The sequence below is a fragment of the Acinetobacter sp. 778_lipA genome (assembly GCF_058242985.1).
The window spans coordinates 230,686-288,185 of record NZ_JBZAYT010000001.1; the positions used below are offsets into that span (position 1 = coordinate 230,686).

Consider the following 57,500-nt stretch of genomic DNA (forward strand, 5'->3'; position numbering starts at 1 on the left):
GAGCAAAAAGATGAAACTGATGTACCTGTATCCGATAAAGTTGCTCAAAGCTTGCTTAGCCGTGTGGTGTATGAGGATGAAGGTTTATTGGTGATCAATAAACCTTCTGGAATTGCAGTACATGGCGGAAGCGGTGTGGCATACGGCTTAATTGAAGGCTTACGTGCGGCGACAGGTAAAAAATATTTGGAATTGATTCATCGTATTGACCGTGATACCTCAGGTCTGGTGATGGTGAGTAAAAAACGTAGCACCTTGAAAACGCTACAAGACTTGTTGCGTGAGCATAAAATTAAAAAAACCTATGCTGCAATTGTCAAAGGTCAAGTGAGCTTAGACCAACAGTTGATTAATCAACCTTTATTGCGCTATGAATTGTCCAATGGTGAACGTCGTGTACGTGTTTCAGATGAAGGTAAAGAATCTAAGACACAATGGAAAGTGGCAGAGCGCTTTATGCACGCAACATTGGTCTATGCTTCTCCATTGTCGGGTCGTACCCATCAAATTCGTGTGCATGGCTTAAGTATTGGTCATCCTTTGGTGGGTGACGATAAGTACGGTCATGAAACAGAATATCGTGGACCAAAAGCTCGGAGATTAAGCTTACATGCGATGCGATTAGAAATTCCAGGTTATCCTGTGATTGAAGCGCCTTTACCGGAAGATATGCAAAGCTTGGTTGCACAATTAAGAGCACAAAAGAAAGATTGATTCTATCTTGCTGCTCAGTTTATCTTTTACACAAAGGGAACTTGTTATATGAAAAGTTCCCTTTGTATTTAAAAATGCGTTAGCTTGTCATGTAAAGCGTATAAGATTTAAAAATGAGTCATGCGTACACTGAGCAAATATTGGAAATAATTCATGCAAAAACCTGTAAAGCTTATCATTTTTGATTGGGATGGCACTTTATTTGATTCAGTTGGGCAAATTGTGGCGAGTTTGTTGGTGGCTGCAAAAGAATTTGAGCAGCCGTTAACAGCTGATGCTGCGAAAAGTATTATTGGTTTGGGGTTGCCTGAAGTTGCTCAAGTGTTATTTCCTCAAGTTCCAGAGTTACATACTGAAATTTTAAAATGCTATGGTGATCATTATGTTGAGCATTCCAAAGATGATTTGTGGTTCGCTGGCGTTTCTGAAATGTTGCATGATTTAAAAAATCAAAATATCAAATTGGCAGTCGCAACAGGAAAAAGCCGTCGTGGTTTAGATCGTGTTTTGGCTCAGACCCAGAGTCAGAATTTATTTGAGATCACCCGTGCGGCCAGCGAAACCAAATCCAAACCCGATCCATTGATGTTGGCTGAAATTTTAGATTATACTGGAATTCAGGCGGAGCAAGCCATTATGGTGGGTGATACATCTTATGACTTAGAAATGGCACAGAATATCGCTATGCCACGTGTTGGGGTGAGTTATGGGGTACATGCGATTGATGTATTACAGCGTTTTAATCCGCTGACGATCGCGGATAACGTCGATCATTTACATCAGTTTTTAGCTCAACAGCTTAAGGCACCTGAAGTTGCTTAGTTGCTTTTACGCTGTTTGCAGATTGCTCTCAGCGTAAACTTAGATAAAACCAACGAGTTATAATAAAAAAATTGACCATGAGCCGCTCTATTCGATTACTCACTTTATTACAACTTTTACGTGAACAGCGTTATCCCATTACCGCGCAATGCTTAGCAGAACATTTGGAGATTAGTGTCCGAAGTGTTTATCGGGATATTGAAAGTTTACGTGACCAAGGTGTTAATATTGAGGGCAGTGCGGGCTTAGGATTTCAGCTGAAAGAAAACTTTTTACTGCCTCCGATGAGTTTGGATGAAACAGAAGTCGAAGCAGTGTTCTTGGCATTGCATTGGTTAAGGTCAGTGCCAGATCCAGCATTGAAAAATGCTGCACATTCAGTTTTGGCCAAACTTAATGCAGTATTGCCCAAGAATAAACAAGAGCTGATTGATGAAACCATGCTTCGGTCTATCAACCATTGGCTTGTGGTTGACGAAAAAATTGTCGAACAAGTACGTCTAGCTATTCGATATCAGGTCAAGATCGAAGTGCATTATTTAGATGAAAAACAAAATATTTCTACCCGTATGCTTTGGCCTTTTGTTTTAGGATATTTCAATGACAAAATGCTGTTGGCTGCATGGTGTGAATTACGTGAAGATTTTCGAAATTTTCGTTTAGATCGTATACAAAAATTAAATGTGACTGAAATCATTTACCCAGAGTTTAAGCGCCATCTTTTTCAGGCATGGTGGCAAAAAGAGCTGCAAAAAAAATCCATGCTAAAAAGCTCCTGACAAAAACTGACACAGCCGCCCTTTATATTCAATACACCACTATAAAGGAATGGAAAAATGGGCTTAAAACTATATAGCAACGCGCAGTCTAGAGGTCTTGTTATTGAATGGCTACTGATTGAGCTGGGGGCTGAATTTGAAAAAATTGAGTTGGCTTATCACACTGAAATGAAGTCGGAATCTTATCTAAACATTGACCCATTTGGCAAAGTACCCACCTTAGTCGATGGCGATGTGGTGATTTATGAAATGCCTGCAATTTGCGCCTATTTGGCAGATAAGTTTTTTGATCAAAGGCTTGCACCAGCGCTGGATGATCCAAAACGTGGTTTGTATTTCCGTTGGTTATTCTTTGCTGCTGGACCGTGGGATGCAGCCACAACGGATCGCGCATTAAAGGTTGAGGTTACCGATGAACAAAAAATGCATATTGGCTATGGAAACTTTCAGGACAGCTATACGGCTTTAATTCAGGGCTTGGAGCAGGCTCAACCTTATCTATGTGGTGAGCAATTTACGGTAGCCGATGTGTTTGTTGGCTCCATGCTATTTTGGCAATTGAAGATGGCAGAGATTGAAAGCCATCCTGCAATTGAAAAGTATCTTAATTCAATCAAAAGCAGAAAAAACTTAAGAAATAATCAAGTGCTTTTTAGCGACTAAATCATCAAGACGATGCAAACTTAGCATGATCTCATACTGGGTTTGTATTGAGGTTTTTAGTCATATTCAAGCGCAGAAAATTATAAAAAACTTTGGAGATTGGATTTTGGTGTTAATCCCACTATTTTTTACTTCTGTTAAATAAAACCTGCAGCAACATTAATACAGATCGCCAAAATCGTCGTGTTAAATCCATATGCCAAAAGGATATGTAGAATATTTAAAACTCGCATTGAGCGAGAAGTGATAGATACATCTGCAGTTTGTGCAGAAGTACCAATGACATAACTAAAATATAAAAATTCAGGATAGGTTGGCTTAGGGGTTTTCGGAAAGTCCAATCCTCCATCCTGTCGATTCTCTACGGCCAAATAAAAGTCATGTGCGTAATGAATAGCAAAAATGGTATGCATAAATAACCATGCAAAAATAATGGTAAAAATCGCTAAAGCGATATGTCCTGCTTTAATTCCAGTCACATCGGGCAAATGTGCCAGTTCAATAATAATGGCAATAAAGCACATGATGAGTGAGAGCACAACCAACAGCAAAATGATCCATTTGCTAGCATCCTGCTGTTGAGCACGCTTTAAAATATGCGCTTGATTGGTTGCCCAGAGCATTTTCATCGTTAGGATGAGATAAATCAAAATGGCAATATTCCAACTGAATAACAAATTGGTTGACCACTGCCAATCTGTACCAAAAGACATCCCCATATATACAACTGCAGTGAGTAGAAAACTAATAAAGAAGTATGGGCGAGACTGTATACCTGATCGAAATTGATGAAATGCACGTCCTATCATGATGGACACCGCCTAAGTTAAAAATTGAGATGTATTTGCGTAAAAAAAATGGACATAAGTTTTATGTGTTTAAGCCGTCCTATTTAAAAAACAATGCTGTGTCAATTTTGGAGCAGTGCTCTTATTCTTGATCTAAGCGATTGATATCCAAATAAAATACTTTGGTTAATAATTCGATGAACTTTTGTATAGCAACCGAGCCAGCACTTTTTCGATAACTCACATACAAGTCTAGATAGGGCAGTTCAATATCTAAAGGTCGAATGACGGTGTTACTGGTGGTCAATGGCGCAATATAACTCGGCAAAATTGTACAGCCTAAGCCCGCTCCAACTGAGTTGATATTCAGTAAAATATTGTCAGCTTTTTGGACGATATTCAATTCAATATTATTGTGTTTGGCAAATTCTAAAATGGTGTTATGTAAGGTGCTGGATTGTTCTTCGGCAGGGATAATAAAGTCGATAGCATTTAATGCTTTAACAGGGATACGTTCATGCTTTGCTAAAGGATGGTCTTTGGGTAAAAGAACAATTAACGGCTCACGCAGCACAAATTTACTTTCAAATTCTTCATTATGAAAATTGTGTCTGCTAAAGCTGATATCTAGCTCACCCTTTTTCATTGCACGTATTTGTTCAAGGTTATTTAAGTTAAATAACTCAATTTTGAGATCAGGATTTTGTACCCTTAAATTAGGCAATACATAAGGGAAAATTTTCATTTCAGCAACGGGCACAAACCCAATCCTTAACAATTGCTGTTTGGCTTTGGAAACTTGTCTGGCCATCGCAACAGCCTTATCGGCTTGCGCTAAGGTTAAGCGTGCTTGTTCAAGGAAAACAGCGCCTTCTTCGGTAAGTTCAACTTTACGCTTTGTCCGATTTAACAGTCGAACACCGACATCTTCTTCAAGATCTTTGATCTGTTGGCTGAGTGAGGGTTGTGCCGTATAAAGTCTCAGTGCTGCTTTGCTAAAGTTTAGTTCTTCAGCCACAGTAATGAAGTATCTCAGATGTCGTAATTCCATATAACGCGTCCAAAGAATAATCCAAAAAATGTCTTACTAATATTTTATAATAGTATAATCTATAAACAACTGTCAGGTGAAGATGATTATAGTATTTAGAAAATAAATGAACTTTTAAAATTCATTGTTATTTTAATATAGAAAATAACATGGTGAATAATCTATAAAATATCTTAATAAAAATAAAAAATATTTCTCTAAGCTCTAGCCTAGAAGCAATCATTTGTACAAAGTTGCATCAATTTATCTATGGCTCTTGCTTGTCAAAAGCGTACTTGCAGGAATGAAAGAATTGATATCAAGACTTTCATTAATTTATATGAACGAACACTTGAAAAGTGTTTGATTGCACTGGTTTAAGTTGTTTCAATCTGTCTTATAGACATGATTATACTGAGAATTTCATAAAATTGACTTTGAGATTGGGTAAAGTCAGCTTTATGTATCTAGAGATTCTAGAGTTGATGAGAGCGTTCATGCTGATGTTTTTGATATCGCTTTATCTCAAAACGTTTAGACGGATGGCTTCTTTAATTTTAAATGCAAAATTGGAAATGGATTACCTTCAGCATCAAGTTCTGAACGCGCAATTTGTTGGAAGTTATGTTTCTTATAAAACTCCAAAGCACGAATATTTTGTTCGTTGACATCTACTTCATGTGCACCTAACTCAAAAGCTTTTTGAATGAGCATTGAACCGATGCCTTGATCAAAAAAATTAGGGTCAATAAATAACATTTCAATCTTTTGATAAGCCAGTCCCATAAACCCAGCGATTTGACCTTCACGTTCCACATGAAACAACTGTACATGATCAAAATAATGATGCTGAATGATGAGTGTTTTAATTTGTAAAATATGTTGTTCATTTAAAAAGTCATGAGTCGCACGCACAGAAGCTTCCCAAATTTTCAATAATTGTGGATGAGACTGCGACGGAGTATTTAGAATATTGGTTAAATTGGGTTCCATAAAAGATTCACTCAATTGTGAAAAACAACAAAAAATAAAGAAAAATCACAGATAGTTTCGCTAATATGAAGCAGGACAGCTATAAAAATCAAATTGATGTATTTGATGATAAAAAACAGGACAATAAATGTCAGATTCCAACAAAATTGTTGTATATGCAGCACTTTTGGGCAATTTAGCCATTGCTCTGGTTAAGTTTGTTGCCGCCTATATTACAAATAGTTCAGCGATGCTCAGTGAGGCAGTCCATTCTGTCGTAGATACTTTAAATGAAATCTTATTGCTGTATGGTTTAAAAAAATCACAACAGCCTGCAAATTATCATCATCCCTTCGGTTATGGAAGAGAGTTATACTTTTGGGCCTTTATTGTTGCACTGTTGGTTTTTGCTTTAGGTGCGGTAGTTTCAATTTATCAGGGTATTCAACATATTCGTCATCCAGAAGTTATACAATCCCCATTGGTCAACTATGTGGTACTCGGGTTTGCGCTGCTTTGTGAAGGAGCTTCATGGTTTATTGCGTTGAAAACATTTAAAAAGACCAAAGGTCAGATGGGATATTTTGAAGCATTCCGTCGCAGTAAAGATCCGACAACCTTTACTGTTTTATTTGAAGACTCAGCAGCTCTAATTGGCTTAATCATTGCATTGCTTGGAATATTTTGTGCTCAGCAGTTTAATTTACCCGTTTTAGATGGTGTGGCTTCGGTACTGATTGGTGTTGTCTTGGCTATATCAGCCTTGCTTTTGGCAAGGGAAACCAAAGGGTTGTTGATGGGTGAAACAGCAGATCCAAAACTGCGTCATAATGTATTGAAAATTGCTCAAGAAGATCCTGCCGTACATTCAGCAAATGGCGTATTGACTGAACAAATGGGCGCACATCAAGTGATTGCTTCTTTAAGCTTAGAGTTTAAAGATAGTTTAACTTCAGATGATATCGAAGTCTGTGTGAACAGAATTGAAGCAAAGATTAAAAGTATTCATCCCGAAATCGTGGCATTATTCGTGAAGCCACAAACACAGCAAGTATGGCTTGAAAGAATGAAAGGGCGTTTAGAGTAATCATGTCGAAACAAGAGCCAATGGTCCGTCTTGAAGATACAACGGTACAAGACAACACAATGCAAAATAAGACTGTTCCATCTCAGCAAGTTCAACAATTGCATTATCGAATTGATACTGAAAATTGTCTGTCACATACATGGTATAAACCTGTATTTAGTGTGATTGGTTCAAATCAGCACAATGGTGAACGGTTCTTTAATGAAGTACGTAAACCACAAGGGCGTAGCCGTTGGGATTTGATGAAATGGCTGGGTACCCGAAAATCATATACTTGGAATGTGGATACCCAAAAAGAATCATCAGAATTCTATGCGGCAACACGCGTATTACCTCAGAATCGACCAGATGCTGATGAACATGATTGGCAAATCTGGTTTGTGAGTCATGCGACTGTACTGGTTCAAATTGGTCCCTATAACTTTTTAACTGATCCTGTTTGGGCCGACTATGTTAGTCCGAAACATGGGCGTGGACCAAAACGTGTGATTCCTGCTGGAATTGCTTTAGAACAATTGCCAGAGATTCATGCAGTTTTACTCAGTCATAATCACTATGACCATATGGATTTAGCCTCTTTAAGATGGCTACACAACAAGTTTGCCATGCCAATCTATACAGGTTTGGGCAATGCCTGTTACTTGCCTAAAGAGTTCCATGTGATTGAGATGGACTGGTGGCAATCTGCATTGTTTAAAAACTTAAAAATTATTTATACCCCAGCACAGCATGGCTCGGGTCGTGGTTTACGTGATCAGAATATTGCATTGTGGGGTGGTTTTTCTGTGGTATCGCAACATGGTCATTTCTTCTTTGCTGGCGATACGGGGTATTCACCGCATTTTAAAGAAATTCAAAAACGGTTAGGTTCACCGCGAATTGCGTTATTGCCAATCGGTGCGTATGAACCAAGAGCGCTAATGAAATATATGCACATGAATCCACAAGATGCTTTTCAGGCGCATTTAGATTTACAAGCCAAGCGTTCTTTGGCAATTCATTACCGTACTTTCCAATTGACGGATGAAGCGCGGGAACAGCCTGAGCAGGATTTACAAAAGGCTATGAAGAATTCATCAAAAATGATTAATCCATTCTACTGTATTCGTGAAGGCCGTAAATTGGTGGTGTAGTGAGTCTTATTGAGCCATAAAAATTGAGAGCGCTAAAAAATTGAGAAGACTAAAAATGATAAAAATCTTATCGAGTACTTTGTTGTTTTGCTTGGTGATGAGCTCAGTTGCTGCAAAATCTATAGACCTAACTCAAGCGGCTGGGGCTGATGGAGATCAGATGACTATGGCAACAGCCGAAGAAGATAGTCCAGCAGCAGATGATACAGAGAGTATCAAACCTCTCAATGAAAAATATGACTTGGAAACGGGTGATGAATGGAAATTAATTCATCAAAATTCAAATAATCAATTTTTTGAAAGTATCACCACAATATCTGATGGGAATCAACTTATTCAAGCTTGGGTTAAAAGTGTGAACCCAAAAAGGCAATACATGATTAATTATTATCAAGTACTGTGTAAGGATCGGACATTTACACGACTTGAGCAGTTTAAAAGTCAGGATGATAAAAACTATAAACTGGTTAAAAAGGTCGAGCATTATCGTCAGACACAACCCTTTAGTCAGGCAGGTGAAATACTTCCAGTTTTGCAAAAGCTGTGTCAGGATTAGGGGGTATTTACCCAGACTAAAAAATAGTGTTGATTCCTGATTGAAAAATCAAGGGAGATGAATAATGAAAATAATCCAAACTTTATTGATGTTACTGGCATTATCTAGTACAGCTTTTGCTGAGACTCAAAATATACAAATTAATCAAAATAATTTTGAGTTGAAAACAGGGATGAATCAAGATGATGTTGATTTATTACGAAAAGATATTGAATTATATCGAGATAATAAAAAGCTGCTCACGCATACAATTTATTCAACCACGGGTGACTGTAGTATTCTCCAGATTGAATTGGGTGATTATGAGATTAAAGATAATAAGATTATTTTTTATAGCTACTGGGCTTCGGGTGATCGGCAGGGACTCTGGACCTATCCTTATGGTGTGCGCAAACAAACCTATACTGTGGATGCAAAGGGTAAAGTGGAATTAGTCAGTGCTGTACTATATGTTGAAGATATTTTGGGTGATCCGCTTAGCACAAACCCAGATGAGGAATACCTTCAATTTTTGCATACCGCTCCAAAAACTAAGCAACAACAACGTGCATTGAGTGAATATATTCAAACCATGCAAAGTGATTATAAAGGTCGATTTGTGCATGGACAGGAACGGGCGCGCTTAATTCAAGAAGTGAAAAGCAAACTTGCCAAGCAAATTGCGACTGAAACCAAAGGATGGAAAGAGCAGTTTGGTACAAATATGCGAATGTAAGTTTATTCGGCTTTTTGAGCATTGAGAAGTTGAATTGCGACAATAGACAGTGTGGCCATTGCGGTATTCATGATGAAAGGATTAAAACCCCGCGCAAAATAGTGTGGATAAACGATCGCAACAACCAGTAAAAACAACAGCATCGCGATGATATTTAAATAATGCAGAAGCTTTGATTGTCTAAAAATAAGAAATAATCCACCAAATATTATTTCTCCAAATCCTGAGAGTTCAATAAGTCTAGGAATGGGCAACAATTGAATCCCTGTAAATTGCCAAAATTGTTGCTCTTCGATGACTTTATATATAATTTTAGGGATGAGCCCTTGATAAAACCATAATACAGCCAGTGAAATATGAATGGTCAATAAGGCATTCTGAAGTACTTTAGAATTTTGCATCAATGCTATGTTCCAAAAAATGTTTTTTATTTTTAGATGAAGGCAGTAAACACTGTGCAGTTGTACCAAATAAACGATAGCGATTTAAAGCGATTCGGCAATATAGAAAATCTCGGATAAATTTAGGTATCCCGTACCCCATTTTTAAATATGAAAAGGGTGGTCCTAAGCTTTCAATCACTTTTAAAAACGCAGTGGATTCACTATAGGCTTGCCCATTTTTAATCACCAACATGCTATCAAATTGCTCAGTGGGCATTTGGTAATGTCTTAAGATGTCTTGTCCTAAAGGTGATTGCACCGAAGTTAATTTAAATTGTGCCTGTGTATCATATTTGATTAAAAACTTTGCCCAGCCATTACATAACACACAGATTTCATCAAATAAAATGATGTCATGTTGTTGAATTAGCGTTTCAATTTTCTGTTGCATGGCTTTACTCGCAATTGGGAGTTTCTTCAATATAGTGCATTTATACAAAATAAAAAACCGCCCGAAGGCGGTTTCTATTGAATGACTTTTATTGAACTAGACTTATTGAAAACCAGGATGACCTTTACCAGGATCGCTATCCCGTGCAGCTTGTGCATCTGCAACAGTTAAGCCCAAGGCTTTTGCCACGCCTTCACCATACGCTGGATCACATGCATAACAGTTACGGATATGACGATACTTAATAAAATCAAGTGCATCACCCATTGCACCCGCCGTATTATCAAACAGTGCTTGTTTTTGCGTATCATTCATTAAATTGAATAAAGCGCGTGGTTGGCTGAAATAATCCGAATCATCTTGGCGGAAATCCCAATAATCTGCATCACCACTGATTTTTAATGGTGGTTCTTTAAACTGAGCTTGTTCTTGCCATTGGCTGAAACTGTTCGGTTCATAGTGTGGTAAACCGCCATAGTTTGCATCGACACGGCCTTGACCATCACGGTGATTAGAGTGAACAGGGCAACGTGCAGCATTGACAGGAATTTGTTGATAATTCACACCCAAACGGTAGCGTTGAGCATCGGCATAGTTAAATAATCGCGCTTGCAACATACGGTCAGGTGAAACACTAATACCTGGAACTAAATTGCTTGGTGCAAAAGCTGATTGTTCTACATCAAGGAAGAAGTTTTCAGGATTTTTATTCAGCTCAAACTCACCCACATCAATCAGTGGATAATCTGCATGAGGCCAAACTTTGGTAAGGTCAAATGGATGATAAGGGACTTTCTCTGCATCTGTTTCAGGCATGACTTGAATTTGAAGCTTCCACTTTGGGAAGTTACCATTTTCAATCGAATCAAATAAATCACGTTGATTACTTTCACGATCTTTAGCAACAACCGCTTCCGCTTCAGCATCGGTTAAATTTTCAATGCCTTGTTGGGTGCGGAAATGAAATTTGACCCAAAAACGTTCATTGTTTGCATTGATAAAGCTGTACGTATGACTACCAAAACCATGCATATGGCGGAAGCTTTTTGGAATACCACGATCAGACATCACAATCGTCACCTGATGCAAAGCTTCAGGTAATAACGTCCAAAAATCCCAGTTGTTGGTTGCACTACGTAGATTGGTTTTGGGGTCGCGTTTTACGGCTTTATTTAAATCTGGGAATTTACGTGGATCACGCATGAAAAAGACGGGAGTGTTGTTCCCAACGAGATCCCAGTTTCCTTCTTCGGTATAGAACTTGAGTGCAAAACCACGAATATCTCGTTCTGCATCTGCTGCACCACGTTCACCAGCTACGGTGGTGAAGCGTGCAAACATTTCCGTTTGTTTGCCAATCTGTGAGAATATTTTAGCGCGTGTGTACTGGGTAATATCGTGAGTTACGGTAAATGTACCAAAAGCACCTGAACCTTTTGCATGCATTCTGCGCTCAGGAATAACCTCGCGTGCAAAGTTGGCCAGTTTCTCGTTTAACCATAAATCTTGTGCCAGTAGAGGACCACGTGCGCCTGCCGTTAAACTATTTTGGTTGTCTACAACAGGTGCACCAAAGGCCGTTGTCAGGTGGGTTACAGGACATTTTTTTGAGTCTTGGCTCATTCTATTTCTCCATTTTTAATTAATCATGTATTCATTTTTGAATAGATGGAATAGATAAAGAATATTCGCTATTACATGACATTAACCGTAATTGAAAAACCAATATAGTGCACAATTGTTAAATCTAATTGATCTAAAAATAAATGATTTGTCATTTATTTTTAGAAACAACTTACTGGCCTATATCTGCTTTAAAAAAATTGTTGATCAAGGAAGAGCAATCAACGTTTTAAAGCGATAACTTTACTTTAGAGTGATTTTTTATATTTGTAAAATTGATAAAAATATTGTTATTGATTTGTTTTGGCGATTAATAGGGCAGAGCTCTGCGTACTGATAGGTAAAATAATAATTCAGCTTTTATTTACAATAATAATGATGGTTTAAAATATAAAAAAATAAAAATCAACAGCTTGTGTTTTTTGGTGAAAATGGACTTGGATACAACCAACTTGTCTTCATCCATTTGAGAATATTTTGCAGAGCGAAAATTGATTGCATTCAATTTTAGAAAATCTGTTTTTTAATACATATAACGCTATTTATAATTTGAACCATATCCGCCTCCAAAACTTTCCAATCCTTAAACTCAGGTTCGATCAGCAATGTCTGCGAGACAACACCATAGCAAATTCTTTGTACATTTAGACTCATTTGTTTAAGTTTTTCATCATCCTGAATAAAAGGTTTCAGCATGTTTTGCCACATCTCTACCATCATGGCATAACTTTTTTGATACGTTTCAATACTGGAAACCTGTCGTTCTAATAAGAAAGACTGGGCCCATAAAAATTGTTGTGTTTGAATTTGCTCAAGTTGAAAATGAATAATTTGCTGTAAATAGCTTTGAAAATCTGATTTTGTGGATAAGTCATACACGCTTTGTGCATAACTTTTTAAGACTTCTGCATTGCTTTTTACATGTTGGTGAATGGTTAAAGCAATCAAATCTTCTTTTTTAGAAAAATATTCATAGAACGTCCCTAAACCCACACCAGCAAGATCAGTAATTTCACGAATGGTAATTTTATTGGCAGGATGTTCATGTAAAAGCCGAACAAAACTTTCCATCAACGCTTCTTGCGTGATACGTGCCCTTGATTGGCGGGGTTTACGACGCACATTGATTGCAGGTAAAGCCATAAAAATAATCCGAACATCCTTGAAGGTATTTTCTTCTATACTGAATGCAATTGGTAAAAACAACAAGACAGGAATTCAGGATGAACACAGCAGAGAATTGGCAAACACATGAAATCAGCAATCAGTTTGACGAACTGCAAAACTATAATTTATTGACTACAGATCAAGTCTTACAAGAAATTTTGCAACGTTATGGCAGTCAGGATCAGCAATGCCTAACTGAGTTTTCAAAGATTGCGGGTTCTACTGAATATTATGAATATGCCGATTTGGCCAATCGACATACTCCTGAATTACATAGTTTTGATGCTCGTGGTCGCCGTAAAGATTTTCTAGAGTTTCATCCTGCATGGCATAAATGGATGCGGCTAAATCGACAATTTGACACACACGCACATCCATTTAATCATCCACAATCAAGTTCAAAATGGGTCGATTGGGCGGCTCGATTTTTCCTGAGTGGACAAGTCGAGTGTGGCAATCTATGCCCTAATTCTATGACGCTAGGTAGTATTCCCTTAATTCAAAATGAACCTGAGTTGTGGGCAAAAGTTGGTGAAAAGCTCTTATCGACTGAATACGATGAACGTGACATTCCGATTTCTCAGAAAAAATCAATTTGGTTAGGTATGGGGATGACGGAAAAGCAGGGCGGGTCAGATGTGCGCGCCAATGAAACACGGGCTGTTCCTGTAGCTGAGTCAGGACGTGGGCAAGCATATCTACTGACAGGACATAAATGGTTCTTTTCCGCACCAATGTGTGACGCACATTTAGTCGTGGCAAAAACTGAACAAGATGGATTGGCCTGCTTTTTTGTACCACGTTGGCTAGAAGATGGGACAAAAAATCCGGTTCAAGTACAACGACTCAAAGATAAAGTGGGTAATCGCAGTAATTCAAGCTCAGAAGTTGAATTTAAAAATGCTTGGGGCATTATGATCGGTGAAGCTGGGCGCGGGATTCCCACGATTATTGAAATGGCAAACTATACACGTTTGACCTGTTCAGTCGGTTCAAGTGCGATGTTACGTCAGGCTTTGGTGCAATGTATTGCCTATACCCGTCAGCGTAAAGCCTTTGGTAAACATTTGGCGGAACAACCGTTGATGCAAGCGGTATTGGCGGATTTAGCTTTGGAAACAGAAGCAGCCATGCAATTGAGTTTTCATCTTGCGCATTGCTATGAGAGTGATGATGAATTATCTCTGGCATGGAGACGAATCATGACACCAGCAGCAAAGTTCTGGGTGTGTAAGCGTGCCGTGGAGTTGACAGGTGAGATGATGGAAGTCTTCGGTGGCAATGGTTATGTCGATACAGGAATCATGGCACGTATTTTTAAAGAAGCCCCTGTAAACACCATTTGGGAAGGCTCTGGTAATGTGATGTGCTTGGATGTATTACGTGCAATTCAACGTGACCGTGAATCAATTGAAGTCTTATTTAAATCATTTGCACAAGTTGCATCTCAAGATCCAATTTTACAAGATGAATTACAAGCTTTATTTAAATTATTTAATGGCTTACAAGCAGATGAATTGCAATTTATGGCACGTAGCTTAGTCAGTCGTTTGGTTATCTTGGCACAAGCTATTTTGCTGAAACAATATGCACCAGATTTTGTTGCGGATGCTTTTATTGCAACACGTTATAGTGCGTTTTATGGACGCGTGGTCGGAATGTTAGATGCACAAGCTGTGGATGTAAAACGTTTGTTAGATAGAGCTTTAGCTTAATCCCTTCGAAAACGCAAAAGCGGCATTATGTAAATAATGCCGCTTTTTTTTAAGCCACTTTTATCAAAGTTCAAGCTTGGGATGTGTAATCGAAATTACTTTTGTTTTTTAAGCTTTTTTTTGAGCTTTTTCAATTTACCTTCGTGTTTGGAGATTTTTTCCAAACGTGCTTTGATTTTCTGTTTTAAAGATTTAACTTGCTTAGACATCATGTTACTCCTTAGTTTGAGTATCCGTTGGCTGATGTTTTTTGATAAAACTACGGATAAATTTTCTTAACTCACGCGCTGCACTGGTATCCATCGTTTCGCAGAGTTGTAAAAACTGGTCACGCTCAGCACTGTTAATGCGAATTAAGAGTTGCCCATCTTTTTTATTCACCTTTGTCTTTTTGGGTAATTCAGCCATGACGTATTTATCCCCAAAGGTGATAATCCAAAAAATGTATATACAATATATATGCATTTTTTGGATTTGGCAAATTTATATTGTTGAAAATATTTAATATTTATGTTTTTTATTGAAATTTGTTGTAATTAAGTTTTTATTTCAGTAAATAAGTTGTTGTTATCGCAGTTTTTATCTTTTAATAAAAATTTGTTTATGAGCGGAAGAATCAACAGTAGATTACAAGCGGATGCTTTTATTAAAACACCTTATAGTATGTTTTATGGATGAGTTGCTGAAATGTTAGATATGCAAGCTGTGGATGTAAAACGATTGCTAGATAGAGTTTTACTGAGGACATCGGGTATGTAGTGAGTGAGCTATTTTTAAAAGAAAACCCATTTATTTATAATGAGTTTTCTTTGTTCATTGAACTCAGCATTTCACAGAATTAATTAGATTTGATCAGCTCAACTCTACGATTTAAAGCTTTACCGTCTTCAGTTGAATTATTCGCAATAGGGTGTGTATCTCCCAAGCCTTTGGCTGTTAAACGGCTTTGTTGAATTCCAGTATTATTGGTTAAAGCTTTAACAACAGCATTTGCACGTTGTTCTGAAAGCGTTTGATTATGTTTGGTATTACCTGAATTATCTGTATGACCATTAATACTCAATTTGAGTTCAGGGTTGTTTTTTAGCAGTTGAATGACTTGTTCAATTTGGGGTTGAGAGTCGGGCAAAATATTCGCTTGATCCGTGGCAAAGTTAACCTCAATATTGACTTTATTGTCCTTATCCAAAGCTGTTTTGAGTTGGTCTGAATTTAATACTTTAGCTGTAATTTCAACAGGTTTAGTTTCTGCGACGAATAGGCCAGCATGTCCATTCCCTGCCTGTGTCAATTGGAACCAAATATTTTTATTGGCTTGACGTATCACAAAGGTCTGTGTCGGGTTATTAAAAATATCTCCCAATCCTGCAACATAATCGACTTGGAATTTTTGTGGGATATTTTCTAATTCTTGTTGAGGAATTTTACTCTGTGTAATTTGTTTGCCACCCAATTGCTGGATTACATTTTCCAAATTACGTTGCAATTCTAAAAAACTTCCTTCTTTATAATTTTCATTTTGTTGAATGGCTGCACTATATAATTGACCTTCAATATTTTCGATATGTTGACCTGTCCAAAATGGTATTTTCTCAAAATTTACGGTCGTTGCTTCGTGAAACTGATAACCATTTGGCAAAGAAATATATGGAAACTGACCAAGTGTAATATTTGAAATTGGAATCTTGGAGAGATCAAAAGTGTTCTCTGTAGATTCAGTTTTCGCAGTTTCAGATGGTACAGAACTCGCACTTGATTCAGTTGTTATGACTTCTGCTTTCTCAGGTTTACTACATGCGATTAAACCAAGTGTAGGAATAACCAATAATAGTAGAAAACTCGATAATTTCTTTTGATTGAACACATGATCCTCCAGTTCTAACTCATCACCCTATATTTTATTGAGCATATTTATATTCAAATTTCTTTAAATACTATAGATAACAATACTCATGAATTACATGAAGTTTTCAATCTGATTTGTAAAATTTTAATTAAATTAAAAATGATCTTTTGATGATTAAAATCAATTTGAGATAAGTCTGCAAATTTGCCTTGATGCAATAGTTAAAAAGAGTGCAATAGAAAATAGTCACAAACTTGATCAATACAAATACTTGTATTCTACACAAAAAAGCGTAATATCAGATTCCCACTGATCAAGTGGTATACAGCAAAATAGGTAAAGAAAATGGCAAAGAAAAAAGCAATGCCAGAGGTTGTGATTCACAACTTTGTGGCCAAACACATGCATGAAGTCAACAAAAGCCAAGTGTTTGTAGATCGTAAAAAGAATGCAAAACGGGGTTATGATAAACACAAAAAAGGTCGATATTCTGATGATTATCGGCCTTTTTTGTGGACTGCAATTTTTGCTTAAATAATTATAAAAATCTAATAAAAATAAATAATTAAATATTGACCAAACGATTCGATTTCACCATATCGGCCAAACCATGATGCTTAAAGTAATACTCCATCCAGCTCTTGACCATGAGTGGGTTATTCATCGCTATTACTTCTTCTAATAACTTTTGTGCATCTGTCATTGATACATGACAAATCGCTTTACGCACACGCAAAATATTACTTGAACTCATCGACAAGGTATTGAATCCCATTGCCATAAGTAAAATGGCTGAGAGTGGGTCACCCGCCATTTCTCCACAAATACTGATTGGTTTTTCATACTTATGACATTCTTGAACCAACCGTGTTAAAGCACGGAGTACAGAAGGATGGAAGTGTGAATAAACACTAGATACGCGTGGATTATTACGATCAACTGCCAATAAATATTGTATTAAGTCATTTGAACCGACTGAGAAGAAATCGACCAATTCAGCAAATTCACCAATTTGTAAAAGTACACTCGGTACTTCAACCATAATGCCGATTTTAGGTTTGGCAAATTTAACTTGTTCTTCTTCCTGAACTGCAATCCAGTCACGTTCCAGTAAGTAAAGTGCTTCTTCTACTTCACTGACACTGGTAACCATTGGCAATAAAATATGCAGATTGTTTAAGCCGATACTGGCTTTTAACATTGCTCGGATTTGTGAGGAAAAGATTTCAGGGTGATCAAGGGTAAAACGAATGCCACGCCATCCCAACGCTGAATTTTCTTCTTCAATTTGGAAATATGGTAGGTCTTTATCCGCACCAATATCAAGTGTACGCATCACCACAGGTTTGTTGGCAAAGTGACTGAGCTGTTGACGATAGATCGCACGCTGTTCTTCTTCGCCTGGGAAACGTTCACGCAGCATAAATGGAATTTCAGAACGATAAAGCCCTACACCTTTTGCACCACGTTGAACTCCGCGTACCACATCAATCATGAGACCGGTATTTACATACAGCTTTACTGCAACACCATCAGGGGTAATGGCATCTTTGGTTTCATATTGCTTTAAATCTTTGGCAATTTGTTCTTCTTCTTTTTGGATCTCTTTATAACGTGTACGTAAACGACGTGGTGGATTGACAAAAACCCGACCTTGATAAGCATCGACAATCATTTCGACATCATCAAGCGTATTTACCGGCAGTTCAGTAACACCCACGACAGTTGGAATACCAAGCGCGCGCGCGACAATCACCATGTGTGAGTTGGCAGCGCCTTCAGAGGTCACAATCGCAGCAATTTTATCTACAGGGAGCTCAACCAAAGCAGCCGTACTGATCTCATCCCCAATTAAAATACTTTCAGAGGTGATCTCTTTATGACTAGTATCGCCTTCTTGTAACGCAGCTAGGATTCGGCGTCCAAGGTCTTTTAAATCAGATACACGTTCACGTAAATAGTCATCTTCCATTTGCGCAAAAAGCGCAACATGGCGTTCAATCACATTTTTAACTGCACCTTGCGCCCAGCTTCCATCTCGAATAATTTCTTTAATTTCAGCAGGTAAGGCATTTTCATCCAACATACGTAAGAACACGCTAAATAAAGCACGTTCCTCCGCCATGAGCGAATCTTGCATCTTGTCATCAAGCGATTGAATTTCATTGCGTACAGACACAATGGCTTGGTCTAAAAGCTTAAGTTCTTCACTGATATCATCGGCATCACGGTCTGGTACCGAAGCTAAATCTGCCGGAGGGTAAAGGATGATGGCACGGCCAAGTGCAATACCGCCTGCACCAGATGAACCTTGGAAGGTCTTGTAGTTAGATGAATTGCTGGGTTTTCGGAAAACATCAATATTACCCACTGCATGTGCATGGGCAATTACCCCAGAGAGTTGCGCACATAAGGTCACCAGAAATGATTCTGCTGCCTCGCTAAAATCTTGAGGTTCGGTGTTCTGAACCACCATCACGCCCATCACTTTGCGGCGATACATGACTGGAACACCAAGGAACGAGTTATAGATCTCTTCCCCTGTTTCGGGGAAGTAGGCAAACCGTTCGTGTTTAAACGCATTGTCTAAGTTGACAATCTCTTCACGTTGTCCCACTAAACCAACCAAACCCTCGCCAAGTTGTAAGGAAACTGTCCCTACAGATTCTTGATTTAAGCCTTTGGTTGCCATGAGTACATAACGCTGGTTACGTTCATCTAAAAGGTAAATAGAGCAAACATCAACATGCATGGCTTCGGAAACTTGATTGACCATGATTTCCAAGGAATCATGCAAACTGACTGACGCATTGATCTCTTGTACAATACGTCTTAATGTGTCCAGTTGCATGTTCGACATGGATGTATGCTCCTAATTTAAGCTATGTTTTAAAGCGACTTCATCAGTATTATTTATAACAGTACTACCTTGAAAAATCATTCATATTTTGAAGAAATTTCAGCTGTATATTTCGGCATTCGCATACATAACTCCATCATCGCTTTACGATATACATCTCGTTTAAAATTCACCACTTGTCCAAGCGGATACCAGTAACTAACCCATTGCCATTGATCAAACTCCGGCGGGTCAGAGAGATTCAACTGAATATGTTTCGTTGAAGCTGTGAGTTTCAGTAAAAACCATTTTTGCTTTTGTCCAATACAAATCGGATCGGAATCCGAGCGAATGTATCGAAGCGGCAAACGATAATGCAACCAGTCATCTGTCTGGGCAATAATTTGGACATGTTCGGGTAGGAGCCCAACTTCTTCTCGTAGTTCTCTAAATAGAGCTTGCTCAGGAGTCTCTCCAAACTGGATACCTCCTTGAGGAAATTGCCAAGCATTGTGTCCAATGCGTTTTGCCCATAAAACTTGTCCAATATCGTTTGCCAAAATGATCCCGACGTTGGGTCGGAAACCTTCTGAGTCGATCATTTGGCTACCTAAAATTTGTTAATTTCATTTGACTTTATATATGGGGACATACACTCTTTTGTCCAACTCGATAAAGTCAAAGTAATAATGTTTTAAAATTGCTATGATCTTAACGAATTTCTATCGACTAGCGGTGATAGATTTACAATTTTTTTCTTAAATTTCAGTTTAAACGAGTATTTTCATGGAATTGGCGCTGTTTGACTTAGATCACACCTTATTAAATACAGATTCTGACCATTCTTGGGGAGAGTTCTTAGTCAATGAAGGCTTGGTCGATCCAGTCCGACATCGTGTGATGAATGATCAGTTTTATGAAGATTATAAAGCAGGCAAGCTTGATCCAATTGCTTATAATGAATTTGTCTTTGAGTTTCTTACTCAACACGATAATACTTATTTAACTGAGTTACATCAGTTGTTTATGCAAAAAGTGATCCGCCCACAAATGCGTCCAGCTGGTTTTGCCGCGATTCAAAAACATAAAGATTTAGGACATGCGTTGGTTGGTATTACGGCAACCTCAGATTTTATTACAGCACCTATTTTCCGTGAATTTGGTATCAGCGAAATTATTGCGACCAATGCTGAAATAAAAGATGGGAGATACACAGGGAAAGTGATTAATGTCCCATGTTACCAAAAAGGTAAATTGGCACGTTTAGATCAATGGCTCGATGGACGTACTGTCACTGAATCATGGGCTTATTCAGATTCTATTAATGATCGTTTTTTATTGGAATATGCTGATCATGCGATTGCAGTAAATCCTGATGATCGTCTTGAGCACTTCGCCAAAGAACAGGGGTGGGATATCCAAGATTGGTCGATTTGAGATAGATTGATTATTGTGATTTAAAGCAGTGTTGATCACTTTTTTTTATAGGTTCATGGTTTTGTTAAAAATGCTAAGTTTTGTAAAAATTTTTATAAATGAAGATTTTGTACTTCATTTTCATTATAAAAATGCTATGTTGATTTGAGCACTTTTAAAACTGACGGAGATTATATAATGAGCCAGACACGTCCAAGAATGACCAATTTATTTGAACAACTCGGTTTGGATTCTAGCGAAGAGGCGATTCAAAGTTTTATTGCAAATCACCAGTTGGATGCAGATACATTAATTACAGAAGCATCTTATTGGAGTGAGGGACAACGTCAGTTTCTTGCTGAAAAAATTAAATCTGATGGTGAATGGGCATTAGTGGTTGATCAGTTAAACGAGTCTCTACATGAGGACTCAGTAAAGTAAAAAATTGTGCAATGAAGATTTTATAAGGGAATAATTAGTAAGATCATTCCTGTGTAATATGTAAATCCCTTATCTTGAGTCACAAGATAAGGGATTTTTATTGCAGGGATTATTTCATCATCTCAATCAATTCCTGTACAGCTCTAGATTGTGTACGCCCAGGATGCCAAACCATACCCAATTGGCGGTTCATTTCGAAACGAATATCAAGTTGTTGTAAGTCTTGATTTAATAAGGTTTTAGGTAAAACAGACCAGCCTAAACCAATTGAAACCAACATACGAATAGATTCAAGTGGATTATTACTCATGGTGATTTTCGGCTTTAAACCTTTCTTTTCAAATTCTGCCAATGTGATTTGGCTGGTATAAGTCTGTGCTGCTGGCAATAAGCTTGGGTATTCAATCAGATCTTCAAGCTTAAGATTCTTTTTTTGTGCCAAAGGATGGAAGGGTGCAACCACGAAAACTAAAGGGTCATTCCAAATCGTGATATAATGCAAACGCTCATCACCTTGTGGCGGAAGGGTTAAAAATGCCAGTTCTAAATCCCCAGCGAGCACTTGTTCATGTGCTTGCTCAGAGTCCACAAAATGTACATCTAGTTTAACTTCAGGAAAGTGCTGTACGTATTTTTTTAAATGTTGTGGTAAATGGTGTAAGCCAATATGGTGACTGGTGCCAATCTTGAGTTTTCCTCTAACTTCGCCTTGCTCATGACTTAAGGTATGGTGAATATCTCCCAACTCATTTAACCAGTTTTTTACTTTAGGTAATAATGAATGCGCTGCATGTGTGGCTTGGACTCCACGACCTGCGGACTCAAAAAGTTTGACGCCGAAATATTCTTCTAAGCTATGTATGCGTTTGGTGACAGCTGGCTGAGTAATAAACAGATGTTCTGCTGCCATAGAAATAGAACCAGTTTCCATAACTTTGACAAAAGCTTCAAAAGCAGCGAGATTCATAATATTTTCATCCATAAAGAATTTTTATGCGTAATTCATTATTTAGAAACTTTAAGAATTAATCAAAGTAATTTTCAATTTTTTTTATTTTGTACAAAGTGATTGCTTCCATTCACGCGTTGGAAAAATTTTAATACAACTTTTTGCTATACAATTTGAGCAAAGCTCATTTATAGTCTGCGGATAAAAACAACAAAAGGAAAGCTATTTGAATCAATCATCAAACACCGCCATTCACTATTTTCAACATTATACTAGATATACTTTCTCTAAAACTTGGCTTCAATTTTTTATCACGATACTCATATTTTCTGGTTTGGGTTTAATTTGTGTATATTTTTTTAATATCTATTTCCCCATCATTATCGTCGCTATTCTCAGCATAATTTGGTTGAAGCTTCGGTTGAATCGCTTAAAAAAAATGAGAGATTTGGTGAGTTTTAAAATCCCAAATAATATTTGGCTTGCTTTTAAACAAAGACATCCGAATATTCGACAATCTTACTATCCCTTGATTGAAGAAGGTTTTAAAGACTATTTGGCAATTCATTTGTGGCGTAGAGGAGCATATGCAATGCCTTCGCATTCAGTGGACGCGTTATGGCATATATTAATTGAAGAATTTGATGAGTTTTATCAGTCGATGACTCAACGTTTTTTAGGCTATAAACTGATTCATAAACCACATGCTTTACAAGCAACTGAATCACAACAAGCTGCTCAAAGACAGCAACTACTCAATACTTGGCAAGGCGCATGTTATTTACATCGTTTGAATCCACAAAGCACTCAAGTTTTACCGCGACTTTTTCAGGTTGATGCCTATATTCGCTGGCAGCAAGGCTTAATTTTTAGTTTACCTTTTATGATTACGATGTATAGTCAAATGATGAGTTCAGCCTCAGATCTTCCGCAGGCTTCTGCAACATCATCATGTTCTTCGAGCTCTTGTTCAAGTTCCTCAAGTGATTCGAGCCACTCTCATAGTACAGGCTCAGATTCTTCATCTTCTTCTTGTAGCAGTTGTAGCAGCTGCGGAGGAGGCGGTGGTGATTAGCATCTCCAGCCCCAGCAAAACATATAATCTAGATTTTGATTTCAGTACTTTGAGCGGCTTTTTGGTCTCGTTTATTCCAAGCCTTTTCATGGAAAAAGAATGCAAATGCTTGTACGGTCGGCTCAAGTAAGCTTAATGTCACAGCCATCCAAAAATTACCTGTTACTGCATAAGCAACTAACATTGCTACGGTGATGTGCATAATGTAATAACTTAAGGTTTTTTTGAAAACACGTTGATTGTTTTGTAAGAAATTCTGGATACCCGCCATGAGTTTCACCACTGATTTATCGATTAGTTAAATAATAATCATTATCAATTGTAATGTAAAAAGGTTTTTTTGATTAATATTGATTGGATAAAACGATATTCTATTCTTTATGTATTGCATAGCGATTGTTTCTATCTCATTTATCCATTTTTTTAAATGATGAACTTGCTTATTGTTTAGTTTACACCTCAACTTTGTTTGCTAATTTCTCGGTTTTTATTGTTGACTAACCGAATTCCTTTAAAATTATTGAAGATATATAATTGATTAAACAAAAGAGAAGTTGAATAATTTATGGATGTGATTACAGGTTATTTATTTTGACAAAATTAATTCCAAAAAGTTTTTAAATTAATAAAAATGATAAATTAGATTTATGTAAAAACGTGGTTATAATTGAGCTAATGAAAGAATTACCCAGTCCAGTGGAGCATTTCGACATGGCAGGCGAAAACCAAAAAGCAAAAACAGAATCAGTAAAAACTTTGTATGACAAATTGTGGGATGACCATCTTGTAACACAACGTGATGATGGCTCAGCATTACTTTATATCGACCGTCATTTATTGCATGAAGTGACTTCTCCACAAGCATTCGAAGGCTTACAACTTGCTGGGCGTAAACCTTGGCGTTTAAGTGCTAACGTTGCAACACCTGACCATAATGTTCCCACATCAACCAAAGAGCGCTCAGAAGGAATTGCTGGAATTGAAGATGATACTTCTCGTATCCAAGTTCAGACTTTAGATGATAATTGTAAAACCTTTAATGTGGTGCAGTTTGATATTAACGATGTTCGTCAAGGTATTGCACATGTCGTTGGGCCAGAACAGGGTTTAACTTTACCAGGTATGACGGTGGTATGTGGAGATTCGCATACAGCGACACATGGCGCATTTGGGTGTTTGGCACACGGGATTGGAACATCAGAAGTTGAACATGTATTGGCAACCCAATGTTTAGTACAGAAGAAAATGAAAAACATGTTGGTGCGTGTTGATGGGACATTAGGTCAAGGCGTCACTCCAAAAGACGTGGTTTTAGCAATTATTGGTAAAATCGGAACTGCTGGTGGTACAGGGCATGCAATTGAATTTGGAGGTCAGGTATTCCGTGATATGTCGATTGAAGGACGTATGACAGTTTGCAATATGGCAATCGAAGGCGGCGCGCGTGTGGGTATGGTTGCAGTAGATGATAAAACGATTGAGTACGTTAAAGATCGTCCTTATGCACCGACAGGCCAGCAGTGGGATGCAGCAGTTGCTTATTGGAATACTTTACATTCTGATGAGGATGCATACTTTGATACGATCGTCGTTTTAAATGGTGAAGAAATAGAACCGCAAGTGTCTTGGGGGACTTCTCCTGAGATGGTGATTCCTGTATCTCAAGCTGTTCCAACGTTGGAGCAGGCTAAAGATGATGTACAGCGTAATGATTGGACACGTGCTTATCAATATATGGGCTTAAATGCGGGTCAGGCGTTGGCTGATATTCAATTAGACCGTGTATTCATTGGTTCTTGTACCAACTCACGTATTGAAGATATTCGTGCTGCTGCAGAAGTGGCGAAAGGTAAAAAAGTAGCGTCAAGTATTAAACAGGCGATGGTTGTTCCTGGCTCTGGTTTAGTGAAACAACAAGCAGAAGCGGAAGGTTTAGATAAAATCTTGATCGAAGCTGGTTTTGAGTGGCGTGAGCCAGGTTGTTCAATGTGTTTGGCGATGAATGCTGACAAGTTACAACCAGGTGAACATTGTGCTTCAACTTCAAATCGTAATTTCGAAGGCCGCCAAGGCAATGGTGGGCGTACTCACCTTGTGAGTCCAGCAATGGCAGCTGCGGCAGCAATTGCAGGTCACTTTGTTGATGTACGTTCATTCTAATCAGGCTTAAGGAGCAAAGATATGAAAGCTTATACCGTTGAACAGGGTATTGTTGCACCTTTAGACCGTGCCAATGTAGATACCGACTTAATCATTCCAAAACAGTTTTTAAAATCAATTAAACGCACGGGTTTTGGGGATAACTTATTTGATGAATTACGTTATTTAGATGAAGGTTATCCGGGGCAAGACAATTCTAAACGTCCGAAGAATCCTGATTTTATTTTGAATCAGCCACGTTACCAAGCGGCATCTGTATTAATTTCTCGTGCCAATTTTGGTTGCGGTTCAAGTCGTGAACATGCGCCTTGGGCATTGGAAGAGTATGGTTTTCGTACAGTGATTGCACCAAGCTACGCGGATATCTTTTTCAATAACAGTTTTAAAAATGGTATGTTGCCAGTGATTTTGCCTGAACATGTTGTTGATCAATTATTTAAAGAATGTACTGCTCAGGAAGGCTATCAATTAACCATTGATTTAGAAGCTCAAGAAGTTCGTACTCCAAGTGGTGAAGCTTTTAAATTTGAAGTCGATCCATTCCGTAAACACTGTTTATTGAATGGCTTGGATGATATTGGTTTGACTTTACAGGCTGCGGATGAAATTCGTGCTTATGAAGAAAAAACTAAACAATCACGCCCTTGGGTATTTGCTGAAATTCAAGGTTAATTTTCAGCGAACATTTTACACATAGCGTGAATGCCTAACTCTTGCTAACATGCGAGTATAACAAAATGAATGTTAACTCAGTGAAGTGAGGGTTGGGGTTGAGCAATGACTAAGTTTTTGAGTTGCAGTGTTTTAATAGGTTTAATAAGCCTTATGCTTAGTGCATGTCAATCTACTCAAATGGTTGATTTAATGCGTATCAAGCAAGCTGAAAATAAACATGTCAGCCAAAATTCAGTTTCTGTCTATTGTTCAGGTGCAGAACATTGTGAATTTGCGCGCTTAAATGATGTGATTATCATGGATGAACGTGCACAACGTGCCAATCGTAGTGCCATTCAAAAGGGTTATCTCAAATTAACGGGTGAGCCTTTAGATCAAAATGGTGTTTATTTAACGATTCCACCTCAGCAATATGAGATGGTGATTCGATTCTATCCAATCACTAAACAGCATGCTGAAATTTTCCATGTTATTCATGATTTTAAAGCAAATCAAAAATACACATTTAAGATGTATCGCTTAAGGTCACAGGGTTCAGGAAGTTTGCTGAATGTTTCTTCACCGACGCCACTATGTGTCGATATGATTCAAGAAAAACGGACAATTCGCCGTTTTTGTCGTCCACATAATGCGGTGACTGGCGTGAGCGAATTTGTTGAACAGAAGATTTAATCTCACATCAGTATAGATACTGAAAAATAAATGGAACTACAAATGTCTAAACAAATTTTGATTTTGGCAGGTGATGGTATCGGTCCTGAGATCGTTGCTGCTGCTGAAAAAGTACTGACACGTGTCAATGATAAATTTAATTTAGGTTTAACATGGGAACAAGGTTTGTTAGGGGGGGCAGCAATTGATGCACATGGCGAACCTTACCCAGCAGTGACAGCGGAACAAGCAAAAAAAGCAGATGCAATTTTACTAGGTGCTGTAGGCGGTCCAAAATGGGATAACATTGAACGTTCAATTCGTCCAGAACGTGGTTTATTGAAAATTCGTAGTGAATTAAATCTATTTGCTAACTTACGCCCTGCAATCCTTTATCCGCAATTGGCGGATGCGTCTAGTCTTAAACCTGAAATTGTTTCTGGATTAGATATCCTTATTGTTCGCGAGCTGACGGGGGGCATCTACTTTGGTCAACCACGTGGTATTCGTGAACTCGAAAATGGCGAGAAGCAAGGTTATAACACTGACGTTTATTCAGAGTCTGAAATTAAACGTATCGCAAAAGTTGCTTTTGAAATGGCAAATTTACGTGGCGGTAAAGTCTGTTCAGTGGATAAAGCCAATGTACTTGAAGTAACTGAGCTTTGGAAGCAGACAGTGACTGCACTCAAAGAACAGCAATATCCAAATATTCAACTTTCACATATGTATGTTGACAATGCAGCAATGCAATTGGTCCGTGCGCCAAAACAATTCGATGTGATCGTGACTGGGAACTTGTTCGGTGACATTCTTTCCGATGAAGCAGCAATGCTAACTGGCTCTATTGGTATGCTTCCATCTGCCTCTTTAGATGAGAATGGCAAAGGTATGTATGAGCCTTGTCATGGCTCTGCTCCTGACATTGCAGGCCAAAACGTTGCCAATCCACTTGCAACCATTCTTTCTGTAGCAATGATGCTACGCTACACCTTTCGTGAAGAAGTGGCTGCAAAAGCCATTGAGGATGCTGTAGGGCAAGTTTTAGACCAAGGCTTGCGTACTGGTGATATTATGTCTGATGGTATGCGTAAAGTGGGTACGGCTGAAATGGGTGAAGCTGTCGTTGCAGCGATTGCTTAAGCACTTGTTTTAGATACTTGCTAATAAAAAACACAGCTTAAGCTGTGTTTTTTATTTTAAATTTTAGCTTCTGATAAGTTTTGATAAAAGTCTAACCATATTCTCACCATTATACCGATAGGTATTAGATTCGCTTTAAAATAGCTAACAGGCTCGACCTAAATACTCAACAGATTCAGCAACACCATCTTTTAATTTAAAAGTAACTTTACAATTGAAATTAATGTCATAGCTTGGCGTGCCCATAGTATCATAACGAATCACTGGCATACCCATCCCATTTGACCCTACAGTCGCATTGCCTCCTGCCATGGGGATATTGATTGGTCTAAGGATGGTATAGCTTAACGCGTTATTAGTGGTTTGGATTTTATCGCTTACCTGATAACCCATCGCCTTAAAGTTTAAATTGCTTTGAATCTCAGCACTGCTTTTACCAATGAATTGTTGTAAATATTCATCTAAATTTGCAGGTCGAGTGTTTAAGCTGTTACATCCAACAAGTGCAATAGAGGCGAACAAAAACATGCATACATATATTTTCATAAGCTTCACCTGATCCATAGTTAACTTAATTTAGAAATGATCTCTATTCAGTATAATAAATATACACGCATGTGTATGTAGATCGGTTGCAGGGCAAACCAAGTCGTATAAATTTTACCAAATAGAGTCAAACAGACAGAACTGGTGAAGCTGTGAAAAGATCAGTTGTATTAAAAATTTAGAACAAATTAGTGCTATCAACTTTGAAGTAAATGGATTACAAGTGATAAATAGGTATATGAAACAGATTTTAATGTGTCAGATGTATAGTTGCCAGACGACTAAAAAGCGTAAGCAGGAGGGTAAATTTTGTGGATAATGAAAAAGCCACCTAAAAGTGGCTTTTGCTTACACTAAAACTTAGCGTGCACGATATGTAATACGACCTTTTGTTAAGTCATATGGTGTCATTTCAACTTTTACATTATCGCCTGTTAAAATACGAATATAGTGTTTACGCATTTTACCAGAAATGTGAGCAATCACTTCGTGACCGTTTTCTAAACGCACACGGAACATAGTATTAGGAAGCGTTTCGGTGACAACGCCTTCGAACTCGATAAGTTCCTCTTTATTGGCCATAGCCTACCTGATGATCAAATTGGAAAGGCGCAAATTATAGGCAATTTTTTACAGAAAGACAAGAATATTCGGCATTACAAGGCGGTAGATGACTTGAAAATAAGCGAACATATTGTTAAACAATTTCTACAAAAAAAAGCGGATAAATATTGTCAGTTTGGTCAATCGACTGTAATCTAAATTAAATGTTTTAAGTATAAATGAATAACATACAAGGAAGGGCACTGCGTGAGTCAGCTAACTGATGCTTCGGTTGTTTTACGATTAGGCTATCAAGCGATCCGTCGTGCAGGATTGCCGACAGAAGAAATATTATCAAAGGCTGGGGTAGCATTGGGTCAGGTTGACCAAAATGCTCGAACACCGTTGAATGCACAATTTGCATTTTGGGTAGCTGCGGAGGAAGTCAGTAATGATCCAGATATTGGTTTACATCTCGGAGAGCACTTGCCACTGTATCGTGGGCAAGTGATCGAACACCTGTTTATTTCAAGTGAAAATTTTGGCGAAGGCTTAAAGCGTGCTTTGGCTTATCAACGTTTAATTAGCGATGCATTTCATGCCAAATTGATCATTGATGATGATGGACGTTGTTATTTAACCAATGGTGAACAGCCTTGGGGTGAGAACATCGTCAATCGTCATTTTTCAGAATGTGCTATTTCAGGGATTTTACGCTTCTTTAAATTTATCACTGAAGGACGATTTGAACCGATTTACATCGATTTTAATTTTGCCAATGGCGCTTCTGATGGTGAGTATTATCGTGTTTATGGTTGTCCTGTCAGTTTAGGACAAAAAGAGACACGTCTTTATTTTGATCCTTCCATTTTAGAATATCCATTGTGGCAAGCGGAGCCTGAGTTATTGCAATTGCATGAACAACTTGCAATTGAAAAACTGCAAGAGCTTGCACGTTATGATTTGGTGGGTGAAGTACGCCGTGCGATAGGTTCAACCTTGGAAAGTGGTGAAACAACCCTTGAAACTGTTGCTGCACAACTCAGCATTACCCCACGTCGTTTACGTACACAGCTTTCGGAAGCCAATACCAGTTTTCAGCAAATTCTTTCTGATTATCGTTGTCGCTTAGCCAAGAAACTGTTGGCCAATACCACTGAAAGTGTTGAGCGTATTGTTTATTTGACTGGATTCTCTGAGCCAAGTACTTTTTACCGTGCATTTAAACGCTGGACCAATGAAACGCCTGTGGAATATAGAAAGCGTAAGCAGCGTTAAATCGTATGCTTGTGGGAAACGAACTGAACAGTTTTAATATAAAAAATCCTTCTATTGAGAAGGATTTTTTATATGCAGCCCCAAAAAATTATTCAGGCATATTTAACCAATGTGGCCCTAAAGGCATTTTAGGCAATTCAAATTGTTCAGGGTAATCTGCATGAATAAAATAAAGCCCATCTGGTGGTGCGGTGATTCCTGCCGCTTTACGATCTTGTGCCGCAAAAATTTCATCAATGTGCTCCACTTCATATAGACCTTGACCGATTTCAAGTAAGCAACCCATGATGTTACGTACCATATGGTGTAGGAAGCCATCTGCTTGAATATCCAATACTAGATAATTGCCATGACGAATTAAGCGACAATGTTTGACATGACGTACAGGCTGATTGGACTGACATGCAGCAGCGCGGAAGCTTTCAAAGTTATGCGTGCCTTGAAATTTTTGCGCCGCTTCAATCATTTTATCCACATCGAGTGGATAATAGGCATGTGTTACTTGTTTATGTAATAAGGCAGGGCGGTTTGCCGATTGATAGACCACATAACGATAACGACGAGCCTTTGCCTTAAAGCGTGCATGGAAATCGTTATCCATTTCTTTAATCCATTGGATTGAAATGTCTTTGGGCAATTGACTATTTGAACCCATTAACCAACCACGTATAGGCCGAATCGCATTGGTGTCGAAGTGGGCCACCATATTGGTCGCATGGACACCCGCATCAGTACGACCCGCACCATGTAAAATAATAGGCTCGTCGGCAATTTTACTGAGCACCTTTTCCATGGTTTCCTGAATACTACGTACGCCAGGCTGTTGAGTTTGCCAACCTTTATATCGCATGCCACAAAACTCAATACCAATTGCAAAACGTTGCATAAATACCTCTATTCAGGATGATCATACCAATGGTCATGCCATTGTTCCGAAGAGGGGTATTGTAAATAAATTTTAACAATTTTGGCATAAAGATCTGCTTGGCTCAGTGCATCACTGACTAAAATTTTTGAATCTTTGATCCATTGGCTAATCGCATAGCGCTGATCCATGCCGCCTAGAGGGACTTGAGTGGATAAAATGATTTGACAGCCATTTTCCTGCAAGCTTTTAATTTTTTGGATAATGCTCGCATTTACGGCTAAATTACCTACCCCATAAGCTTGAATGATCAGAAAATGCGGAGCATGTTTGGAGAAAATTTCCAGATTACGTTCAAACTGTAATATTTCAGTCGGCACCATCATCCAATTGATGATATTGAGCGATTTGGCTTTTTCGAGATGTGAAAGTTGTACCTGAAGGACGGAATGATCTACCGCTATTTGTTGTTCTGCTTTTAGTCCTTTAAATGCATCTAAAGCAGTGCTATGGGCTTTTAATGTGGTCCTTGCATGAATCACTTGATGGTAGAAAGCCAAATACACGCCTACAGGAAGTTGAGTAACGGCATCGAGTGCGGTATTTAAATTATCCAGCGCATCGGTGAATTCTCTAGTATTGTCCCCTTGAATATTGAGCAATGGGTATTGGCTTCCAGTAAGGACTACATGACAGGACTCAGCTAAAAAGCGAGATAAGGTCGCAGCAGCATAACTGAGCGTATCTGTGCCATGAATAATGACGAAATGTTGGAAATTTTGTAGTTGTAGTCTTTGTATTTGTTGAATCAGCATAAGCCAGTCAATGGCTGTACATGCACTACTGTCTTTGATACTGGGCGCCTTAAAGCACTCAATTTTAAACTGAGGTGCTAAGACCTTTTTGAGTTGTGGAATAAACTCAGCATCAGGCATCGGTGCTAAAGGCTCCCCAATACAGCCAAAAGTTCCACCCATGTAAATTAAAGCAATTTTTTTGTTCATAATAAAAAAGCAGCCATTCATGACTGCTTTATCTTAAGACGAATAGATTTAAGAAGCTATTTGATTGAGTAAATTTTGTGATTGTTGGCGTTGTTCAGCGGTATACGCTGCTTCATTTTGTGAGAGTAGCTCACGAATGGAAGCATATGCACCCAAATTTAGATATTGTTGAGCAAGGTCTAAATTTAATTGAACCTCATTCACTTGAGCCAGCTCAGGGAATGAATTGAGTAATGGGTCGTTTGCATCTATGGCCATACTGGTTTCAGCTTCACTAGGCGTTTCAAGGCTAAGTGTTGCTGTGCTATGCACTTGCTCAACTGTTTCAGGTTTCGGATCTAGATCAAAATTAAAAGTGGGCTGTGTCTCTGGTTCAGTAGGCGTGAGTTTAAATTCAAAATCACGTACTGGTGTGCTTTCTTCAGTAGCTACTGGCGTAATCGATTCAGCAAAATCAAGTTTGAATTCTGGTGCGATTTCAACTTCTGCCGCTTTTTCAACTGGAACTGCTGTAGGTTCATTTGCTGTAAACGTGAATTCTAACGGTTTGACAGCTTCAGTTTTGACTTCTGGGGCAGGTGGTGCTGTTTCGAAAGAAAACTCAGTTGTTGGTGTTGTTTCTTTTTGAAAAGCCGGATCTAAATTAAATTCTAAAGGCTCAACGGGTTCTTGAGTTGTATCAATTTTCTGTTCAGTGACAGTTGAGTGGTTAAATTCTAGCGCATCGACATGGGTAAGATTTTGAGTTTCAGATACTGTTGGTTGTGAAATCGTTTCTGTATTTCCAATCAAGGCATCAAAGGCAGCTGTATTTTTGATTTCAGGTACTACAGGGCTTGAAGGCTCAAAAGCTATGGATTCAATCGGATGATCCGCTTGATTGGCTTTTTGTCGTTCTTCTGCTTGAATGACGATTTCGTCTAAGCCCAATGAACGAATATGATTAATCAATTGGTTCACTGCAAATTCATCTTTTTGTGCAAGATGTACATCTAAAAGATAAAGATAAAGTTCATGTTGAGCATTGTCTTGGTTTAAAACTTGATTGATCTTTGCTTCAGCAGAGAAATAGTTTTTCTCTTCAATTAGTCTTTCAATATTCTTTTTTAATTCGGGGCTTAATGGTTTTGTTGCTTGTTTAACAACAACTTCATTTTCAACAACAGTCGTATGTTGTTTCTGTGAGGTACGTGCGGTACGCGCTACATTTTTTTTCGATGTCTTTTTATGATTACTTTTTTTGTTATTGGTGCTGGTATTTTCTTTATTGGCATCTTCTCGTTTTTTTAAAACGATGGCCACGACCAAAAGTAGAACAAATGGAATCACATACAACAACATTTTATTTCCCCTTCATTGAGCACAATGAATCAATATTTTTGAATATCCTAACTATTTGGTTTCTTTGCATTCTGCTGTTTTAATTGCTGTTGCAATTGGGCAAGCTGAGCATTTAATAATTGAATTCGCTGATTCTTTTGTTGTAAACCTGCTGCAAGTTGGTTCACATTCTTCTGTAATTTAACCGTTTTTTCACGAGATGTCATAACTTTTGTAGATAATTCAGTAGTGGTCTGATTCAACTGTGTATTTTGCTTTCCTTGACTCTGAACAGCGGGTTGTTCATTATCTGCGACTAAACTCATTTCTGCTTGATCTAAGCGATATTTGGCAGAACCCGATTGCTTTTTGGCAATTTCAGGTCCAGCCGTTGCAACTTTATTTTTGCTTTGTGGTATTTGACGATAGCTTGCTGCAAGATTGAGCGCAGCACCACGACGAATACGGTTTACATCACCTTGAATAAAGGCATTGGCATTATTTGCTTTAATTTGTCGCATGACTTCTGGAACGCTTTGATTGGTTTCTGCTGCAATCCGCGATGCAATTTTCCACAATGACTCATTGGCCTGAACAATATGCTTAGGTTGTTTATCTAATGCTTTATTGGCCTTTTCTTGTTTGAGCGCTTTTTGTGACTCTGCTTTCGATTTCTCTACGTGAGATTCATTCGGTTTTGCTTGCTTGGTTTCAGCTTTGGAATCTTTTGGCTTTTGTGATTCTGCTTTTTGCTCGTCTAATTTGGCGGGTGGGGTCTGAGCTTTTGCAGATGGCACTGGTGCTTTTTCGGCTGGAGGTTGAGGCGCTTGCTGTACAGTTACCGCCGTTGTTTGTGGCATATTCTGAGCACTGCTTTGATGATTGCTTTGACGAAGGTTTGGAGTATTGGTTGTAGCCGCAGGCGGTGTGTTTGTTGCAACTGTGGTTGGTTTTTGTTCTGTTTTGAGTGCTGGTGGTGCAATCACATTAATCGCCAAAGTACCAGCTGAATCCGTTGTCATCGTTGCTTTGGTTGCTATAGCTGGTGGAGTTAAGACTTCTGGTGTTGTCACGTGGTATTGCGTACTGGTTGGTAAATTTAATGCAATATCCTTTTCGCTGACGATGATTTGAGGTGTCAGAGGCTTTTCTTTGACTAAAGCATTGCTCATTGGAGCAGGAATGTTGCTACGCCCACGGGTCAATGGGGCTTTGACTTGCTGAATATGGGTCGCACTCCCTTCTTTGACTTTTAATAATATATTTAATTCAGATTCAACAATCGGGCGAGATGAGGTAATCACAATCACCCCAGTGCCATCTCCAGAACGACGAGTATAAAAATTTAAATGTCCAGATGCTTGCGTTGAAATACCAATATTTTGAATATCATCTGCATCGGCTAATCCGACTTCTATTTTTTCATTTGAATTTGCATTACTAAACTTCATTTCAGCATAAAGCAGATCACCAGACCCTGATTGAACTTGGATCGGGTCTATTGTAATCGCACTCACCGCTTGCGACGTCATGATGGCTAAAATGGCAATTTTTAATTTGTTATATACAGTCATCTCTATCCATTGTTCTGACAAAGTTCAAGGCATCCCCATAATACAATATTTAGCTGTAGTCTATATGTAAAATATTAACATTAGAGTTACATAAACATAGTTACATAAAAAAGCCGATCAAGATAGATCGGCTTTTTCATTGTTTATAAGTTTTTTGTGACTTTAAGCATTTTTATAGTCGATTAAGATACGTAACATACGACGTAAAGGCTCAGCGGCACCCCAAAGTAATTGGTCACCAACAGTGAATGCGCCTAAATACTCTTTACCCATATTTAATTTACGTAAACGACCTACTGGCACAGATAGAGTACCAGTCACAGCTACTGGGGTAAGATCCGTCATTGACGCATCGCGTGTATTTGGAACCACTTTTGCCCATTGGTTAGACTGACGAATCATGTCCTCAATTTCATCAAGCGGAACATCTTTTTTCAATTTCAATGTTAAGGCTTGAGAGTGACAACGCATTGCACCAATACGTACACAGTGACCATCAATTGGAACAATCTGAGCATTACCTAAGATCTTGTTGGTTTCAACTTGACCTTTCCACTCTTCTTTAGATTGACCGCTTTCAAGTTGCTTATCAATATAAGGGATCAACGAACCCGCTAAAGGCACACCGAAGTTTGCTTTAGGAAAACCTTCGCCACGTTGTAATTCGGCAATTCGGCTGTCGATGTCTAAAATCGCAGAACGTGGATCATCTAACAAGTCTTGAGTATTGTTATATAAATACCCCATACCTGTGATCAGCTCACGCATGTTTTGCGCGCCAGCACCCGAAGCGGCTTGATAAGTCATCGCCGTCATCCATTCCACCAAATTGTGTTGGAAGAGTGAACCCATGCCCATCAACATTAACGAAACCGTACAGTTACCGCCAACAAATGTTTTAATACCATTGACCAAACCGTCTTTGATAACATTTAAGTTGACTGGATCGAGTACAATAATTGCTTCATCATCCATACGTAATGTAGAAGCTGCATCAATCCAATAGCCTTTCCAACCTTCAGCCTTTAGCTGAGGAAAGACTTCTGATGTATAGTCGCCACCTTGACAGGTAATAATGACATCCATTTGCTTCAGACTGGTAATGTCCGTCGCTTCCATAAGTGCTGGAGCAGTTTTACCACCAAAAGCAGGAGATTCACCACCTGCGTTACTGGTAGAGAAATAGAATGGCTCAAAATGAGCAAAATCATTCTCTTCAACCATACGTTGCATAAGGACAGAACCAACCATCCCGCGCCAACCGACCAGACCTACTTTCATGCCACTTTGCCTCGGTGCGTTAAAAAATAAAAGGGGGTTTGAGTGTATCAAAAGGGTGTGTAACTGCAATAGCATACACAATGAAAACACCACTATATTGTGCAATATATCTTGTTTATGATACATGCAAAATTGATATTAATTTATGAATCATGCAAAAATTAAGAATATAAGAGTGACAAAATATGATTTGGATAGAAGTACTTGCGTCGATTGTGATTTGGCTAAGTTTCTGGTCACTGATTCCCCGTGATGAATGGTGGTTTAGAGGTGCTGATTTTCCACGCTTGCAGATATTATTTGTTGGTCTGATTGCAAAGGTATTGATGTTGTTTTGGACAGCGCCCTGGGACTTGATCCGTGAGGTGATTTTATTTTTATTGATTGCTGCCTTAGCTTTTCAATTAAAGATGGTTTTGCCTTATACCTTCGTTTGGAAGAAACAAGTTAAACAGGTGACGAAAGATCAGCTTAATCCTGATCAGCAAATTTCAGTGATTGTGTCGAATGTATTGACACCGAATGATCAATATCATTTATTGCTTGAGCAAATTGAACAGCACCAGCCTGATATTGTTTTGACGCTTGAAACTGATCAAACTTGGCAAAATGAACTAGCTCGAATTGAAAAAGACTATCCTTATCGTGTGGCTATACCTTTAGACAACCTCTATGGGATGCATTTGTATAGCAAACTCAAGTTGGTCGATACAGAGGTTAAATTCATTCTCAGTGATGAAATTCCATCTATTCATACCACGGTGATTTTACCATCTGGGCAAGCGGTGCAACTGTATTGTTTACATCCCAAACCACCAAGCCCAACAGAAGCCAAAGACTCGACTTTACGTGATGCTGAATTGCTTATTGTGGGGGATCAGATTAAAGACTTGGATGAGAGCTGTATTGTTATGGGTGATTTAAACGATGTTGCTTGGTCACGCACAACGCGTTTATTTCAGCGTATCAGTGGTTTGCTTGACCCACGTGTGGGGCGTCGATATATCAACACTTTCCATGCTGACTATAAGTTTTTGAGATGGTCTTTGGATCATTTATTTCATAGTACAGATTTTGCTTTAGTGCATATGCAACGGCTGCCTCATGTGGGTTCAGATCATTTTCCGATTTATGTAGTATTACAAACAGGGCGTATTTTTGAGCAGACTCAAGAAGAGTTGGAGCAAACAGACGCGGATGAGCGTGAAGCGCAAGAGGCGATTCAAGAAGGAATTGAAAAAGCAGAGAAAGAGGAAAAGCGGGTAACCGATGAAATTGCGCAAAGTTATAAAGTTGGAACCTGATTGTCTGACAAAAAAATTAAAAAATGGCTATTTTTTGTAAGCAATTACTTACATGGATTTAGGCCCTAAGCGGATAGCATGAAAAGCATATTCGTTTTAATCTTTACTTATCGACACAGGGAATGAGAACGGAAAATCTCACTAAGGAAGACGAAGTCGATGGAGTAATCATCAAGGATTTGATGTTGGAATGGATAACCAAGAAAATAAGAATAAGATGTGAAAGCACAACCTCATGAACCCGAGTTTTGCAGGATGCAGAACTCGGGTTATGCTTTATTTGTGGTATATAATTTAGAACAGACAAGATTGAAAATAAAAAAGAGTGGCTATGTTTTTCGCAAAAGTTCAAGAATTCGCTTCAAGTCTTAAACATTTTACAGGTTTAAGTAGTGATGCTTTATTTATCTATACAGGTTTAATCATTTATTTTATTGTTGCTGCAATTCATAAAAGACAACTTAAATCAAATTTTGCGATTATCGCCACAGTTGTGCTTGCATTTGTAATTGAAATCTTTAATGCACGCGCAGATATTTTTGGTAGAGGCTATTGGCGTATTTGGGAAAGTATCCATAGTATAGTCAATATGATTTTTTGGCCTTATGTGATTTGGGCGATGGCACGTTTTCGAGCATGGAAAGGTTAGGTCTTTCTACTTAACCCGCTTATGATCCAGATTGTTTTTATTTTCCATAGTGTTGATTTAAGGCGTCTATTTCAGCAGAAATTTTTTGTTGAAGCGCTATTGAACGTTTACCAAGTTGCTTAAATTCATCACTGGGTGCATTTGGATTAAAATCTGAGGCTGTTGAAAGCGTATACATTTTCTGGCTGGTGATTAAATTATCAATCATCTGTGTGCGTAGACTTTGTACTTCACTACTTTTTAAATTTAATGCCATAATTTGTTGTTGAGTTTTCGCTTGTATATCATTGGCTTTGAGTAAAATCTGCTGGCGCTTTTCAGGTTGGGAAGCAGCTGATTGAAGCTCCGCTCTTAATTGAAGTGCTTGAGTATTTGCATGATTGATGATCTGATTAAGTTGAGCCAAGTCTGTTGTAATCTCTGTTGCGTTGGCTGTACTCAGTTCAGTCGCTTTGCTTTTCCAATTGCCTTGAGTTGTTACCCTAGACGTAGTTTCTGAGGTTTTGTTTTGGGCGATATCTGCTTTTTGCTCTGAGCATGCAGTAAATATCAAACTGGAACTGATCAAACATGAAAAAAGAACTTTATTGATGATATTCATGGTTTTATTTTCCTTAAATTTGAATGTATTTAGCTTATTATTGATAAATCTTAATTCGCATTGTTTAATCAAGAAAGTGGGCATATGTAACTAGACGCAGTTCGCCATGAACGATGGTATTTAAACGCTAGATGACCAAAATAAAAAAGGAGATATTTTTATATCTCCTGATTGTTAAAAACGAAAGCTTTCAAAATTAATAAATTTTCTCATAGCCTTTGGGACGTGTTTTAAAGCGACGATGAAACCACATATATTGTGTCGGCGCGATCCGTAGTTGATTTTCAATGATTTTATTGACACGAATCGCATCATCCATTTCATCTTCACTGGGTAATGGATCAACAGCAGGTTCAATAAGTACATGGTATTTTGGATCTTTTATATCACCATCACGATAGAAATACAGTGGGATCGCGACAGCTTTTGATATTTTCAATAAACGTCGATGTGCTGTTACCGTTGCAGCGGGCGTACCAAAAAATGGTGCCATCACCCCTTGTTTTAATCCAAAATCCTGATCTGGACTATACCAAATCGCATCACCTTCTTTCAGATGGCGAATCAATCCACGCATATCATCATGATCAATCTGCGCTTTATAAATCGTTGCACGACAACGATAAATCAGCATATCGAGTAAAGGATTATTCTGTGGGCGATACACGACATCGGGTTCAAAAAATTGTGCACATAAATAACCACCAGCATCAAGCATGGTACTATGAGTGCCGAGTAACAGTATGCCTTGACCATTTTTTTTGGCTTGTCGGATATGCTCTAGACCTTGAATACTGACACGGTTTTTAAACCATTGTGGTGAGTACCATGCATTTAAGGTTTCAAAGACCCCGACCATTTGATCAACAAAGACTTGTCTTGAATTGTCGATGACTTGTTCAGGCGACCATTCTGGAAAGCAGACTTCTAAATTACGCGTTGTTGTTTCACGACGCGATTTCAGTCGGTCAAAGGCAATATTGCCCAACAGTGTTGCTAAGCGATACTGAATTGCCCAAGGCAAAATTGCGAGCATCATCAAAAATACAATCGCAATCCAGATTCCCCAATATTTCGGATGTAAAAATGCCCAATAAAATTTTCCAGGCTCGTATTGATGCTTTTTACTCATAGCAGTTTTGTAAATTTTGGGGCAGTTAAAACTGAAAGGAGTGTAGCATGAAGCGGTTTAAAGAAGAAAATTCAAGATGTCATTCACTCTCATTGAGGATAAGCAAGGAAGCATGACGTGAAAATAATTCGGTTAATTCAAGGTGATATTACAGTTCAAAAGGTGGATGCAATTGTGAATGCTGCCAATAGCTCGTTACTTGGCGGTGGTGGTGTGGATGGTGCGATTCATCGTAAAGGTGGGGTAGCTGTTTTGGAGGATTGTCAAAAGATTCGGGCCAGACAGGGGGGGTGTGCAATTGGTGAAGCAGTGATTACCACAGCGGGGTTGTTGCCCTGTAATTATGTGATTCATACCGTGGGCCCCACTTGGCAAGATGGACAGCATGCTGAAAATGAACTTCTTGCAAAAGCCTATCTGAACAGTTTAAGACTCGCTGAGCAATATCAGCTAAAAACACTGGCATTTCCGAATATTTCAACAGGCATTTATCGTTTTCCCAAATCAGAGGCAGCATTTATTGCCATAAACAGCGTGACTAAGTTTTTAACCCAGACGACCAATTTAGAGGAAGTCAGTTTCGTGTGTTTTGATTTGGAAAATTTTAAAATCTATCGCCAGCATCTTGCTGAGATTGACCAAAAGCACGTACATGTTTTAGGTATATAATTACAGTTATTCACTGATTATTCTAGACAACCTTGCGATGAGAAATACCTACTTAGACAGTTGTAAGGCAACACTGATATTTCTTGTGGTGCTCGGGCATTTTCTAGAACGCATGATCGGTTGGAAAGATCCGCTTGATCATGTCTTATTAGGTACGATTTATTTTGTACATATGCCTGCTTTTATCTTTATTTCGGGCATGTTGTTTAAAGACAGTAAGTGGTTTAAGAATATTTTATTTTTTGTCTCGCTCTATTTGCCCTTTCAAATTCTATTTCCTGCATTTGATGCCATCTGGTCAGGTAAATTTCAACTTAATTGGAATTTTTTTGAACGAGCTTATTGGATCTTATGGTATCTGTTGGGCATGATGGTATGGACAACGCTTACCCATTTTTTGATAAAAACAAAATTTGCACTGCCGATTGCACTGATTCTTGCTTTATGTATCGGTTTAAGCCCTTGGAACAATTACCAATACTCTATCGGAAGAATTTTTAGCTTCTTTCCATTTTTTATTGTGGGTGCGCTTTATGGCAAAACCATTGTCGAGAAAATTCAGCAATTTAAATTCACTCAAGTTTTAGCTGGATTTATCGTGATGGGCATTGCAAGCTTGGTATATTTCACCCAAATCAACCCATTTTGGTTATATGGCAGTTTAAGTTATCAGCAGCTTAAGGTAAGTATGTGGGATGGTACGTGGATCAGAATAGGCTGTCTATTGATGTCGAGTTTAGGCATTTTCGCGATGTTTGCATGGACAAAATTATTGAATATTGGCTGTGTGCAACTTGGGAAAAATACTTTGGCGGTGTATTTGCTACATGGTTTTGTGGTGATGTTGATTGCACGTTATTGGCAACTGGATTTTCATATTTTTGTGGAAATTGGGATTTGCATTGGTTTATCTGTATTGACTTGCTGGATGTTACAACAGCAATTTTTTGATGTTCTATTAAGAAAATTATCCTTATGGTTAATCAAGCCTGCTGAGAAGTTTGGTTTAAAGTAGCTGAATGGATTTGAAGCGTTCCAGAGCATTCGCTAAAAATTTAAAAGCTACACTGTTGGTGTAGCTTTTAAGCATGAGGACCATAATTTTATAAAGCGACAGTTTTAAAACAACGTTTTAAAGTGGATTATTTGGTTGCTGCTTTACCCTCTACTTTTTTTGCTGTTGCTGATTTTTGTGCAGCGGCATGGTGTTTTTGGCTATGGCCAGCTTTATGTTGTTTTTGCATTTGATGGGTTTTAACCGCTTGAGTCGAATGCTGTGCTGGAGTTGCTGCCATTGCAGAACCTGCGAAAATTGCTGTGGTGAATGCTGCAACAAGTAATGATGTAACTTTTTTCATGATCATATTCTCACTAAATAATTCGAGATCTGAACTAGATTCGATAATCATATCTTGGTGGATTTGTATGGAAACATCATGAAGTGCTTGTAGCGAAATTCAGTGTAAATGAAATGATCATTGGTAAGATGAGTGGGGAATGGTAAGTGCTTTGATTTTTTAAGTTTTATTTAATTTTAATTAGTAAAGTATTGCCGTCATTTTAACTTGAACTAAGCCATTTAAATAAGTACGTTTATTTTTAAAAATGAAGGAGTTTGTTATATATCATTTCAAGTATTATTTAGATAACGAAATTCTGATTACAGACTTAAATTGAGCATTTTGATCTTTTACTGCTACTCCACTATTGGAATGCCCCTCACATGAATAAGACAATCAGAAGAGCAACCATTAAGGACTTAATTGCAATTACTCAATTGATTGCGCCTTTTATTGATGAGTTTGCAATTAATGACAGTGGGCGACAACTGTTTTCCGCAAGTATGATTGAAAAAATGCTTGAGAATCCTGAAATTCACTATTTTGTTTATAGCGATCATCAGCAGATGATCGGTGTTATTGCGTATAAGAATCCGGCCCATTTGGTTCATTTCTTTATATCGAAAGAGAAGCAAGCTCAGGGAATTGGCCGAACAATGTGGGACTTTATTTTGCAGGAGGTGAAAAAGTCTGGTGTTTCAGTATTTACGGTAAATTCAAGCTGTAATGCACAACCTGTTTATGAACGATTTGGCTTTGTGGTGAAAGATGAAACCATTGAAAATCATGGGTTACGTTATGTTCCAATGTCCTTAAATCTGGTTAATACATAAAGCTGAAAATATGTGTTGTATATCTATAAGATGATTGATCAATGTTGTTGGTTTCAATGTCGGCAGGCTCTTAAAAAACTCCGCATATTTGCGGAGTTTTTTATTGAAAGATTTTATAAGAATTAACCTTTGGTCATTTCTTCTAATGCATCCCAACGCTCCATTTTTTCAAGCATCAGTTCATCAATCTCGCCAAGTCTTTGCGACGCTTTGGTGGCTGCATTTGCATCAGTCACAAACCAAGAACCATCTGCAAGTTTTGCAGTTAGTTCAGTTTGTTCTTTTTCTAAAGCTTCAATTTCTGCGGGTAACTGTTCTAAAGCACGTTGATCTTTATAACTCAACTTCACTTTTTTAACAGCTGGTTCAGCAGGCGTCGCAGCAGCTTCCGCTTTAGCAATGGCCTTTTTTACATCACTTTTCTGATCGACAACACGCTGATCTGGACGTTGTTCTAGATAGTCTTGATAGCCACCAATGTATTCATCGATATTGCCTTTACCATCAAATACCCAAGTTGATGTCACAACATTGTCCATAAATGCACGGTCATGAGAGATCAATAACAAAGTCCCTTTATAATCACTCAACATTTCTTCAAGTAATTCTAAAGTCACCATGTCTAAGTCGTTGGTTGGCTCATCCATTACGATAAGATTAGACGGTTTAAGCAATAACTTCGCCAAAAGGATACGATTACGCTCACCACCTGAAAGTGCTTTGACAGGAGTACGTGCGCGCTCAGGCGAGAATAAAAAGTCTTGTAAATAGCTGTAGATATGACGGCGACCACCATTAACATCGACAAAGTCTGAGCCTTCAGACACGTTGGCCATTACTGATTTTTCAAGATCTAGCGCATTACGTAATTGGTCAAAATAAGCCACTTCAAGCTGTGTACCTGTTTTCACCGAACCGCCATGTTCAAGTTCACCTAAAATGGCTTTGATCAAGGTGGTTTTACCTACACCATTATCACCGACTAAACCAATACGGTCACCACGTAGTACTAAAGCAGAAAAATCTTTAATAATTGGTGCATTATCACCAAAAGCCACACTTAAGTGTTCAATATCTAACACCAATTTACCTGAACGATTTGCCTCTTGAGTCGCCATGCTCACTTTACCTTGTTGTGAGCGACGTGCTTTAGATTGTTCACGTAAATCTTTTAATGCACGTACACGACCTTCGTTACGGGTACGACGTGCTTTGATGCCTTGACGAATCCAAGTCTCTTCTTCAGCCAAGCGTTTATCAAACAGCGCATTCTGCTTTTCTTCAGCTTCCATTTGCTGTGCTTTTAAGTCGAGGTAGCGTGAGTAGTTACCTTCATAACTACGTAAAATACCACGATCCAATTCCACAATACGTGTCGCAATACTGTCAACAAAAGCACGGTCATGGGAAATAAATAACAGGGTCAGATTGTTTTGATCGAGTAAGAATTTCTCTAACCATTCAATACTTTCTACATCCAAATGGTTGGTTGGTTCGTCAAGTAATAAAACGTCAGGTTGCGTCAACAATGCACGTGCTAAAAGTACACGGCGTTTACGCCCCCCTGATAAATCAGCTAAATCCGCTTCAGGATCTAAGCCCATTTTGCTCAAGATAGAATTTACTTTGGTTTCTAATGCCCAACCATCGAGCAAATCCAGCTTATGTTGTAGGTTGCCCATACGATCACAAGCTTCCATATCACCTAATACACAAGCATCGCTGGCTTCGTGGTATTCTTTTAGGACGAGCGCGGCTTCTCCTGCACCTTCGGCAACAATATCTGCAACTTTGCCCGAATCCATCGGTACATCCTGAGCAAGCATAGAAATCGTAATACCATTTTGTAATGCAATTTCACCTTGATCAGGCAATAAACTTCCCTCAATCAGTTTGAGTAAAGTAGACTTACCTTCACCGTTACGACCAATCAGACAGACTCGTTCGCCTCGTTCTAAATTGAAGTTTGCGCCATCGAGCAGGGCAGGTCCACCAAACGCAAGTTGGACATCCCTTATAGTAATATAGGCCATACGGTTTCCTAAACATCCCACACTGAGGACTAAAAATGACTAAACATAAAAATATTGATGATCAGGCGTCATTTTCCGCACCCATAGAAGATTTGCAAGTCCGAATTGCATTTTTAGATGATTTAGTCGAACAATTAAATGATCAAGTAGCACAACAAAGCTTGGAAATCGCTGATTTAAAAAAACAAATGCAGTTAATTTACCAACGTATAGAATCTGCTGATTTGTCAGAAGGTATTGCAGCATTTGACCCAATGACCAATCGACCTCCGCATTATTGATCTAACGAAAGTAAAATATGAGTGGCTGAGGTGTGCTGAATCAAGAGTAAATTCACACATAGCAGTGGTATTGGCAAAGGATTTGCATAACGCAAGCGCTAAATTTGTGGGTTAAGATGGATTATGAACTTAAAAAACCTCGAAGCATTTTATTGGGTGGTGACCTTAAACAGTTTTAATAAAGCCGCAACAAAGCTTCAAACGACTCAGCCTGCAATTTCTCAAAAAATTACTGCGATTGAGAATGATCTCGGTTTTAAAGTGCTTGATCGCCGTTCTCGTCAAATCAAAGCCACGCATAAAGGCATGACCTTATTTAAATATGCTGAAAAGTTTATGCGACTGGAAACAGACTTAGTGGCTGAACTCACAGAAAGTCAGTATTTAACAGGAACGATTCGTTTAGGGGTTTCCGAAACGATTGTCCATACTTGGCTAGTGGAATATATGGAGCAAGTCCAGCAAGAGTTTCCAAAAGTTTCCATTGAAATCGTGGTGAATTTAACTCCAGATTTACAAGAAGGTGTACGCACTGGTGATTTGGATATGGCGTTTTTACTGGGGCCAACTTTGCCTTTTGAATGTATAGAACGTTCATTGTGTGATTTTGAATTAAGCTTTCTGGCATCACCTTCATTTAAAGGTGGAATCGGGCAGATGTCATTGCGGGCATTGATGTCGCATACCATTTTAACCTATCCAAGAATTACCTATCCTTATAAAGAGCTCAAAGCAAAAATGAAAGAACAAAAGATAGATGAACCACTATCCATTACAAGTTATTCATTGGTCACATTATTACGTTTAGCTGAACAAGGTTTAGGGATTGCAGTGGTACCTAAACTAACGGCAATCAAAGAAATTTTAGATGGGCGATTGGAAATTTTGGATACGCCAATCCAATTAAAGACATTCCACTTTACCGCAATCTATACACAAGGCAATAACACCGCATTAAAAGAAAAGTTGACCGATTTAGCGGTTTTAACTTCGGAAAATGCCATGAAAAAGCTGAATAATAAAATTAGATAGTGAAGAATAAAACGGCATTTTATTCGGCTTTGGTTTTGATTTAAAAATTGCAAAAATATGAAATATTGATAATGAGAACTTATAGAAAGTGATAAATATTCATTATTAAATGATTTTAAAAATAATAAAAATATATGAATTCAATATCTTAAGTTTAATAAATTTTGGATAAAGTCTTATTGTGACTCACCTTCGCCTATGCTTTTATTTGAAATACAGATTTGGTTCAGCATAACCAAAAAATCTTAAAAGTTTAAAGGATTAAAGAATTTCATATTTTAGAAAAATAGATGTTCTTTGTTTCACTTGAAATAGCGTTGATTAAGCTCAAATGGATGAGGAACGCCTACATGTCTTTATTGAAATCTTCTTTTTTATCTGACCGCCAATGGGCAATTGTTGCATCTATATTTATGATGGCAACATCGGCGATGGGGCCAGGTTTTCTAACCCAAACCGCTGTATTCACAGTGAAATTAGGTGCTGCATTTGGCTTTGCAATCCTAGTTTCGATCATTATTGATTACGTTGTTCAGCAAAACATTTGGCGTGTAGTTACCTTAACGCAAATGCGCGCTTCTGATATTGCCAATAAAGCTTTACCGGGGAGTGGTTACTTACTCGCATTTCTGGTTATTTTAGGTGGGTTTTTCTTTAGTATCGGTAACATTGCAGGTGCTGCACTGGGCTTAAATGCACTCTTTGGGTTGGATACCAAGGTCGGCGGCGTGCTGAGCGGTGCTTTGGCAATTCTGATTTTTGCCTCCAGAAAAGCCACACTGGCGATGGACAAGAGCATGATTATTTTGGGTTTACTCAAAATTGTTTTGATCGTGATCGTTGCATTTATTGTCATGCCACCTGTGGGGCAAGCCGTTCAACAAACTTTTGCACCTGATCAAATTGATTTCGCCATCATTACAACCATTGTTGGCGGTACAGTGGGCGGTTATATTTGCTACGCAGGCGCGCATCGCTTATTGGACAAAGGTGCTGTAGGACCAGAAAATATTGATGAAGTTGCCAGAGCCGCAACCAAAGGTATTGTGGTGGTCGGGATCATGCGTTATGTATTGTTCTTGGCATTCTTAGGGGTTGTGGTCAGCGGCGCAAATATCGATTTAGCAAGTCACGATGCCAATCCAGCTGCGCAAGCATTCCAATATGCTGCGGGTACATTTGGTTTTAAACTGTTTGGCTTGATTTTTTGGGCAGCGGGAATCAGTAGCACAATTGGTGCAGCTTATACCTCTGTTTCGTTTATGTCCGCATTTAAAAAGAACTTAACCACCAAACATACCAATTACCTCACGATTAGCTTTATCTCTTTAGCCCTGTTGCTTTACGTGATTCTAGGTGCAACACCAGCGGGCTTATTGATCTTTGTGGGTGGTTTTAATGGTTTGGTATTACCAATTGGTTTAACGATTTTTGTCTATGTTGCGGCATGTCGTAAAGACATGATGGGCAATTATAATTATCCAAAATGGTTGCTGGTTTTGGGTGTATTAACCTGCTTACTCACATGGTGGATGGGTTATATGTCATTCACGACGGTATTTAATTACCTCACCAAGCTTTAATCAACTTCACACTCAATTGAAAAGGAATGATCACAATGTATGTCGATTTAAATAGTGACTTGGGTGAAAGTTTTGGCTCATGGAAAATGGGCAATGATGAGCAAATTTTACCTGTTGTCAGTAGTGCTAATATTGCCTGTGGCTTCCATGCAGGTGATCCGTTGGGAATATTGAAAACGCTTCAACAAGCAGTGCGATTAGATGTCACGATTGGTGCGCATGTTTCCTACCCAGATTTGGTTGGTTTTGGTCGCCGTAATATGGATCTGTCTCAAGACGAGCTGATTGCAGATGTGCTCTATCAAATTTCGGCACTTGATGGTTTGGCAAAAGTTGCTGGCTCCAAAGTGCAATATGTCAAGCCGCATGGGGCATTGTATAACACCGTAGCCAAAGATCCCGTACAAGCCGAAGCCGTGATTGAAGCCATTAAAATGTATAACCCAGCATTGGTACTGGTTGCTTTGGCTGGGTCAAATTTGGTTGCACAAGCACGTCAGGCAGGTCTAAAAGTGGTTTCAGAAGCCTTTGCTGATCGTGCTTATAACCGTGATGGTTCACTGGTTTCACGCCGTTTGGAGGGTGCTGTTTTGCATGATGCAGAGTTTGTGGCAAAACGTGTGGTTGCGATGTTAAAAAATGGCGGGGTTGAGTCAATTGATGGCATCTTTACCCCAATTCAAGCCGATACGATTTGTTTACATGGTGATACTGCTGGCGCATTAGAAATGTCCGCAGCGATTAAAGCTGAGCTGTTAAAAAACGACATTCAAGTTCGTTCATTTTGTGCATAAAACAATAAGGACAAGACACATGTTTAAAGAGATTAAAGTCGATCCAGTTCAACTAAAAGCTGCATTGGATGCGCGACAACAAATTCGTGCGGGTTTTGATCAACCCACAGCAGGAATGGCTGCTGGAATGACACAAGTGAATATGATTTCTGTACCCAAAGACTGGGCATATGATTTCTTGTTGTATGCCCAGCGTAACCCACAAAGTTGCCCTGTGTTAGATGTTTTGGAAGAAGGCGTATACCACTCTCGATTGGCTGCTGACACAGACATTCGCACTGATTTTCCACGATATCGTGTTTGGAAAGACGGTGAAATGGTTGATGAGCTCACTGATGCGAGTGAGCTTTATAACGCGCATCCTGATTTAGTGACCTTTTTAATTGGCTGTAGTTTCTCCTTTGAAACAGCTTTACAAGACGCAGGGATTGAAGTGCGTCATATCCATGACAAGACCAATGTACCGATGTATTTGAGTAATATCGAATGCCTTTCTGCTGGACGTATTTCAGGGAATATGGTGGTTTCTATGCGCCCCATTCCTGCCAATCAAATAGCTGAGGCGGTAAAAATTACGGCGCGTATGCCGAGTGTTCATGGTGCTCCCGTACATATTGGTCATCCTGAAAGTTTAGGAATACGCGACATCAATCAGCCAGATTTTGGTGATGCCTCACGTATTGAACAGGGTGAAATTCCAGTATTTTGGGCATGTGGTGTAACACCTCAAGCGGCAATCATGAACTCGAAAATCCCATTTGCCATTAGCCATGCACCAGGACATATGTTGATTACAGACATACCTGATCGTGCGTGGATGCGTTAAGACAAGAAAGGATCAGTAAATGCGATTTTTATCGGTAAATTCCGACAGTTTCTTGATTGAGCTTTCTAGTTTAGAAGAAACTTTGGCGTTATACAGTAAATTGCAAAATTTACACTTGAATGGAATCAAAGATTTAATTCCTGCTGCAAAAACAATTTTAATTTGTTTTAACGAAATCAAGACTGACTTTAAAACCTTGAGTGTTTTGATTGGTACGTTAAACCTTGATTCAGGTTTTGATCGCAATACGCAGGAAGTGATTATTCCGATTCGTTACGATGGCGAAGATTTAGTACAAGTGGCGGAACTGCAAGGCCTCTCTATAGCCGATCTGATATTAAAACATCATCAAAGTACTTGGGACGTTGCCTTTATTGGCTTTGCTCCAGGTTTTGCTTATATGAGTAGCCTTGATCTGCCCTTTACAGACGTTCCTCGTCTAAAGACACCGCGTAAAAAAATTCCATCAGGTTCACTTGGACTTGCTGGGCAATACTCGGGTATCTACCCAAAAGATAGTCCAGGTGGTTGGCAATTGATTGGAACAACGTCAGAAAAAATGTGGGATTTGGAGCGTCAAAATCCTGCGCTTTTACGACCAGGAATGCGGGTGCATTTTGAGGATATAACTCATCGGCCTGTATCTGTGGATGTGCCCAAGCAAATCACGCCACGACAAGATTTAACTTTAAAATACCCCTTATTTAAAATCACGGCATCTGGCTTGCAAGTTTCGATTCAAGATGAAGGCCGTTTTCAGCACAGCAATATCGGTGTGGGGACAGCAGGTGCGATGGATGTGGTTTCGATGCATTGTGCCAATCGAATCGTGGGGAATCCAACGGATACGCCTGTGATTGAGGTACTCAATGGTGGTTTAAAAGCAGTCATGCAAAATTCAGCTGTCATTAGCGTGGCAGGTGCAATTTCCAATATCCATGTGAAATTTGCAGATGGTCAAAAAGTAGATTTTGACAGTTATCAAGCGATTGCACTGGATGAGGGAGATGAATTTCAAATTCAAACGCCGAGTGCAGGGTTACGCAATTACCTTGCGGTTCGTGGTGGTTTGGATATTCAACCCATTTTAAATAGCTGTTCTTTTGACAGTTTAGCCATTCTTGGTCCAGCCCCTTTAAAAACGGGTGATGTCATTTACCAAGGTCAAGTTGTCCCATCCAATATCAGCATCAACGAAGTGCCAAAATCCAATCTCCCGTCCCTTGGCGATACGATTGAACTTGATATTGTGATGGGACCTCGAACGGATTGGTTTGAGCAAAGCAGTATTGAAAAACTGTGCAATCAAGCATGGTTAGTGACTCATGAAAGTAATCGAGTGGGATTACGTTTATCTGGGAAAGCACCCTTAACACGTAAGATTCACCATGAATTGGAAAGCGAAGGCACATGTATTGGTGCTTTGCAGATTCCACCCAATGGTCAACCTGTATTGTTTATGAATGATCACCCATTAACAGGTGGTTATCCTGTGATTGCTTCGGTTGCCAAGCATCATTGGGATTTGGTGGCACAAATACCTGCGGATTGCCATATCAAATTTAGAAAAATCGCCGAATTTGTAGATATCGAGAACTAAGATGAACCAGCAAAAATATGTAAATGAAAAATTATTGATTGCCAATCGTGGTGAAATTGCTGTGCGTATTATCCATGCTTGTCGGGATATGGACATTGCTTCAGTGGCGATGTATGCAGATGACGATATTGGCAGTTTGCATGTCGAACTTGCAGATGAAGCGTGGGGTTTGGTTGGGGCAACTGCAAAAGAAACCTATTTAAATATTGATGCCATTATTGATATTGCTAAAAAATCAAAAGCCACGATGGTGCATCCGGGTTATGGTTTTTTGTCAGAACGGGCTGAGTTTGCACAAGCCGTGATTGACGCAGGATTGAAGTGGGTGGGTCCATCTCCTGAAGCAATTACCAAGTTGGGTGACAAAATTGAAGCACGTAAAATCGCTGCTTCAGTAGGTGCTCCATTGGTACAAGGCACACAAGACCCTTTGAACAATGCAGATGAGGCTTTAGCTTTTGCAAAACAATATGGATTGCCAATTGCAATTAAAGCAGCCTTTGGTGGTGGTGGACGTGGCTTAAAAGTGGTTTGGAAACTTGAAGAAGTGAAAGAACTTTATGACTCTGCTGTACGTGAAGCACAAGCTGCATTTGGTCGAGGTGAATGTTTTGTTGAGCAATACTTAGATAATCCACGTCATGTTGAAGCGCAAGTTATTGCTGATTTACATGGAAATGTTGTGGTTTTAGGCACACGCGATTGTTCTTTACAGCGTCGTAATCAAAAATTAGTTGAGGAATCTCCAGCACCATTTATCAGTGACAAGATTTACCAAGAGATTTTAACTTCAGCAAAAAATATTTGTCAGGCTGCTCATTATGTTGGAGCAGGGACAGTCGAGTATTTATTGAGTCAAAACGGGACGCTATCATTTTTAGAAGTCAATACGCGGTTGCAAGTTGAACATCCTGTGACGGAGGAAACAGCGCGCGTTGATTTGGTGGTTGAGCAAATTCAGGTGGCTTTGGGCGAAGAGTTATCGATCAAAGAAACCCCTAAAGCACAAGGTCATGCCATTGAGTTTCGTATCAATGCAGAAGACCCTAGCCGTGGTTTTATTCCAGCATTTGGTACACTAAGTTTATTTGAAGCACCTTTTGGTCATGGTGTGCGTGTCGATACTGGCGTGCGCACAGGCTCTCTGGTTTCCAGCCATTTCGATTCTTTAATGGCAAAGCTGATTGTGACGGGGGAAACGCGTGAAATCGCAATACGCCGCGCAAAACGTGCTTTAAAGCAGTTTAAAATTGAGGGTGTGGCTTCAGTTTTAGATTTTCATCGAGCCGTGCTGAATGAGCCTGATTTTATCGACGAATTTAAAGTACATACGCGTTGGATTGAAAATGACTTTAAACAAGACTTAAAATCAACTCGACGTGCGATTCCTCAGCATCAACAGCCTATGATTTTGAGTTATATTGAAATAGATGGAAAATTACATCGTCTAGGGTTACCTGCAGGGATGTTTGCTCAAGGTGCAGTTCAGGCTGATCTACAACAGACGCAAACACCAGAGTTAGCGCTTAAACCTGAAGATGTACAAGCACCCATTAATGGGGCAATCATTTCTTGGAAAGTCCAAGCTGGCGAGCACGTAAGTGCTGGGCAGGTTGTAGCAATTATGGAAGCGATGAAAATGGAAGTTCAAGTTTTGGCTCATCAAGATGGTCTAATTCAATTGCTTAAAGAGGTAGGTGCAACCTGTTATGCAGATCAAGTGATTGCAACAATCCAATGATATTTATCTTTAAAATTTAAAACTTATAAATTTAAATCAGGTGGAATTGGGAGTTTAGGATTAAATTTCCAATTTTATTTGACCTTTTGTTGAAAGCTAGTTGTAATGCTTGGCACTGTTCAGTCGCAAAATTTTTGACCATGCCGAATAAAGCTGTTCTTCTCGATCTTGAAAATAATATGCCTACAGCCAATATCCTGAGGGAGATTATTGAACATTACCCGACACTCTATCTTTTCAATTGCACAGGGCAATTTCAGTACTCTCTAGAAGACTTAACTGAGTTTTCAGGCTGGGTGAGCAGTGGCCAGGTGGTGATTTTAGAGGTACCGAATGCATCTGAAAAAGAATATGAATATGCAGTTGTGGTGGGACAACTATTGGCATTATTAGAACCTGAAATTAAGATTGACGTAATTTCTGCTGTGCCAAGCTGTCGCTTATTGTTAGATCTAATGCGTAGTGCTGATCTTGATTGCAGTTTTATTCAAGTTCAGTCGACGCTAGAGCGTCAACGCAACAAATACTCAATACCAAGTCTACAAGCGATTAAAAATAAGCCATATTTAATCATGGTGAAGAAGTATTGTGATGCTTTGGGAGAAATGACTGGCAAACCAAATACGATTGAGAAATTAAAAAATTCTATTGTTAATATTTTGCAAATTGTTCCAGAAAAAGCTCAACATCTTGTTGGAATGTTAATCAATTTGAAAATTGTCAAACGCTTTGATGATCAAGTTGCTTACCGTAAAAAAGTGTTGAAGCAATGGACAGCTCTTGATATTGAATCTCCTGTTTTAGTAAACCTAACTGAGACAGAATCCGTAGCACAAGCTAATATTAAAATTGAAAAAATTGATCAATTTTTAGAAAAATTATGTGCGGACTCGGATCGAGTTTTACAAGAAGTTGATCAGCAAGATTCGGTGAGTTTGGTACACAATGTTTTATTTAAAAACTTTGAAAAAATAGATCCTGTACAAATCGAAGTCATCCATAAATTGAATGATCTAAAAACAGATAAACCTAAAGATATTTATGCGTTACGAGATTTATTGGAACAAATGTTTCCAAAGTCAGATATTCGTTTATTGCTTAAAGAGTTGATTGAAAAAGGCTATATTTACTGGAATGGTCATGAAGTTGTTTATAGTCATGAAATGTACTTAAATTAGACCAAACTTGAAGTTATCAGAGCAAAACAAAAAAGCGATTAGATTTAATGTTAAACGCTTTTTTATTGAGTTATAGATCCTGTTTTGATAAGTCTGTACGTTCTTATAAATTTGCGACACCTCCATCTATTAATAGTTCGCTACCCACTATAAATTTAGCTTCATCTGAAGCAAGATAAATAAAGGCATTGGCGATTTCTATAGGATCTGCCAATCTTTTAATTGGTACCAGATTTTCAATACTGACTTTAAGTTGTTCGGTCTCAGCGGGGGTATTGGCGACTTTGTTAAGGGCTGGTGTTAAAGTTGGTCCTGGGGAGAGTAAGTTAAAACGTATTTGATGCGCTAAAAGCTCTCTAGATAATGTTTTGGCTAAAGAGCGTAAAGCGATTTTAGATGCGGCGTAAACGCTACTTTTCTCTAAGGCAATATGAATACTGGTCGAACCACATAAAATGACTGAGGCATGGGGATTTATCATTGAAAGCAAATTTTGAATAAGAAAAAATGGGCCTTTTACATTGGTGTTGAAAATCACATCGAATTGTTCAGTTGTCCATTGACCAAATGCCTCATGTGTGACATTACCAGCATTGATATAAATTACATCGAATTTAATTGATAATTCTTGTATTTTTTGAGTGAAATTATCTTGAGATGCTAAATTGGAATGATCACATGAGATGCCCAAGCTTTGCGTACCGAGTTGATTTTGTGTTTGCAAAATTTGGTCTTGATTTCTGCCTGTAAATACAACAAAAGCACCTTCTTCTATTGCTCGTTGTGCGGCTGCAAAACCGATTCCACTGGTTGCACCTGTAATTAAAACCGTTTTATTCTTTAATCGCATATTGTTCACTAAATTGTCTAAAGACTCTTATATTGTGGAAATTTATTTGCGAAAGTAAGTACTTACCAATTGGTGACTTAGTCGTTGTTTGGTTTGAAATAGACTAAACTCATATACTATAAAATGTAGCTTTATGTAAGGTGAAAAATAATGACACTGCAATATGAGCAAAATTGTTCGATTATGCGATTTGTTGCATTATTTTCAGGAAAATGGGTGTTGCCGATTGTCTATCATCTTATTGAAGCAAAACATCCTGTTCGGTTTAGCCAATTACAAAAGGCTTTAGCGCCTATTCCCCAAAAAGAGCTATCAAAACATTTAAAATTGCTTGAGCGATACCAACTTATAACAAAGCAGATTTACCCAGAAGTACCACCTAGAGTGGAATATCAAATCACCGAATTGGGACAAACGTTGGAAAACTCTATTCAGTCATTGGGAATCTGGATGGAGTTTTATGAAAAAAATATGAATGAAAAATAAGAGATTAAACTGACCTCAAAATGAGTAATTGCAGGTAATTTTAATTTTAAACTTGCGTTTTATATTCAGCTTATGCAACTCTAATATAGGAATTAAAAGGTGAACTATGGAACACACTGGTCTTTGGGTTGCGCTCGTTATTATTGTTTTTGTATTGGGCTCGATTTTTGGCTTACGCGTAAGCCCTAGAGAAAAAGCATTAGGTTTAATGCGAGAGAAAGCACGTAAGATGGGCTTACACCCACGTTTAGTGGCTGCACCAGAGTGGACGAAAATCCCAATGGCAACAGAGTCTCGTGCGAGTATGGTGGCTTATTATAGTGTACTTATTCCAGATGCACGCTTAGCTTTGATGCGCGCCCGTGTAGCAGAGCAAAAGCTTCAAGTGGTCCTCGGTGATGAGAAATTTAAAGATTTTCCCATTGCATTAAAAGGGATTTATGCTATTGATATGCAGGCCAACTGTGTAGGGCTTTATTGGGATGAAGAATCTGACCTCAGAGCAACACAGCTTGATGATATGAAGGCATATTTACTTAAATTGGCTGAAATTTAACTTAATAATAGGAACAGTGGTTTATTATGGCGAACGCTCCTCGGTCCACATCCAAAAGCACAACAGCAAATTCTCCTGATGCTGGGAAAAAACGTGCACTAGTGATTGTGGAGTCGCCTGCAAAAGCGAAAACGATTAATAAATATTTAGGCTCAAATTACATTGTGAAGTCTTCGGTAGGTCATGTTCGTGACTTGCCTACAGGTGGTTCAAGTAAATCGACAGAAAAAAAACCAGCAACACGTACCAAATTGACGGATGAACAGAAGGCTGAAAAGGCACAATCCGCTTTAGTCAATCGTATGGGGGTTGATCCTGAGCATGGCTGGAAAGCTAAATATGAAGTGCTTCCAGGCAAAGAACATGTCGTCGCTGAACTGAAAAAACTGGCCAAAGATGCAGATGAAATCTATCTCGCAACGGATTTGGATAGAGAAGGGGAAGCGATTGCTTGGCATTTAAGAGAAGTGATTGGTGGTGATGATAGCCGTTACCATCGTGTAGTCTTTAACGAGATTACCAAAAATGCCATTCAAGAAGCATTTAAGCAACCTACACGACTAGATTTAAACCGTGTGAATGCGCAACAGGCTCGTCGCTTTCTCGACCGCGTGGTTGGCTTTATGGTTTCACCATTACTGTGGGAAAAGATTGCGCGTGGCCTCTCTGCAGGGCGTGTACAGTCGGTTGCGGTAAAATTGGTGGTCGAGCGTGAACGTGAGATTCGTGCCTTTATTCCTGAAGAATACTGGCAAGTTTTTGCAGATACCCAATCTGCAAAAGATGAAATTCGTTTAGAAGCAGTCAAGCAAGCTGGCAAAACATTAAAATTACAAAATAAAGCGCAAACTGATGCTTTATTGAAAATTTTAAAAAATGCTGAATATAAAGTTGCAACACGCGAAGATAAGCCAACTAAGGTCAATCCAAGTGCGCCTTATATAACGTCAACTTTGCAACAAGCTGCTAGTACTCGCTTAGGTTTCTCAGTGAAGAAAACCATGATGCTGGCACAGCGCTTATATGAAGCTGGTTTTATTACTTATATGCGTACTGACTCAACATTCTTGAGTGATGATGCTGTCAGTATGGTGCGTAATCATATTGAAACTGAATTTGGTGCAAAGTACTTACCTGCTAAAGCAAATCGTTATGGGAATAAAGCCAATGCGCAAGAAGCCCATGAAGCGATTCGTCCTTCCAATGTTGCCTTAAAAGGCGATAGTTTGGCGGGTGTTGAGCGTGATGCACAACGTTTATATGATTTGATCTGGCGTCAATTTGTTGCATGTCAAATGACTCCAGCAGAGTATTTATCCTCAACGATTTTGGTTGATGCCAATGGTGTAGAACTCAAGGCCAAAGGTCGTACTTTAGTTTTTGATGGTTTTACCAAAGTGCGTGGTCAGAACAAGTCTGATGATGATGTTTTATTACCAGCAGTCAAAGTGGGTGAAATTCTAAAACTTGAGAAACTTGATCCTTCTCAACATTTCACTAAACCCCCTGCACGTTTTACTGAAGCATCTTTAGTTAAAGAATTAGAAAAACGTGGTATTGGTCGTCCATCTACCTATGCTGCGATTATTTCTACGATTCAAGATCGTGGCTATGTCAAACTCGACAATCGGCGTCTTTTTGCAGAGAAGATGGGAGAAATTGTTACCGATCGTCTAGACGAGAATTTTAATAACCTGATGAATTATGCATTTACTGCAGATTTGGAAGGTCAATTGGATAAAGTTGCAGATGGTGAACGTAATTGGAAAGAGCTGTTAGATAGTTTCTACGGTGATTTTAAAAAGCGT

Annotated in this window: 58 protein-coding genes and 1 pseudogene (2 of these 59 only partly in view); 34 read left to right on the plus strand and 25 right to left on the minus strand. The window is 38.7% G+C overall.

All coding sequences use genetic code 11. From position 1 onward, the window contains the following. The 4 genes from AC4CUY_RS01135 to AC4CUY_RS01150 form a co-directional block, all read left to right on the plus strand. On the plus strand, positions 1 to 714 hold the 3' portion of the coding sequence (locus AC4CUY_RS01135) for an RluA family pseudouridine synthase (RefSeq protein ID WP_336952225.1). It extends 225 nt beyond the left edge of the window; the window shows 714 of its 939 coding nt (coding positions 226-939); the start codon falls outside the window, past its left edge; it ends in the stop codon at positions 712 to 714. A 153-nt stretch (positions 715 to 867) separates the two neighbouring features. Beyond that, positions 868 to 1,536, plus strand: coding sequence for an HAD-IA family hydrolase (locus AC4CUY_RS01140; RefSeq protein WP_336952224.1), 669 nt, complete (start codon positions 868 to 870; stop codon positions 1,534 to 1,536). Positions 1,537 to 1,613: 77 nt separating this feature from the next. Continuing rightward, complete coding sequence (locus AC4CUY_RS01145; protein ID WP_336952223.1) at positions 1,614 to 2,315, plus strand: helix-turn-helix transcriptional regulator; 702 nt, start codon at positions 1,614 to 1,616, stop codon at positions 2,313 to 2,315. A gap of 57 nt (positions 2,316 to 2,372) precedes the next feature. Next, positions 2,373 to 2,978, plus strand: a complete 606-nt coding sequence (locus AC4CUY_RS01150; RefSeq protein WP_490773564.1) for a glutathione S-transferase family protein — start codon at positions 2,373 to 2,375, stop codon at positions 2,976 to 2,978. Between the two features lie 137 nt (positions 2,979 to 3,115). Here AC4CUY_RS01150 and AC4CUY_RS01155 read toward each other — a convergent pair whose 3' ends face one another. From AC4CUY_RS01155 to AC4CUY_RS01165, 3 genes are all read right to left on the minus strand, one after another. Then, positions 3,116 to 3,787, minus strand: coding sequence for a DUF1345 domain-containing protein (locus AC4CUY_RS01155; protein ID WP_336952221.1), 672 nt, complete (start codon positions 3,785 to 3,787; stop codon positions 3,116 to 3,118). A 121-nt stretch (positions 3,788 to 3,908) separates the two neighbouring features. Further along, on the minus strand, positions 3,909 to 4,817 hold the full coding sequence (gene hcaR / locus AC4CUY_RS01160; RefSeq protein ID WP_490773565.1) for a DNA-binding transcriptional regulator HcaR: 909 nt from the start codon (positions 4,815 to 4,817) through the stop codon (positions 3,909 to 3,911). Between the two features lie 513 nt (positions 4,818 to 5,330). After that, a complete protein-coding gene (locus AC4CUY_RS01165) occupies positions 5,331 to 5,789 on the minus strand; it encodes a GNAT family N-acetyltransferase (RefSeq protein ID WP_419358939.1) in 459 nt (152 codons plus the stop codon). Between the two features lie 127 nt (positions 5,790 to 5,916). Between AC4CUY_RS01165 and AC4CUY_RS01170 the strand changes: the two genes are divergently transcribed. From AC4CUY_RS01170 to AC4CUY_RS01185, 4 genes are all read left to right on the plus strand, one after another. Continuing rightward, positions 5,917 to 6,855, plus strand: coding sequence for a cation diffusion facilitator family transporter (locus tag AC4CUY_RS01170; RefSeq protein ID WP_336952218.1), 939 nt, complete (start codon positions 5,917 to 5,919; stop codon positions 6,853 to 6,855). A 2-nt stretch (positions 6,856 to 6,857) separates the two neighbouring features. Further along, entirely contained in the window at positions 6,858 to 7,988 is a 1,131-nt protein-coding gene (locus AC4CUY_RS01175) for an MBL fold metallo-hydrolase (RefSeq protein WP_336952217.1), read from the plus strand. Positions 7,989 to 8,043: 55 nt separating this feature from the next. Further along, complete coding sequence (locus AC4CUY_RS01180; RefSeq protein ID WP_336952216.1) at positions 8,044 to 8,544, plus strand: hypothetical protein; 501 nt, start codon at positions 8,044 to 8,046, stop codon at positions 8,542 to 8,544. 64 nt (positions 8,545 to 8,608) lie between these two features. Next, positions 8,609 to 9,259: a hypothetical protein gene (locus AC4CUY_RS01185; protein ID WP_336952215.1), complete on the plus strand. Its 651-nt coding sequence runs from the start codon at positions 8,609 to 8,611 to the stop codon at positions 9,257 to 9,259. A 2-nt stretch (positions 9,260 to 9,261) separates the two neighbouring features. On the opposite strand, the gene AC4CUY_RS01190 is transcribed toward AC4CUY_RS01185, so the two are convergent. The 4 genes from AC4CUY_RS01190 to AC4CUY_RS01205 all read right to left on the minus strand — a co-directional run bounded on the left by AC4CUY_RS01190 (position 9,262) and on the right by AC4CUY_RS01205 (position 12,859). Further along, positions 9,262 to 9,660, minus strand: coding sequence for a DoxX-like family protein (locus AC4CUY_RS01190; RefSeq protein ID WP_336952214.1), 399 nt, complete (start codon positions 9,658 to 9,660; stop codon positions 9,262 to 9,264). Beyond that, positions 9,647 to 10,093 (minus strand): thiol-disulfide oxidoreductase DCC family protein, encoded by a 447-nt coding sequence (locus AC4CUY_RS01195; protein ID WP_490773566.1) that lies wholly within the window; start codon positions 10,091 to 10,093, stop codon positions 9,647 to 9,649. Before AC4CUY_RS01195 ends, AC4CUY_RS01190 begins: the two co-directional genes overlap by 14 nt. Positions 10,094 to 10,195: 102 nt before the next feature. Continuing rightward, a complete protein-coding gene (locus AC4CUY_RS01200; protein ID WP_490773567.1) occupies positions 10,196 to 11,716 on the minus strand; it encodes a catalase in 1,521 nt (506 codons plus the stop codon). A 507-nt stretch (positions 11,717 to 12,223) separates the two neighbouring features. Then, positions 12,224 to 12,859, minus strand: coding sequence for a TetR/AcrR family transcriptional regulator (locus AC4CUY_RS01205; RefSeq protein ID WP_336952211.1), 636 nt, complete (start codon positions 12,857 to 12,859; stop codon positions 12,224 to 12,226). Positions 12,860 to 12,939: 80 nt separating this feature from the next. Between AC4CUY_RS01205 and AC4CUY_RS01210 the strand changes: the two genes are divergently transcribed. Further along, the gene (locus AC4CUY_RS01210; RefSeq protein WP_419327044.1) at positions 12,940 to 14,598 is read left to right on the plus strand and encodes an acyl-CoA dehydrogenase family protein; all 1,659 of its coding nucleotides are present in this window, start codon (positions 12,940 to 12,942) and stop codon (positions 14,596 to 14,598) included. A 213-nt stretch (positions 14,599 to 14,811) separates the two neighbouring features. On the opposite strand, the gene AC4CUY_RS01215 is transcribed toward AC4CUY_RS01210, so the two are convergent. Both AC4CUY_RS01215 and AC4CUY_RS01220 read right to left on the minus strand, forming a co-directional pair. After that, a complete protein-coding gene (locus AC4CUY_RS01215) occupies positions 14,812 to 15,006 on the minus strand; it encodes a hypothetical protein (RefSeq protein WP_004718119.1) in 195 nt (64 codons plus the stop codon). Positions 15,007 to 15,436: 430 nt separating this feature from the next. Further along, positions 15,437 to 16,462, minus strand: coding sequence for an OmpA family protein (locus tag AC4CUY_RS01220; RefSeq protein WP_490773568.1), 1,026 nt, complete (start codon positions 16,460 to 16,462; stop codon positions 15,437 to 15,439). A gap of 327 nt (positions 16,463 to 16,789) precedes the next feature. On the opposite strand from AC4CUY_RS01220, the gene AC4CUY_RS01225 reads away from it, so the two are divergent. After that, positions 16,790 to 16,978: a DUF7230 family protein gene (locus AC4CUY_RS01225; protein ID WP_004718115.1), complete on the plus strand. Its 189-nt coding sequence runs from the start codon at positions 16,790 to 16,792 to the stop codon at positions 16,976 to 16,978. A gap of 31 nt (positions 16,979 to 17,009) precedes the next feature. On the opposite strand, the gene ptsP is transcribed toward AC4CUY_RS01225, so the two are convergent. Next, entirely contained in the window at positions 17,010 to 19,304 is a 2,295-nt protein-coding gene (gene ptsP / locus AC4CUY_RS01230) for a phosphoenolpyruvate--protein phosphotransferase (RefSeq protein WP_490773569.1), read from the minus strand. 77 nt (positions 19,305 to 19,381) lie between these two features. Beyond that, positions 19,382 to 19,885, minus strand: a complete 504-nt coding sequence (locus tag AC4CUY_RS01235; protein WP_336952205.1) for an RNA pyrophosphohydrolase — start codon at positions 19,883 to 19,885, stop codon at positions 19,382 to 19,384. 184 nt (positions 19,886 to 20,069) lie between these two features. Between AC4CUY_RS01235 and AC4CUY_RS01240 the strand changes: the two genes are divergently transcribed. Beyond that, on the plus strand, positions 20,070 to 20,720 hold the full coding sequence (locus AC4CUY_RS01240) for an HAD family hydrolase (RefSeq protein ID WP_419327047.1): 651 nt from the start codon (positions 20,070 to 20,072) through the stop codon (positions 20,718 to 20,720). A 177-nt stretch (positions 20,721 to 20,897) separates the two neighbouring features. Further along, a complete protein-coding gene (locus AC4CUY_RS01245; protein ID WP_336952204.1) occupies positions 20,898 to 21,140 on the plus strand; it encodes a DUF2789 domain-containing protein in 243 nt (80 codons plus the stop codon). 109 nt (positions 21,141 to 21,249) lie between these two features. Here AC4CUY_RS01245 and AC4CUY_RS01250 read toward each other — a convergent pair whose 3' ends face one another. After that, complete coding sequence (locus AC4CUY_RS01250) at positions 21,250 to 22,107, minus strand: LysR family transcriptional regulator (protein WP_490773570.1); 858 nt, start codon at positions 22,105 to 22,107, stop codon at positions 21,250 to 21,252. Positions 22,108 to 22,540: 433 nt separating this feature from the next. Between AC4CUY_RS01250 and AC4CUY_RS01255 the strand changes: the two genes are divergently transcribed. Continuing rightward, a complete protein-coding gene (locus AC4CUY_RS01255) occupies positions 22,541 to 23,164 on the plus strand; it encodes a glycine-rich domain-containing protein (RefSeq protein WP_490773571.1) in 624 nt (207 codons plus the stop codon). Between the two features lie 28 nt (positions 23,165 to 23,192). On the opposite strand, the gene AC4CUY_RS01260 is transcribed toward AC4CUY_RS01255, so the two are convergent. After that, the gene (locus tag AC4CUY_RS01260; RefSeq protein WP_336952202.1) at positions 23,193 to 23,435 is read right to left on the minus strand and encodes a DUF2061 domain-containing protein; all 243 of its coding nucleotides are present in this window, start codon (positions 23,433 to 23,435) and stop codon (positions 23,193 to 23,195) included. A 440-nt stretch (positions 23,436 to 23,875) separates the two neighbouring features. Here AC4CUY_RS01260 and leuC point away from each other — a divergent pair, with 440 nt between their 5' ends. The 4 genes from leuC (at position 23,876) to leuB (ending at position 27,793) form a co-directional block, all read left to right on the plus strand. Then, a complete protein-coding gene (gene leuC / locus AC4CUY_RS01265; RefSeq protein WP_336952583.1) occupies positions 23,876 to 25,324 on the plus strand; it encodes a 3-isopropylmalate dehydratase large subunit in 1,449 nt (482 codons plus the stop codon). A gap of 21 nt (positions 25,325 to 25,345) precedes the next feature. Further along, on the plus strand, positions 25,346 to 25,996 hold the full coding sequence (leuD, locus tag AC4CUY_RS01270) for a 3-isopropylmalate dehydratase small subunit (protein ID WP_419358929.1): 651 nt from the start codon (positions 25,346 to 25,348) through the stop codon (positions 25,994 to 25,996). A 105-nt stretch (positions 25,997 to 26,101) separates the two neighbouring features. Continuing rightward, on the plus strand, positions 26,102 to 26,671 hold the full coding sequence (locus AC4CUY_RS01275) for a hypothetical protein (protein ID WP_336952200.1): 570 nt from the start codon (positions 26,102 to 26,104) through the stop codon (positions 26,669 to 26,671). Positions 26,672 to 26,713: 42 nt separating this feature from the next. Then, positions 26,714 to 27,793 (plus strand): 3-isopropylmalate dehydrogenase, encoded by a 1,080-nt coding sequence (leuB, locus tag AC4CUY_RS01280; protein ID WP_004718091.1) that lies wholly within the window; start codon positions 26,714 to 26,716, stop codon positions 27,791 to 27,793. A gap of 144 nt (positions 27,794 to 27,937) precedes the next feature. On the opposite strand, the gene AC4CUY_RS01285 is transcribed toward leuB, so the two are convergent. Next, entirely contained in the window at positions 27,938 to 28,339 is a 402-nt protein-coding gene (locus AC4CUY_RS01285; RefSeq protein ID WP_419327050.1) for a hypothetical protein, read from the minus strand. A gap of 360 nt (positions 28,340 to 28,699) precedes the next feature. Continuing rightward, complete coding sequence (infA, locus tag AC4CUY_RS01290; RefSeq protein WP_004718087.1) at positions 28,700 to 28,921, minus strand: translation initiation factor IF-1; 222 nt, start codon at positions 28,919 to 28,921, stop codon at positions 28,700 to 28,702. Positions 28,922 to 29,149: 228 nt separating this feature from the next. On the opposite strand from infA, the gene AC4CUY_RS01295 reads away from it, so the two are divergent. Next, positions 29,150 to 30,160, plus strand: a complete 1,011-nt coding sequence (locus AC4CUY_RS01295) for an AraC family transcriptional regulator (protein ID WP_004718084.1) — start codon at positions 29,150 to 29,152, stop codon at positions 30,158 to 30,160. An 88-nt stretch (positions 30,161 to 30,248) separates the two neighbouring features. On the opposite strand, the gene truA is transcribed toward AC4CUY_RS01295, so the two are convergent. The 5 genes from truA to asd form a co-directional block, all read right to left on the minus strand. Continuing rightward, positions 30,249 to 31,046 carry a tRNA pseudouridine(38-40) synthase TruA gene (gene truA, locus AC4CUY_RS01300; RefSeq protein ID WP_490773572.1) on the minus strand — a complete coding sequence of 266 codons (798 nt, stop codon included), beginning with the start codon at positions 31,044 to 31,046 and terminating at the stop codon, positions 30,249 to 30,251. Between the two features lie 8 nt (positions 31,047 to 31,054). Beyond that, positions 31,055 to 32,029, minus strand: a complete 975-nt coding sequence (locus AC4CUY_RS01305; RefSeq protein ID WP_490773573.1) for an asparaginase domain-containing protein — start codon at positions 32,027 to 32,029, stop codon at positions 31,055 to 31,057. A 48-nt stretch (positions 32,030 to 32,077) separates the two neighbouring features. After that, positions 32,078 to 33,370, minus strand: a complete 1,293-nt coding sequence (locus AC4CUY_RS01310) for a hypothetical protein (protein WP_490773574.1) — start codon at positions 33,368 to 33,370, stop codon at positions 32,078 to 32,080. Positions 33,371 to 33,417: 47 nt separating this feature from the next. Further along, positions 33,418 to 34,923: a FimV/HubP-related protein gene (locus tag AC4CUY_RS01315; RefSeq protein WP_490773575.1), complete on the minus strand. Its 1,506-nt coding sequence runs from the start codon at positions 34,921 to 34,923 to the stop codon at positions 33,418 to 33,420. A gap of 162 nt (positions 34,924 to 35,085) precedes the next feature. After that, positions 35,086 to 36,204, minus strand: a complete 1,119-nt coding sequence (gene asd, locus AC4CUY_RS01320) for an aspartate-semialdehyde dehydrogenase (RefSeq protein WP_004718072.1) — start codon at positions 36,202 to 36,204, stop codon at positions 35,086 to 35,088. A 185-nt stretch (positions 36,205 to 36,389) separates the two neighbouring features. Between asd and AC4CUY_RS01325 the strand changes: the two genes are divergently transcribed. Together AC4CUY_RS01325 and AC4CUY_RS01330 are read left to right on the plus strand one after the other, a co-directional pair. Next, on the plus strand, positions 36,390 to 37,508 hold the full coding sequence (locus AC4CUY_RS01325) for an endonuclease/exonuclease/phosphatase family protein (protein ID WP_490773576.1): 1,119 nt from the start codon (positions 36,390 to 36,392) through the stop codon (positions 37,506 to 37,508). Positions 37,509 to 37,839: 331 nt separating this feature from the next. Beyond that, positions 37,840 to 38,157, plus strand: a complete 318-nt coding sequence (locus tag AC4CUY_RS01330; protein WP_490773577.1) for a hypothetical protein — start codon at positions 37,840 to 37,842, stop codon at positions 38,155 to 38,157. A 37-nt stretch (positions 38,158 to 38,194) separates the two neighbouring features. Here the strand turns inward: AC4CUY_RS01330 and AC4CUY_RS01335 are convergent, their stop codons facing one another. Beyond that, complete coding sequence (locus tag AC4CUY_RS01335; RefSeq protein WP_336952189.1) at positions 38,195 to 38,758, minus strand: PM1805 family lipoprotein; 564 nt, start codon at positions 38,756 to 38,758, stop codon at positions 38,195 to 38,197. Between the two features lie 196 nt (positions 38,759 to 38,954). Further along, positions 38,955 to 39,890 (minus strand): LpxL/LpxP family acyltransferase, encoded by a 936-nt coding sequence (locus AC4CUY_RS01340; RefSeq protein ID WP_490773578.1) that lies wholly within the window; start codon positions 39,888 to 39,890, stop codon positions 38,955 to 38,957. A 117-nt stretch (positions 39,891 to 40,007) separates the two neighbouring features. Between AC4CUY_RS01340 and AC4CUY_RS01345 the strand changes: the two genes are divergently transcribed. Further along, positions 40,008 to 40,559 carry an O-acetyl-ADP-ribose deacetylase gene (locus AC4CUY_RS01345; RefSeq protein ID WP_336952187.1) on the plus strand — a complete coding sequence of 184 codons (552 nt, stop codon included), beginning with the start codon at positions 40,008 to 40,010 and terminating at the stop codon, positions 40,557 to 40,559. A gap of 37 nt (positions 40,560 to 40,596) precedes the next feature. Continuing rightward, positions 40,597 to 41,574 carry an acyltransferase family protein gene (locus AC4CUY_RS01350; protein ID WP_336952186.1) on the plus strand — a complete coding sequence of 326 codons (978 nt, stop codon included), beginning with the start codon at positions 40,597 to 40,599 and terminating at the stop codon, positions 41,572 to 41,574. Between the two features lie 127 nt (positions 41,575 to 41,701). On the opposite strand, the gene AC4CUY_RS01355 is transcribed toward AC4CUY_RS01350, so the two are convergent. Continuing rightward, the gene (locus tag AC4CUY_RS01355) at positions 41,702 to 41,917 is read right to left on the minus strand and encodes a hypothetical protein (protein WP_224964682.1); all 216 of its coding nucleotides are present in this window, start codon (positions 41,915 to 41,917) and stop codon (positions 41,702 to 41,704) included. 365 nt (positions 41,918 to 42,282) lie between these two features. Here AC4CUY_RS01355 and AC4CUY_RS01360 point away from each other — a divergent pair, with 365 nt between their 5' ends. Then, positions 42,283 to 42,732 carry a GNAT family N-acetyltransferase gene (locus AC4CUY_RS01360; RefSeq protein ID WP_336952184.1) on the plus strand — a complete coding sequence of 150 codons (450 nt, stop codon included), beginning with the start codon at positions 42,283 to 42,285 and terminating at the stop codon, positions 42,730 to 42,732. A 122-nt stretch (positions 42,733 to 42,854) separates the two neighbouring features. Here the strand turns inward: AC4CUY_RS01360 and AC4CUY_RS01365 are convergent, their stop codons facing one another. Beyond that, positions 42,855 to 44,765, minus strand: a complete 1,911-nt coding sequence (locus AC4CUY_RS01365) for an ATP-binding cassette domain-containing protein (RefSeq protein ID WP_490773579.1) — start codon at positions 44,763 to 44,765, stop codon at positions 42,855 to 42,857. A 35-nt stretch (positions 44,766 to 44,800) separates the two neighbouring features. Here AC4CUY_RS01365 and AC4CUY_RS01370 point away from each other — a divergent pair, with 35 nt between their 5' ends. From AC4CUY_RS01370 to AC4CUY_RS01405, 8 genes and pseudogenes are all read left to right on the plus strand, one after another. Next, on the plus strand, positions 44,801 to 45,046 hold the full coding sequence (locus AC4CUY_RS01370; protein ID WP_004718047.1) for a SlyX family protein: 246 nt from the start codon (positions 44,801 to 44,803) through the stop codon (positions 45,044 to 45,046). A 123-nt stretch (positions 45,047 to 45,169) separates the two neighbouring features. After that, on the plus strand, positions 45,170 to 46,078 hold the full coding sequence (gene mumR / locus AC4CUY_RS01375; protein WP_336952181.1) for a LysR family transcriptional regulator MumR: 909 nt from the start codon (positions 45,170 to 45,172) through the stop codon (positions 46,076 to 46,078). Between the two features lie 331 nt (positions 46,079 to 46,409). Continuing rightward, positions 46,410 to 47,661, plus strand: a pseudogene (locus AC4CUY_RS01380) (NRAMP family divalent metal transporter). Positions 47,662 to 47,696: 35 nt separating this feature from the next. Then, complete coding sequence (locus tag AC4CUY_RS01385) at positions 47,697 to 48,455, plus strand: LamB/YcsF family protein (protein WP_336952179.1); 759 nt, start codon at positions 47,697 to 47,699, stop codon at positions 48,453 to 48,455. Between the two features lie 19 nt (positions 48,456 to 48,474). Further along, on the plus strand, positions 48,475 to 49,281 hold the full coding sequence (locus AC4CUY_RS01390; protein ID WP_419358914.1) for a putative hydro-lyase: 807 nt from the start codon (positions 48,475 to 48,477) through the stop codon (positions 49,279 to 49,281). 19 nt (positions 49,282 to 49,300) lie between these two features. Beyond that, positions 49,301 to 50,881, plus strand: coding sequence for a 5-oxoprolinase subunit B/C family protein (locus tag AC4CUY_RS01395; protein WP_490773580.1), 1,581 nt, complete (start codon positions 49,301 to 49,303; stop codon positions 50,879 to 50,881). A gap of 1 nt (position 50,882) precedes the next feature. Then, on the plus strand, positions 50,883 to 52,622 hold the full coding sequence (locus AC4CUY_RS01400; protein WP_483770376.1) for an acetyl/propionyl/methylcrotonyl-CoA carboxylase subunit alpha: 1,740 nt from the start codon (positions 50,883 to 50,885) through the stop codon (positions 52,620 to 52,622). Positions 52,623 to 52,762: 140 nt separating this feature from the next. Beyond that, positions 52,763 to 53,800, plus strand: coding sequence for a hypothetical protein (locus AC4CUY_RS01405; protein ID WP_419327074.1), 1,038 nt, complete (start codon positions 52,763 to 52,765; stop codon positions 53,798 to 53,800). 103 nt (positions 53,801 to 53,903) lie between these two features. Here AC4CUY_RS01405 and AC4CUY_RS01410 read toward each other — a convergent pair whose 3' ends face one another. Next, positions 53,904 to 54,650 (minus strand): SDR family oxidoreductase, encoded by a 747-nt coding sequence (locus AC4CUY_RS01410; protein WP_336952175.1) that lies wholly within the window; start codon positions 54,648 to 54,650, stop codon positions 53,904 to 53,906. Positions 54,651 to 54,800: 150 nt separating this feature from the next. Between AC4CUY_RS01410 and AC4CUY_RS01415 the strand changes: the two genes are divergently transcribed. The 3 genes from AC4CUY_RS01415 to topA form a co-directional block, all read left to right on the plus strand. Next, the gene (locus AC4CUY_RS01415) at positions 54,801 to 55,136 is read left to right on the plus strand and encodes a winged helix-turn-helix transcriptional regulator (RefSeq protein WP_336952173.1); all 336 of its coding nucleotides are present in this window, start codon (positions 54,801 to 54,803) and stop codon (positions 55,134 to 55,136) included. Positions 55,137 to 55,242: 106 nt separating this feature from the next. After that, complete coding sequence (locus AC4CUY_RS01420) at positions 55,243 to 55,692, plus strand: ammonium transporter (protein ID WP_336952172.1); 450 nt, start codon at positions 55,243 to 55,245, stop codon at positions 55,690 to 55,692. Between the two features lie 26 nt (positions 55,693 to 55,718). Next, positions 55,719 to 57,500, plus strand: partial view of a type I DNA topoisomerase gene (topA, locus tag AC4CUY_RS01425; RefSeq protein WP_419327063.1) — the 5' portion only. Its footprint extends 861 nt past the window's final position; only the first 1,782 of its 2,643 coding nucleotides appear in the window; the start codon lies at positions 55,719 to 55,721; its stop codon lies off the right edge, out of view.

Excerpts from the sequence above, each read along its gene's own strand:
- AC4CUY_RS01260 (WP_336952202.1), bottom strand. The coding sequence starts at position 23,435 with ATGGCGGGTATCCAGAATTTCTTACAAAACAATCAACGTGTTTTCAAA.
- AC4CUY_RS01365 (WP_490773579.1), bottom strand. The coding sequence starts at position 44,765 with ATGGCCTATATTACTATAAGGGATGTCCAACTTGCGTTTGGTGGACCT.
- AC4CUY_RS01310 (WP_490773574.1), bottom strand. The coding sequence starts at position 33,370 with ATGTTGTTGTATGTGATTCCATTTGTTCTACTTTTGGTCGTGGCCATC.
- AC4CUY_RS01185 (WP_336952215.1), top strand. The coding sequence starts at position 8,609 with ATGAAAATAATCCAAACTTTATTGATGTTACTGGCATTATCTAGTACA.
- AC4CUY_RS01325 (WP_490773576.1), top strand. The coding sequence starts at position 36,390 with ATGATTTGGATAGAAGTACTTGCGTCGATTGTGATTTGGCTAAGTTTC.
- AC4CUY_RS01275 (WP_336952200.1), top strand. The coding sequence starts at position 26,102 with ATGACTAAGTTTTTGAGTTGCAGTGTTTTAATAGGTTTAATAAGCCTT.
- hcaR (WP_490773565.1), bottom strand. The coding sequence starts at position 4,817 with ATGGAATTACGACATCTGAGATACTTCATTACTGTGGCTGAAGAACTA.
- AC4CUY_RS01410 (WP_336952175.1), bottom strand. The coding sequence starts at position 54,650 with ATGCGATTAAAGAATAAAACGGTTTTAATTACAGGTGCAACCAGTGGA.
- AC4CUY_RS01285 (WP_419327050.1), bottom strand. The coding sequence starts at position 28,339 with ATGAAAATATATGTATGCATGTTTTTGTTCGCCTCTATTGCACTTGTT.
- AC4CUY_RS01245 (WP_336952204.1), top strand. The coding sequence starts at position 20,898 with ATGAGCCAGACACGTCCAAGAATGACCAATTTATTTGAACAACTCGGT.
- AC4CUY_RS01190 (WP_336952214.1), bottom strand. The coding sequence starts at position 9,660 with ATGCAAAATTCTAAAGTACTTCAGAATGCCTTATTGACCATTCATATT.
- AC4CUY_RS01180 (WP_336952216.1), top strand. The coding sequence starts at position 8,044 with ATGATAAAAATCTTATCGAGTACTTTGTTGTTTTGCTTGGTGATGAGC.
- AC4CUY_RS01215 (WP_004718119.1), bottom strand. The coding sequence starts at position 15,006 with ATGGCTGAATTACCCAAAAAGACAAAGGTGAATAAAAAAGATGGGCAA.
- leuB (WP_004718091.1), top strand. The coding sequence starts at position 26,714 with ATGTCTAAACAAATTTTGATTTTGGCAGGTGATGGTATCGGTCCTGAG.
- AC4CUY_RS01240 (WP_419327047.1), top strand. The coding sequence starts at position 20,070 with ATGGAATTGGCGCTGTTTGACTTAGATCACACCTTATTAAATACAGAT.
- AC4CUY_RS01140 (WP_336952224.1), top strand. The coding sequence starts at position 868 with ATGCAAAAACCTGTAAAGCTTATCATTTTTGATTGGGATGGCACTTTA.
- AC4CUY_RS01415 (WP_336952173.1), top strand. The coding sequence starts at position 54,801 with ATGACACTGCAATATGAGCAAAATTGTTCGATTATGCGATTTGTTGCA.
- AC4CUY_RS01370 (WP_004718047.1), top strand. The coding sequence starts at position 44,801 with ATGACTAAACATAAAAATATTGATGATCAGGCGTCATTTTCCGCACCC.
- AC4CUY_RS01235 (WP_336952205.1), bottom strand. The coding sequence starts at position 19,885 with ATGATCGACTCAGAAGGTTTCCGACCCAACGTCGGGATCATTTTGGCA.
- AC4CUY_RS01395 (WP_490773580.1), top strand. The coding sequence starts at position 49,301 with ATGCGATTTTTATCGGTAAATTCCGACAGTTTCTTGATTGAGCTTTCT.
- AC4CUY_RS01390 (WP_419358914.1), top strand. The coding sequence starts at position 48,475 with ATGTTTAAAGAGATTAAAGTCGATCCAGTTCAACTAAAAGCTGCATTG.
- infA (WP_004718087.1), bottom strand. The coding sequence starts at position 28,921 with ATGGCCAATAAAGAGGAACTTATCGAGTTCGAAGGCGTTGTCACCGAA.
- mumR (WP_336952181.1), top strand. The coding sequence starts at position 45,170 with ATGAACTTAAAAAACCTCGAAGCATTTTATTGGGTGGTGACCTTAAAC.
- AC4CUY_RS01335 (WP_336952189.1), bottom strand. The coding sequence starts at position 38,758 with ATGAATATCATCAATAAAGTTCTTTTTTCATGTTTGATCAGTTCCAGT.
- asd (WP_004718072.1), bottom strand. The coding sequence starts at position 36,204 with ATGAAAGTAGGTCTGGTCGGTTGGCGCGGGATGGTTGGTTCTGTCCTT.
- AC4CUY_RS01330 (WP_490773577.1), top strand. The coding sequence starts at position 37,840 with ATGTTTTTCGCAAAAGTTCAAGAATTCGCTTCAAGTCTTAAACATTTT.
- leuC (WP_336952583.1), top strand. The coding sequence starts at position 23,876 with ATGGCAGGCGAAAACCAAAAAGCAAAAACAGAATCAGTAAAAACTTTG.
- truA (WP_490773572.1), bottom strand. The coding sequence starts at position 31,046 with ATGCAACGTTTTGCAATTGGTATTGAGTTTTGTGGCATGCGATATAAA.
- AC4CUY_RS01200 (WP_490773567.1), bottom strand. The coding sequence starts at position 11,716 with ATGAGCCAAGACTCAAAAAAATGTCCTGTAACCCACCTGACAACGGCC.
- AC4CUY_RS01155 (WP_336952221.1), bottom strand. The coding sequence starts at position 3,787 with ATGATAGGACGTGCATTTCATCAATTTCGATCAGGTATACAGTCTCGC.
- ptsP (WP_490773569.1), bottom strand. The coding sequence starts at position 19,304 with ATGTCGAACATGCAACTGGACACATTAAGACGTATTGTACAAGAGATC.
- AC4CUY_RS01405 (WP_419327074.1), top strand. The coding sequence starts at position 52,763 with ATGCCGAATAAAGCTGTTCTTCTCGATCTTGAAAATAATATGCCTACA.
- AC4CUY_RS01145 (WP_336952223.1), top strand. The coding sequence starts at position 1,614 with ATGAGCCGCTCTATTCGATTACTCACTTTATTACAACTTTTACGTGAA.
- AC4CUY_RS01210 (WP_419327044.1), top strand. The coding sequence starts at position 12,940 with ATGAACACAGCAGAGAATTGGCAAACACATGAAATCAGCAATCAGTTT.
- leuD (WP_419358929.1), top strand. The coding sequence starts at position 25,346 with ATGAAAGCTTATACCGTTGAACAGGGTATTGTTGCACCTTTAGACCGT.
- AC4CUY_RS01340 (WP_490773578.1), bottom strand. The coding sequence starts at position 39,890 with ATGAGTAAAAAGCATCAATACGAGCCTGGAAAATTTTATTGGGCATTT.
- AC4CUY_RS01150 (WP_490773564.1), top strand. The coding sequence starts at position 2,373 with ATGGGCTTAAAACTATATAGCAACGCGCAGTCTAGAGGTCTTGTTATT.
- AC4CUY_RS01165 (WP_419358939.1), bottom strand. The coding sequence starts at position 5,789 with ATGGAACCCAATTTAACCAATATTCTAAATACTCCGTCGCAGTCTCAT.
- AC4CUY_RS01385 (WP_336952179.1), top strand. The coding sequence starts at position 47,697 with ATGTATGTCGATTTAAATAGTGACTTGGGTGAAAGTTTTGGCTCATGG.
- AC4CUY_RS01420 (WP_336952172.1), top strand. The coding sequence starts at position 55,243 with ATGGAACACACTGGTCTTTGGGTTGCGCTCGTTATTATTGTTTTTGTA.
- AC4CUY_RS01350 (WP_336952186.1), top strand. The coding sequence starts at position 40,597 with ATGAGAAATACCTACTTAGACAGTTGTAAGGCAACACTGATATTTCTT.
- AC4CUY_RS01225 (WP_004718115.1), top strand. The coding sequence starts at position 16,790 with ATGGCAAAGAAAAAAGCAATGCCAGAGGTTGTGATTCACAACTTTGTG.
- AC4CUY_RS01355 (WP_224964682.1), bottom strand. The coding sequence starts at position 41,917 with ATGAAAAAAGTTACATCATTACTTGTTGCAGCATTCACCACAGCAATT.
- AC4CUY_RS01360 (WP_336952184.1), top strand. The coding sequence starts at position 42,283 with ATGAATAAGACAATCAGAAGAGCAACCATTAAGGACTTAATTGCAATT.
- AC4CUY_RS01175 (WP_336952217.1), top strand. The coding sequence starts at position 6,858 with ATGTCGAAACAAGAGCCAATGGTCCGTCTTGAAGATACAACGGTACAA.
- AC4CUY_RS01400 (WP_483770376.1), top strand. The coding sequence starts at position 50,883 with ATGAACCAGCAAAAATATGTAAATGAAAAATTATTGATTGCCAATCGT.
- AC4CUY_RS01250 (WP_490773570.1), bottom strand. The coding sequence starts at position 22,107 with ATGAATCTCGCTGCTTTTGAAGCTTTTGTCAAAGTTATGGAAACTGGT.
- AC4CUY_RS01305 (WP_490773573.1), bottom strand. The coding sequence starts at position 32,029 with ATGAACAAAAAAATTGCTTTAATTTACATGGGTGGAACTTTTGGCTGT.
- AC4CUY_RS01315 (WP_490773575.1), bottom strand. The coding sequence starts at position 34,923 with ATGACTGTATATAACAAATTAAAAATTGCCATTTTAGCCATCATGACG.
- AC4CUY_RS01205 (WP_336952211.1), bottom strand. The coding sequence starts at position 12,859 with ATGGCTTTACCTGCAATCAATGTGCGTCGTAAACCCCGCCAATCAAGG.
- AC4CUY_RS01170 (WP_336952218.1), top strand. The coding sequence starts at position 5,917 with ATGTCAGATTCCAACAAAATTGTTGTATATGCAGCACTTTTGGGCAAT.
- AC4CUY_RS01195 (WP_490773566.1), bottom strand. The coding sequence starts at position 10,093 with ATGCAACAGAAAATTGAAACGCTAATTCAACAACATGACATCATTTTA.